The organism is Roseomonas sp. CCTCC AB2023176, from assembly GCF_042259275.1.
Taxonomy (GTDB): domain Bacteria; phylum Pseudomonadota; class Alphaproteobacteria; order Acetobacterales; family Acetobacteraceae; genus Roseomonas.
This window is the reverse complement of the sequence record NZ_CP170086.1, coordinates 2,849,951-2,905,799: the sequence shown is the minus strand read 5'-3', so window position 1 is coordinate 2,905,799 and position 55,849 is coordinate 2,849,951. Positions and strand designations below refer to the sequence as shown.

General features: G+C 72.0%; 51 protein-coding genes and 3 pseudogenes (2 of these 54 cut by a window edge). 24 read left to right on the top strand and 30 right to left on the bottom strand.

The genetic code is table 11. The annotated features are described in order from the left end of the window. The 5 genes from ACE7GA_RS14475 to ACE7GA_RS14455 form a co-directional block, all read right to left on the bottom strand. Positions 1-1,225: the 5' portion of a 3-hydroxyacyl-CoA dehydrogenase NAD-binding domain-containing protein gene (locus ACE7GA_RS14475; RefSeq protein ID WP_376100283.1), read on the bottom strand. 1,130 nt of this gene lie to the left of the window's left edge; 1,225 of the gene's 2,355 nt are visible here — the first part of the coding sequence; its start codon is at positions 1,223-1,225; the stop codon falls past the left edge of the window. A gap of 68 nt (positions 1,226-1,293) precedes the next feature. Continuing rightward, positions 1,294-2,430, bottom strand: coding sequence for a thiolase family protein (locus tag ACE7GA_RS14470; RefSeq protein WP_376087576.1), 1,137 nt, complete (start codon positions 2,428-2,430; stop codon positions 1,294-1,296). After that, on the bottom strand, positions 2,427-2,861 hold the full coding sequence (locus ACE7GA_RS14465; protein ID WP_376087574.1) for a MerR family DNA-binding transcriptional regulator: 435 nt from the start codon (positions 2,859-2,861) through the stop codon (positions 2,427-2,429). The genes ACE7GA_RS14470 and ACE7GA_RS14465 overlap by 4 nt, the downstream gene beginning before the upstream one ends. Beyond that, positions 2,858-4,561, bottom strand: coding sequence for a long-chain fatty acid--CoA ligase (locus tag ACE7GA_RS14460; protein ID WP_376087572.1), 1,704 nt, complete (start codon positions 4,559-4,561; stop codon positions 2,858-2,860). Before ACE7GA_RS14460 ends, ACE7GA_RS14465 begins: the two co-directional genes overlap by 4 nt. Positions 4,562-4,581: 20 nt before the next feature. Beyond that, the gene (locus ACE7GA_RS14455) at positions 4,582-5,940 is read right to left on the bottom strand and encodes an OmpP1/FadL family transporter (RefSeq protein WP_376087570.1); all 1,359 of its coding nucleotides are present in this window, start codon (positions 5,938-5,940) and stop codon (positions 4,582-4,584) included. 122 nt (positions 5,941-6,062) lie between these two features. Here ACE7GA_RS14455 and ACE7GA_RS14450 point away from each other — a divergent pair, with 122 nt between their 5' ends. Continuing rightward, the gene (locus ACE7GA_RS14450; RefSeq protein ID WP_376087568.1) at positions 6,063-6,380 is read left to right on the top strand and encodes an SCP2 sterol-binding domain-containing protein; all 318 of its coding nucleotides are present in this window, start codon (positions 6,063-6,065) and stop codon (positions 6,378-6,380) included. A 186-nt stretch (positions 6,381-6,566) separates the two neighbouring features. Here ACE7GA_RS14450 and ACE7GA_RS14445 read toward each other — a convergent pair whose 3' ends face one another. Then, positions 6,567-7,541, bottom strand: a complete 975-nt coding sequence (locus tag ACE7GA_RS14445) for an NAD(P)H-dependent flavin oxidoreductase (RefSeq protein WP_376087566.1) — start codon at positions 7,539-7,541, stop codon at positions 6,567-6,569. 121 nt (positions 7,542-7,662) lie between these two features. Here ACE7GA_RS14445 and hpnA point away from each other — a divergent pair, with 121 nt between their 5' ends. The 5 genes from hpnA to ACE7GA_RS14420 all read left to right on the top strand — a co-directional run bounded on the left by hpnA (position 7,663) and on the right by ACE7GA_RS14420 (position 15,279). Next, on the top strand, positions 7,663-8,766 hold the full coding sequence (hpnA, locus tag ACE7GA_RS14440; RefSeq protein WP_376087564.1) for a hopanoid-associated sugar epimerase: 1,104 nt from the start codon (positions 7,663-7,665) through the stop codon (positions 8,764-8,766). Beyond that, positions 8,763-9,905 carry a glycosyltransferase gene (locus tag ACE7GA_RS14435; protein WP_376087562.1) on the top strand — a complete coding sequence of 381 codons (1,143 nt, stop codon included), beginning with the start codon at positions 8,763-8,765 and terminating at the stop codon, positions 9,903-9,905. Before hpnA ends, ACE7GA_RS14435 begins: the two co-directional genes overlap by 4 nt. A gap of 28 nt (positions 9,906-9,933) precedes the next feature. Further along, on the top strand, positions 9,934-11,922 hold the full coding sequence (shc, locus tag ACE7GA_RS14430; RefSeq protein ID WP_376087560.1) for a squalene--hopene cyclase: 1,989 nt from the start codon (positions 9,934-9,936) through the stop codon (positions 11,920-11,922). Further along, on the top strand, positions 11,919-12,569 hold the full coding sequence (locus tag ACE7GA_RS14425; protein WP_376087558.1) for a hopanoid-associated phosphorylase: 651 nt from the start codon (positions 11,919-11,921) through the stop codon (positions 12,567-12,569). Before shc ends, ACE7GA_RS14425 begins: the two co-directional genes overlap by 4 nt. A 397-nt stretch (positions 12,570-12,966) precedes the next feature. Then, complete coding sequence (locus ACE7GA_RS14420) at positions 12,967-15,279, top strand: ATP-binding protein (RefSeq protein WP_376087556.1); 2,313 nt, start codon at positions 12,967-12,969, stop codon at positions 15,277-15,279. A 56-nt stretch (positions 15,280-15,335) separates the two neighbouring features. Here the strand turns inward: ACE7GA_RS14420 and ACE7GA_RS14415 are convergent, their stop codons facing one another. Next, entirely contained in the window at positions 15,336-16,277 is a 942-nt protein-coding gene (locus ACE7GA_RS14415; RefSeq protein WP_376087554.1) for a tripartite tricarboxylate transporter substrate binding protein, read from the bottom strand. 306 nt (positions 16,278-16,583) lie between these two features. Between ACE7GA_RS14415 and ACE7GA_RS14410 the strand changes: the two genes are divergently transcribed. Then, the gene (locus tag ACE7GA_RS14410) at positions 16,584-17,228 is read left to right on the top strand and encodes a DUF2272 domain-containing protein (RefSeq protein WP_376087552.1); all 645 of its coding nucleotides are present in this window, start codon (positions 16,584-16,586) and stop codon (positions 17,226-17,228) included. A gap of 134 nt (positions 17,229-17,362) precedes the next feature. Here ACE7GA_RS14410 and ACE7GA_RS14405 read toward each other — a convergent pair whose 3' ends face one another. After that, positions 17,363-19,477, bottom strand: a complete 2,115-nt coding sequence (locus tag ACE7GA_RS14405; RefSeq protein WP_376087550.1) for a M10 family metallopeptidase C-terminal domain-containing protein — start codon at positions 19,475-19,477, stop codon at positions 17,363-17,365. 656 nt (positions 19,478-20,133) lie between these two features. Here ACE7GA_RS14405 and ACE7GA_RS14400 point away from each other — a divergent pair. Beyond that, entirely contained in the window at positions 20,134-20,814 is a 681-nt protein-coding gene (locus ACE7GA_RS14400; RefSeq protein WP_376087548.1) for a PEP-CTERM sorting domain-containing protein, read from the top strand. Between the two features lie 158 nt (positions 20,815-20,972). On the opposite strand, the gene ACE7GA_RS14395 is transcribed toward ACE7GA_RS14400, so the two are convergent. The 3 genes from ACE7GA_RS14395 to ACE7GA_RS14385 form a co-directional block, all read right to left on the bottom strand. After that, a complete protein-coding gene (locus ACE7GA_RS14395) occupies positions 20,973-22,562 on the bottom strand; it encodes a rhodanese-like domain-containing protein (RefSeq protein WP_376087546.1) in 1,590 nt (529 codons plus the stop codon). Between the two features lie 2 nt (positions 22,563-22,564). Then, positions 22,565-23,182, bottom strand: coding sequence for a cysteine dioxygenase (locus ACE7GA_RS14390; RefSeq protein WP_376087544.1), 618 nt, complete (start codon positions 23,180-23,182; stop codon positions 22,565-22,567). Between the two features lie 137 nt (positions 23,183-23,319). Further along, the gene (locus ACE7GA_RS14385; RefSeq protein WP_376087542.1) at positions 23,320-24,255 is read right to left on the bottom strand and encodes a lysophospholipid acyltransferase family protein; all 936 of its coding nucleotides are present in this window, start codon (positions 24,253-24,255) and stop codon (positions 23,320-23,322) included. Between the two features lie 127 nt (positions 24,256-24,382). Between ACE7GA_RS14385 and ACE7GA_RS14380 the strand changes: the two genes are divergently transcribed. Beyond that, positions 24,383-25,978 carry an ABC transporter substrate-binding protein gene (locus ACE7GA_RS14380; protein ID WP_376087540.1) on the top strand — a complete coding sequence of 532 codons (1,596 nt, stop codon included), beginning with the start codon at positions 24,383-24,385 and terminating at the stop codon, positions 25,976-25,978. Positions 25,979-25,986: 8 nt separating this feature from the next. Then, a complete protein-coding gene (locus ACE7GA_RS14375; protein WP_376087538.1) occupies positions 25,987-26,835 on the top strand; it encodes an alpha/beta hydrolase in 849 nt (282 codons plus the stop codon). Positions 26,836-26,838: 3 nt separating this feature from the next. Here ACE7GA_RS14375 and ACE7GA_RS14370 read toward each other — a convergent pair whose 3' ends face one another. From ACE7GA_RS14370 to ACE7GA_RS14355, 4 genes are all read right to left on the bottom strand, one after another. Next, a complete protein-coding gene (locus ACE7GA_RS14370; RefSeq protein ID WP_376087536.1) occupies positions 26,839-27,834 on the bottom strand; it encodes a Bug family tripartite tricarboxylate transporter substrate binding protein in 996 nt (331 codons plus the stop codon). Further along, positions 27,812-28,576, bottom strand: a complete 765-nt coding sequence (locus ACE7GA_RS14365) for an SDR family NAD(P)-dependent oxidoreductase (protein ID WP_376087534.1) — start codon at positions 28,574-28,576, stop codon at positions 27,812-27,814. Before ACE7GA_RS14365 ends, ACE7GA_RS14370 begins: the two co-directional genes overlap by 23 nt. A gap of 104 nt (positions 28,577-28,680) precedes the next feature. Beyond that, positions 28,681-29,187 carry a hypothetical protein gene (locus tag ACE7GA_RS14360; protein WP_376087532.1) on the bottom strand — a complete coding sequence of 169 codons (507 nt, stop codon included), beginning with the start codon at positions 29,185-29,187 and terminating at the stop codon, positions 28,681-28,683. A 111-nt stretch (positions 29,188-29,298) separates the two neighbouring features. After that, complete coding sequence (locus tag ACE7GA_RS14355; RefSeq protein WP_376087530.1) at positions 29,299-30,483, bottom strand: MFS transporter; 1,185 nt, start codon at positions 30,481-30,483, stop codon at positions 29,299-29,301. Positions 30,484-30,553: 70 nt separating this feature from the next. Here ACE7GA_RS14355 and ACE7GA_RS14350 point away from each other — a divergent pair, with 70 nt between their 5' ends. Beyond that, entirely contained in the window at positions 30,554-31,183 is a 630-nt protein-coding gene (locus ACE7GA_RS14350) for an Lrp/AsnC family transcriptional regulator (protein ID WP_376087528.1), read from the top strand. Here the strand turns inward: ACE7GA_RS14350 and ACE7GA_RS14345 are convergent. The 3 genes from ACE7GA_RS14345 to ACE7GA_RS14335 form a co-directional block, all read right to left on the bottom strand. Continuing rightward, positions 31,140-31,970, bottom strand: a complete 831-nt coding sequence (locus tag ACE7GA_RS14345; protein ID WP_376087526.1) for a GNAT family N-acetyltransferase — start codon at positions 31,968-31,970, stop codon at positions 31,140-31,142. The genes ACE7GA_RS14350 and ACE7GA_RS14345 overlap by 44 nt on opposite strands. A 5-nt stretch (positions 31,971-31,975) precedes the next feature. Next, on the bottom strand, positions 31,976-32,380 hold the full coding sequence (locus tag ACE7GA_RS14340) for a transcriptional repressor (RefSeq protein WP_376087524.1): 405 nt from the start codon (positions 32,378-32,380) through the stop codon (positions 31,976-31,978). A gap of 292 nt (positions 32,381-32,672) precedes the next feature. After that, complete coding sequence (locus tag ACE7GA_RS14335) at positions 32,673-33,131, bottom strand: MucR family transcriptional regulator (protein ID WP_376087522.1); 459 nt, start codon at positions 33,129-33,131, stop codon at positions 32,673-32,675. A gap of 94 nt (positions 33,132-33,225) precedes the next feature. Between ACE7GA_RS14335 and ACE7GA_RS14330 the strand changes: the two genes are divergently transcribed. Then, entirely contained in the window at positions 33,226-33,489 is a 264-nt protein-coding gene (locus ACE7GA_RS14330) for a sulfurtransferase TusA family protein (protein ID WP_376087520.1), read from the top strand. A 40-nt stretch (positions 33,490-33,529) separates the two neighbouring features. On the opposite strand, the gene ACE7GA_RS14325 is transcribed toward ACE7GA_RS14330, so the two are convergent. From ACE7GA_RS14325 to ACE7GA_RS14310, 4 genes and pseudogenes are all read right to left on the bottom strand, one after another. Continuing rightward, positions 33,530-33,859 (bottom strand): GNAT family N-acetyltransferase, encoded by a 330-nt coding sequence (locus ACE7GA_RS14325; RefSeq protein ID WP_376087518.1) that lies wholly within the window; start codon positions 33,857-33,859, stop codon positions 33,530-33,532. A gap of 237 nt (positions 33,860-34,096) precedes the next feature. Further along, positions 34,097-34,717 (bottom strand): tRNA (adenosine(37)-N6)-threonylcarbamoyltransferase complex dimerization subunit type 1 TsaB, encoded by a 621-nt coding sequence (tsaB, locus tag ACE7GA_RS14320; RefSeq protein WP_376087516.1) that lies wholly within the window; start codon positions 34,715-34,717, stop codon positions 34,097-34,099. 219 nt (positions 34,718-34,936) lie between these two features. Beyond that, positions 34,937-35,375 (bottom strand): annotated as a pseudogene (locus ACE7GA_RS14315) (nucleoside deaminase). Between the two features lie 121 nt (positions 35,376-35,496). Further along, positions 35,497-35,856 carry a SnoaL-like domain-containing protein gene (locus ACE7GA_RS14310; RefSeq protein WP_376087514.1) on the bottom strand — a complete coding sequence of 120 codons (360 nt, stop codon included), beginning with the start codon at positions 35,854-35,856 and terminating at the stop codon, positions 35,497-35,499. Positions 35,857-35,997: 141 nt separating this feature from the next. On the opposite strand from ACE7GA_RS14310, the pseudogene ACE7GA_RS14305 reads away from it, so the two are divergent. The 3 genes and pseudogenes from ACE7GA_RS14305 to rsmD all read left to right on the top strand — a co-directional run bounded on the left by ACE7GA_RS14305 (position 35,998) and on the right by rsmD (position 38,444). After that, a pseudogene (locus tag ACE7GA_RS14305) lies at positions 35,998-36,737 on the top strand (gamma-glutamyl-gamma-aminobutyrate hydrolase family protein). After that, positions 36,734-37,603: a pseudouridine synthase gene (locus ACE7GA_RS14300; RefSeq protein ID WP_376087512.1), complete on the top strand. Its 870-nt coding sequence runs from the start codon at positions 36,734-36,736 to the stop codon at positions 37,601-37,603. Before ACE7GA_RS14305 ends, ACE7GA_RS14300 begins: the two are co-directional and overlap by 4 nt. 268 nt (positions 37,604-37,871) lie before the next feature. Beyond that, the gene (gene rsmD, locus ACE7GA_RS14295; protein WP_376087510.1) at positions 37,872-38,444 is read left to right on the top strand and encodes a 16S rRNA (guanine(966)-N(2))-methyltransferase RsmD; all 573 of its coding nucleotides are present in this window, start codon (positions 37,872-37,874) and stop codon (positions 38,442-38,444) included. On the opposite strand, the gene ACE7GA_RS14290 is transcribed toward rsmD, so the two are convergent. Beyond that, positions 38,434-39,768: a glycosyltransferase family 4 protein gene (locus tag ACE7GA_RS14290; RefSeq protein WP_376087508.1), complete on the bottom strand. Its 1,335-nt coding sequence runs from the start codon at positions 39,766-39,768 to the stop codon at positions 38,434-38,436. The two genes, rsmD and ACE7GA_RS14290, sit on opposite strands and share 11 nt — an antisense overlap. Before the next feature lie 167 nt (positions 39,769-39,935). Between ACE7GA_RS14290 and ACE7GA_RS14285 the strand changes: the two genes are divergently transcribed. From ACE7GA_RS14285 to ACE7GA_RS14275, 3 genes are read left to right on the top strand one after another with little or no spacing between them, the layout of a single operon-like run. Then, positions 39,936-40,655: a hypothetical protein gene (locus ACE7GA_RS14285; protein WP_376087506.1), complete on the top strand. Its 720-nt coding sequence runs from the start codon at positions 39,936-39,938 to the stop codon at positions 40,653-40,655. 29 nt (positions 40,656-40,684) lie between these two features. After that, positions 40,685-41,161 carry a hypothetical protein gene (locus ACE7GA_RS14280; protein ID WP_376100575.1) on the top strand — a complete coding sequence of 159 codons (477 nt, stop codon included), beginning with the start codon at positions 40,685-40,687 and terminating at the stop codon, positions 41,159-41,161. Next, positions 41,044-41,985, top strand: a complete 942-nt coding sequence (locus tag ACE7GA_RS14275; protein ID WP_376100281.1) for a glycosyltransferase — start codon at positions 41,044-41,046, stop codon at positions 41,983-41,985. Before ACE7GA_RS14280 ends, ACE7GA_RS14275 begins: the two co-directional genes overlap by 118 nt. A gap of 18 nt (positions 41,986-42,003) precedes the next feature. Here the strand turns inward: ACE7GA_RS14275 and ACE7GA_RS14270 are convergent, their stop codons facing one another. The 3 genes from ACE7GA_RS14270 to hpnH form a co-directional block, all read right to left on the bottom strand. Next, complete coding sequence (locus tag ACE7GA_RS14270; protein WP_376087504.1) at positions 42,004-42,951, bottom strand: hydroxymethylglutaryl-CoA lyase; 948 nt, start codon at positions 42,949-42,951, stop codon at positions 42,004-42,006. Further along, positions 42,948-44,171 (bottom strand): CaiB/BaiF CoA transferase family protein, encoded by a 1,224-nt coding sequence (locus ACE7GA_RS14265; RefSeq protein WP_376087502.1) that lies wholly within the window; start codon positions 44,169-44,171, stop codon positions 42,948-42,950. The genes ACE7GA_RS14270 and ACE7GA_RS14265 overlap by 4 nt, the downstream gene beginning before the upstream one ends. A gap of 186 nt (positions 44,172-44,357) precedes the next feature. Then, on the bottom strand, positions 44,358-45,512 hold the full coding sequence (gene hpnH, locus ACE7GA_RS14260) for an adenosyl-hopene transferase HpnH (RefSeq protein WP_376087500.1): 1,155 nt from the start codon (positions 45,510-45,512) through the stop codon (positions 44,358-44,360). A gap of 176 nt (positions 45,513-45,688) precedes the next feature. Here hpnH and ACE7GA_RS14255 point away from each other — a divergent pair, with 176 nt between their 5' ends. Next, positions 45,689-46,636, top strand: a complete 948-nt coding sequence (locus ACE7GA_RS14255) for a ferritin-like domain-containing protein (RefSeq protein WP_376087498.1) — start codon at positions 45,689-45,691, stop codon at positions 46,634-46,636. 14 nt (positions 46,637-46,650) lie between these two features. Next, positions 46,651-47,247: a CDP-alcohol phosphatidyltransferase family protein gene (locus ACE7GA_RS14250; RefSeq protein WP_376087496.1), complete on the top strand. Its 597-nt coding sequence runs from the start codon at positions 46,651-46,653 to the stop codon at positions 47,245-47,247. On the opposite strand, the gene ACE7GA_RS14245 is transcribed toward ACE7GA_RS14250, so the two are convergent. The 4 genes from ACE7GA_RS14245 to aepX all read right to left on the bottom strand — a co-directional run bounded on the left by ACE7GA_RS14245 (position 47,248) and on the right by aepX (position 52,122). Continuing rightward, positions 47,248-48,351, bottom strand: coding sequence for a 2-aminoethylphosphonate--pyruvate transaminase (locus ACE7GA_RS14245; protein WP_376087494.1), 1,104 nt, complete (start codon positions 48,349-48,351; stop codon positions 47,248-47,250). Then, positions 48,348-48,677, bottom strand: a complete 330-nt coding sequence (locus ACE7GA_RS14240; RefSeq protein ID WP_376087492.1) for a lysylphosphatidylglycerol synthase domain-containing protein — start codon at positions 48,675-48,677, stop codon at positions 48,348-48,350. Before ACE7GA_RS14240 ends, ACE7GA_RS14245 begins: the two co-directional genes overlap by 4 nt. Before the next feature lie 654 nt (positions 48,678-49,331). After that, complete coding sequence (gene aepY, locus ACE7GA_RS14235; protein ID WP_376087490.1) at positions 49,332-50,492, bottom strand: phosphonopyruvate decarboxylase; 1,161 nt, start codon at positions 50,490-50,492, stop codon at positions 49,332-49,334. A 10-nt stretch (positions 50,493-50,502) separates the two neighbouring features. Beyond that, complete coding sequence (gene aepX / locus ACE7GA_RS14230) at positions 50,503-52,122, bottom strand: phosphoenolpyruvate mutase (RefSeq protein WP_376087488.1); 1,620 nt, start codon at positions 52,120-52,122, stop codon at positions 50,503-50,505. 86 nt (positions 52,123-52,208) lie between these two features. On the opposite strand from aepX, the gene ACE7GA_RS14225 reads away from it, so the two are divergent. The 4 genes and pseudogenes from ACE7GA_RS14225 to ACE7GA_RS14210 form a co-directional block, all read left to right on the top strand. Continuing rightward, on the top strand, positions 52,209-52,973 hold the full coding sequence (locus tag ACE7GA_RS14225) for an NTP transferase domain-containing protein (protein WP_376087486.1): 765 nt from the start codon (positions 52,209-52,211) through the stop codon (positions 52,971-52,973). Between the two features lie 168 nt (positions 52,974-53,141). Next, positions 53,142-54,254, top strand: a pseudogene (locus ACE7GA_RS14220) (MMPL family transporter); the annotation flags it as partial. A gap of 550 nt (positions 54,255-54,804) precedes the next feature. Then, positions 54,805-55,617, top strand: a complete 813-nt coding sequence (locus ACE7GA_RS14215) for an MMPL family transporter (protein WP_376100279.1) — start codon at positions 54,805-54,807, stop codon at positions 55,615-55,617. A 31-nt stretch (positions 55,618-55,648) separates the two neighbouring features. Next, positions 55,649-55,849, top strand: the 5' end (the start) of a protein-coding gene (locus ACE7GA_RS14210; protein ID WP_376087484.1) for a VacJ family lipoprotein. The gene runs 858 nt beyond the window's last position; only the first 201 of its 1,059 coding nucleotides appear in the window; its start codon is at positions 55,649-55,651; its stop codon lies off the right edge, out of view.

Genomic DNA, 55,849 nt, shown 5'->3' with positions numbered 1-55,849 from the left:
ACTGCGCCGCCAGCCACGCCGGCCCGAGCCGGTCGATCAGCTCGAAGGGCCCCCATTTCCAATTATACCCTAGCCGCATCGCCGCATCGACGTCCGCCGGGCTGTCGGCCACTTCCGGCACGAGCGACGCCGCGTAGGACAGCACGTCCAGCAGCACGGCACGCGCGTAGCGCCCGCCGCGGTCCGGATGCTCCACCAGCTTGCGAAGGTCCTTCTTACCGGCCTCCAGGCTCTCCAGCACCGGCTTTTCCGTCGGCCGGTCCTCGCCCGTCCAGAGGTCGATGGCACGCTTGAGGTTCTCGCCCTCCGCGCTCTTCGTCCGCGTGTAGAAGCCGCCCTTGCCGCCCTTGCGCCCGGTGCGGCCTTCCTGGATCAGCCGCGCCATCAGCGCGTTGTCGCGCATGCCCAGCACGTAGGCGTCATCGGCCGGCAGCGCCGCCTTCATGCTCGCGCCGACATGCGGGATCAGGTCCAGCCCGACCAGGTCAAGCAGCCCGAACACCCCAGTCTTCGGGATACCCACCGGCCGCCCCATCACCGCGTCCGCCTCCTCGATCGTCAGCCGCAGCTCCCGCGCGTGGTTCATCGCGCACTGCATCCACAGCCCGCCGATCCGGTTGGCGATAAATCCAGGCCGGTCCTTGCAGGGAATGACGGTCTTCCCGAGCGACCGATCCGCGAAATCCCGCACCAACGCCACCGCCCCGGGCGAAGTCTCCGCGCTCGTCACGAACTCCAGCAGCCGCATGTAGCGCGGCGGGTTGAAGAAATGGGTGATGAGGAAGTCGCGCCGGAACGCCTCCCCCGCCCCCTCCAGCAGCGCCGCCAACGGAATGGTCGAGGTGTTCGACGACACAACCGACCCCGCCTTCCGCACCCGCTCGACCTGCGCGTAAAGCGCCCGCTTCGCATCGGGCCGCTCCACGATCGCCTCGACGATCCAGTCGCAGTCGGACAGCAGCGACAGGTCGGTCTCAAGATCCCCCGCCCGCACCCGCTCCGCGTTGCGACGGTGCATGAACGGCGCCGGGTCGGCCTTCAGCATGGCCTGCACCGCCTTCGCCGCGCCGCCGGGCACGATGTCCAGCAGCACCACTTGCACGCCCGCATTCGCGCAATGCGCCGCGATCCCCGCCCCCATCACGCCCGCGCCGATCACACCCACCTTGGCGATCCGCCCGCCGCCACCCGAGGCCTTCCCCGGCCCGGCCTGGATCACCGCCATCTCCGGGGCCACCAACGGCGCGCCCGTCGTGGCGTCGCCCGTGCGCGAACGGCCCAGCGTATCGGCCATCACAGCGCCTCCAGCACGGTTGCGATGCCCTGCCCACCACCGATGCACTGCGTCGCCAGCGCGTAGCGCCCGCCCTCCCGCTGCAGCACCTGCGCCGCCTTGCCGACGATCCGCGCGCCCGTCGCCCCGAGCGGATGCCCCAGCGCCAGCGCGCCGCCATCCCGGTTCACCTTGGCCTGGTCGAGTCCGAGCTCCCGCATGCAGGCCAGCGCCTGACTCGCGAAAGCCTCGTTCAGCTCGATCACCTCGATGTCACGGGCGGAAAGGCCCGCACGCGCCAGCGCCTTCTGCGCCGCCCCCACCGGCCCCATCCCCATCACGTCCGGCGCGCAGCCCGACACCGCCAACGACTTCACCTTCGCCAGCGGCGTGATCCCGTGATCCTTCGCATATTGCGCCGTGCAGACCAGCACTGCCGCAGCGCCATCAGTCAGCGGCGACGACGTTCCCGCCGTCACCGTCCCGCCCTCGCGGAACGCCGGCTTCAGCCCTGACAGGCTCTCAGGCGTCGTCTCGGCCCGGATGCACCCATCCTCCGCCACCGTGGTCCCGTTGAAGACCATCGGCACGATCTCGTCGCGCAACCGCCCCCCCGCCTGCGCCGCCGCGGCCCTGCGGTGGCTCTCCGTCGCGAACGCCTCCTGATCCCCGCGCGTCACCTGGTGTCGCGCCGCGACGTTCTCGGCGGTTTCACCCATCGAGATGTAGGCCTGCGGAAACGTCTGGACCAAACCGGGATGCGGCATCGGGTTGAAGCCCATGATCGGCACCCGGGTCATGCTCTCGACTCCCGCGCAGAGGAACGCATCCCCTGCCCCCATCCGGATCGCTCCCGCCGCCTGATGCACCGACTGCATCGAAGACCCGCAGAACCGGTTCACGGTCGCACCGGCCACGCTGTCCGGCAGCCCCGCGAGAAAGGAGACGAGCCGCGCGACGTTCAGCCCCTGCTCCCCCTCCGGGAAGGCGCAGCCGACGATCACGTCCTCGATCGTCGCGGGATCCAGCCCGGTCTGCTCCACCAGCGCCCGCACCACCTGCGCCGTCATCTCGTCGGGACGCAGCTTCGTCAGCGCACCCTTGTGCGCGAAGTGGAAGGGGGATCGGCGATAGGCCGCGATCACGACGTCGGTCATGCTGATTGTTCCGTCATTTCCACTGTTGCCGGCGCCGCGGCATCCTGTCCGGCCAATGCCGCGCGCGCCTGCGTCCGGATGTCCTGCAATTCACCCAACGCCTGTTCCAGGTCCCGGCGCTGCTGCTCCAGGACCCCGATGCGCTCCTCGACCTTCGCGAGGAGAAGCCGCACCTGTTCCCGCTGCGTCGGGTCGGAGTCGTAAAGATCGAGATACTCGGCGATTTCCGCAAGGGTGAAGCCCAGCCGTTTGCCACGCAGGATCAGCAGCAGCCGCGCCCGATCCCGGCGCGTGAAGACCCGGTTCGCTCCCTCACGATCGCCCTGCCGCCCCGGCGAGAGCAAACCCTTCGCCTCGTAGAAGCGGATCGCCCGCGGCGTGACGCCCAGCTCATCCGCCAGCTCGTTGATCGTGAGGAGCGCTGGTGTCATGCCGCGCGCCCCCGAAGCAGCTCCGCCTTGAGCTCCTTCTTCGACAGCTTGCCGACGATCGTCCGCGGCAACTCGCCACGGAACTCAACGAGCCGCGGCATCTCCACTGAGGACAGCTTGTCCTTCAGGAAGCCCCGCAGCCCCTCCTCGTCCAGCGCACTCCCCGACCGCAGCTGCACGAAGGCCGCTGGCGCCTCCCCCCGATACGCGTCGGGCATGCCCACGACCGTGCAGGCCACGACGTCGGCATGCCGGTAGATCGCCTCCTCGATGTTGCGCGGATAGACGTTGAACCCGGACACCAGTATCAGGTCCTTGATCCGGTCCACGAGCGTCACGTACCCATCCGCATCCATCACGCCGACGTCGCCAGTCCGCAGGAAGCCGTCCGCGCCCAGCACCTCCGCGGTCGCGTCGTCGCGCTTCCAGTATCCCGCCATCACGTTCGGCCCCGCGACGCACAACTCGCCCCGCTCGCCCAGCGGCACCACTCGCGACGGGTCGGCAAGGTCCCGGATCTCCGCCCGCACCCGCGGCAGCGGCAGGCCGATCGTCCCGGACCGGCTCTCGCCCTGGGCCGGATTACAGAAGCAGACGGGGGATGTCTCTGTCAGCCCGTAGCCCTCCCGGATCGTGCAGCCCGACAGTCGCTCGAAGTCCTCCTTCACCTGCGCTGGCAGAGGAGCCCCGCCGGAGATGCAGGTATGGATCGTGCCGAGCTCCTCCCTCGTCGCGCCCTTGTCCAGCACGGCCTTGAAGAGCGTGGGCACGCCGGGAAACACGGTCGGCTTCGTCCGCCGCAGCGCGGCCTGCACCAGCGCCCAGTCGAAGCGCGGCAGCATCACGATCTCCGCCCCACCCGCAATGGACGCGTTCATCGCCACCGTCATCGCGAAGACGTGGAAGAAGGGGATGACCGCGAGCGTTCTCTCCTGCCCCTCCTTCGCCGAGGTGAACCACGCATTCACCTGCCGCGTGTTCGCGCAGAGATTCGCGTGCGTCAGCATCGCACCCTTCGGCACGCCCGTCGTCCCGCCGGTGTATTGCAGCACCGCCAGGTCGGTTGGCGCGATCGCCGGCGCCGATGCGATCGGCGGCGCATCCAGCAGCGCCTTGATGTTCGTGATGCGGTCGTCACCCGCCGGCACCTTCGCGATGCTGCGCCCCTTCAGCAGCCGGAAGGCGTAGCCCTTCACGATCGGCAGCGCGTCGGAGAAGCGGGACAGGATGACGTGCCGCACCGGCACGTCATCTCGGTTCAGCAGGCCCAGGACCCGCGGCAGGATCGGATCGAGGTCGAGCGAAACCATGATCTCCGTCCCCGAATCCCGCGCCTGCCCCGCCATCTCCTCCTCGGCGTAGAGCGGGGAGTAGTTCACCACCGTCGCGCCGGCCCGCAGCGCCGCGAAGTATGCGACGACGAACCACGGGCAGTTCGGCAGGCACAGGCCGACGCGGACGCCAGGCCCCGCGCCGAGCCGCCGCAGCCCCTCTGCCGCCCGCTCGACGGCGGCACCAAGTTCCACGTAGGTCCACTTGCGCCCGAAGAAGTCGAGCGCGGGACGCGGCCCGAATCGCCGCACCGCGTCCGCCATCACCTCCGGCAGCGTCTCCGGCGGCAGGTCCATGTCCCAGCGGACTCCCGCCGGATAGGCCCGGGCCGGAGGAGCCCCGGCCGGTGCGTCACCTTCGCCCAGCATGCTGCCCGGCCCTCCCCGCGTCAGAAGCTCAGCCGCGCCGCGACGGCGACAATGTCCACGCTCGCCTTGTAGGACGCGTCGAGGTTGCCGCGCGTGAAGTTCTCCGTGCCCGGCCCGCGATCGCGGATCGAAACCCGCGCCGTGTCCGCGAAGACATGCGTGTAAGCCAGCGTCAGCGCGAGGTTCGGCGTCGCCTGCCACGTCGCGCCCGCCGAGAGCCAGTAACGATCCGTGTCCGGAATCCGCGGCGTCCGCGTGCCGTCACGCACCGGCGACTGGTCCCAGGCGAAGCCGGTCCGCAGCGTCACGGTGCGCGTCGCCTGGTACTCCGCACCGATGTTGAGGAACCAGGAATCCCGCCACCGCTCCGAGGTCACGGACGGCGCACGCCCGTTGTCGAAGTCGATCCGCAGCTCGCGGAAGCGCGACCAGTTCGTCCACTCCGCACCAGCCAGCAGCGTCACCCGGTCCCCGATCCGTTGGGAGACGCCGAGCGTCACGGATTCCGGCGTCGCGATCTTCGCGGACGCCGCGGTGTTCTGGAACTGTTGCGTCAGCGCCGGGCTCAGGCCGAACTGCGCCGGCACGCCCTCGAACTGCGCCTCGCCGCGCAGGTTATGGAAGATGGCGGACCGGAAGGCCGCGCCGATCCGCGTACCCGCGATCGGCTCGTACTGCACGCCGACCTGCCAGCCAATGTCCCAGTCCGTGCCCTCGACCGTGGCACGGCCGTCGCGGTTGCCCGGCGCGAAGCCCAGGGCCCGGAACGCCGGCGAGGCCGCCGCGCCGATCGCGCCGAAATCCACCGCGTTCGACAGCCGCGCCGACGCGTACTGGAACTGCAGTCCCACTCCGATGGACAGGTTCGGCAGCGGCCGCACCGAAACCGACGGCGTGACGTTCACCGTCCGCAGTGAGGAGGTCAGCGCCTGGTATCGGCCGATGGAGTCGCCCGGATACTTCGTCACGAGCCCGAAGGGCGCGGAGAAGGCCAGGCCGAAGGCCACCTGATCGTTCAGGCGGTGCGTCGCATAGCTGGACGGTACCAGCGCGTCGTAGGCCACGTCGCCGCCAAGCGACCCGGTGATCGTCGTCCCCCCGAAGGCCGCCGTGCGCGACGCCGACCCGGACTCCGCCTCCGCCCGCGGGAGGATCCCGCTGAGCGAGGCCGAGATGTTCGTGCCATCCATCCACGCGGACGCCGCGGGGTTGAAGAACAGGGCGGACGGATCATCGCCCCGCGCCGCGCCGCCCGCATGGGAATTCCCCTGCGTCAGCGCCCCCTGCTCCCGCACCAGATAGCCCGAGGCCGAAGCCCCCGGCGTCATCGCCACCAATGCCAGACCCGCCACGCTGCTGGCGAGAATCAGACGGTTCACCGTGCTCAACGTTTGCCCCCGGGACGTTTGTTCATGCCGGTTGGCCCGGCTGGTCTTATACAAGACACGGTTGACGTATACGTCAACCTAGTTTTACGTTTCGATGACAGGAGAATCCCCGCATGCCCGACCGCGACGAGCTGATGACCCAGATGCGCGCCCGCGGCGCTGCCCTGCGAAGCCTTGGCTACCGCGTGCGCTTCGATCTGACCGACACTGACCAATCGATCCTGCTCGACGCTGCCGGCGGCAACATGGAGCTCCACGAGGCCGGCCCGGCCGAGGAGGCAGACACCGTCCTCGCCCTCACCTCGAACAATCTCGCGAAGCTCATCGCGGGCAAGCTCTCGCCGATGCTCGCCTTCTCTACCGGCAAGTTGCGGGTGGAAGGATCCAAGGGCGTCGCGATGAAGCTGGCGAGCCTGCTCGACGAGGACTGACCGGGGCCGCGTCGCGGCCTGCCCGGCGAAGCGCCGGGCGGCATCCGGACCTGCCCGGAGCGCGCGGCACCGCGCTCACCCCGCCGCGACCGGGGTGCGGACCGGGAACAGACTCCCGCGCGCAGGCGGCCGGCGCTTCGGCAAGATCCGCGACGAACCTCGTCGCGGATGCGCGCTCCTTCCGGCTCAGACGGGTTCCAGCACCCGCACGACGCGCGCCCGCGCCGCTTCGTATTCCGCGGCAAGCCGCTCGATCAGCCGCGCCGCCGGCACCACCTCCGACACCGCTCCGATTCCCTGCCCGCAGCCCCAGATGTCGCGCCACGCCTTCGCGTCCCGTGACGACCCGAAGTTGGCGGCGTCCTTGCTCGATTCCGGCAGGTTCTCCGGATCCAGCCCCGCCGCGACGATCGAGGGCTTCAGGTAGTTCCCGTGAATCCCGGTGAAGAGGTTGGTGTAGACGATGTCCTCGCCCCCGCTCTCCACGATCATCCGCTTGTACCGCTCGTCCGCCCGCGCTTCCTCCGTCGCGATGAAGGCGGAGCCGATATAGCCGAAATCCGCCCCCATCGCCTGCGCCGCCAGCACCGCACCGCCCGTCGCGATCGCCCCGGACAGCGCGATCGGCCCGTCGAACCAGGCCCGCGTCTCCTGCACCAGCGCGAACGGCGAAAGCCGCCCCGCATGCCCCCCCGCCCCGCTGGCGACGAGGATCAGCCCGTCCGCCCCCTTCTCCACCGCCTTGTGGGCGAAGACCTGGTTGATGACGTCGTGCAGCACGATCCCGCCCCAGGAATGCACGGCCTCGTTCACCTCGGGCCGCGCACCCAGCGAGGTGATGACCACCGGCACCCGATACTTCGCGCAGACCTGAAGATCCTGCTCCAGCCGATCGTTCGACCGGTGCACGATCTGGTTCACGGCGAAGGGCGCCGCCGGACGGTCCGGATGCGCCCGGTCATGCGCCGCCAGTTCCTCCGTGATCCGCGCCAGCCACTCGTCCAGTTGCGCCGCGGGGCGCGCGTTCAGCGCCGGAAACGACCCGACGATCCCCGCCTTGCACTGCGCGATGACGAGGTCGGGGTTCGAGATGATGAACAGCGGTGCCCCGATCACCGGCAGGCGAAGACGGGCGAACCGGCGCAGGGCGGGATGCGACACCGTGGCGTGATCCTTCTCGTGGGGCGCGCCGCCCTTCTGCCACGCGCCGCCACGCCCGGCCACGGCCCGGCCCGGCACCGTTCCGCGCGGCGCTTTGCACGGCGCCCCCACCCCTCATACGATGCCTCCGCCGAGCCGGCCGCCCCCATTCCCACCCCCGCGCCGAAGGACCCAGACCCTGCCCGACGCGTCCGTCCTCCCCCAGTCGGCCGCGACCGCCACCCTTCGCCCCGGCGACGCGGTCCTCCTCACCGGCGGCTCCGGCTTCCTCGGCTCTGCCGTCGCGCGCCGCCTCCTCGCCCGCGGCGTCCGCCTTCGCGCGCTGATCCGCGGCACGGCAACCCCACCCAACCTCGAAGGCCTTGACCTCGAAACCGCCCGCGGCGACCTCACCGACCCCGCCTCCCTCTGTGCCGCGGCACAGGGCCAGCGTTACCTCTTCCACGTCGCCGCCGATTACCGTCTCTGGGCCCCCGACCCGGATGACCTGGCGCGGGTGAACCTGGACGGCACGCGCGCCCTCATGCGCGCCGCGCTGGAAGCGGGGATCGAGCGCATCGTACACACCAGCAGCGTCGCCACCCTCAAGGTCGCCGGCGCCACCGCCCCCGTTGACGAGACCGCCACCGCAAGGCCCGAGGACGCCATCGGCGCCTACAAGCGCAGCAAGACCCTCGCCGAGCGCGCCGTGGAGGAGATGGTCGCCCGCGACGGCCTGCCCGCCGTCGTCGTGAATCCCTCCACCCCCATCGGCCCCCGCGACGTGAAGCCCACGCCCACCGGCCGCATGGTGCTCGACGCCGCGCGCGGGAAGATCCCCGCCTTCGTGGACACCGGCCTGAACCTCGCCCACGTGGACGACATCGCCGAAGGCCACCTCCTCGCCCTCGAACGCGGCCGCATCGGCGAACGCTACATTCTCGGCGGCGAGGACATGACGCTGCGCGCGATCCTCGCGGAGATCGCGCGCCTCACCGGCCGCCGCCCGCCCACGATCACCCTCCCCCGCGCACCCCTCATGCCCCTCGCCGCGGCCATGGAGGCCGTCGCGCGCTTCACTGGCCGCGAGCCCCTCCTCACCCGCGACGGCCTCCGCATGTCGCGCCACCGCATGTTCTTCACCTCCGCCAAGGCCCAGCGCGACCTCGGCTACCGCGCCCGCCCCGCGCGCGAGGCCCTGGCCGACGCGGTCGCCTGGTTCCGCGCCACGGGCCGCCTCGCGTGATCCTCGCCCTCGCGCTCCTCTCTCTCGCCGTCTGGCTTGTCCTGGTCTTCGCCCGCGGCTTTTTCTGGCTCGCCCGCGAACGCGACGACCGCGACCTCCCGCCCGCCCCCACCGCCTGGCCCGCCGTCACCGCGGTCGTCCCCGCGCGCGACGAGGCCGACGTCATCGCCCGCTCGATCGGCTCCCTCCTGCGCCAGGACTACCCCGGCCCCTTCCGCGTCATCCTCGTGGACGACCGCAGCACCGACGGAACCGCCGCCGCCGCCCGCGCGGCGGCCGAGACCGCCGGCGCCGCCGACCGCCTGACGATCCTCACCGGCACTCCCACCCCGCCCGGCTGGGCCGGGAAACCGTGGGCCATGTCCCAGGGGGCGGAGCACGCGGGCCCCACCCCCGACTTCCTTCTCTTTACCGACGCCGACATCGGCCACGCTCCCGACACGCTCCGCCACCTGGTCGCCCGCGCCGTCACCGAGCGACGCGTCCTTGTCTCGCTCATGGCCCGCCTGCACTGCGCGACCCCGGCCGAGCGCCTTCTCATCCCCGCCTTCGTCTTCTTCTTCGCGATGCTCAATCCCTTCGGCTGGGTGAACCGCGGCCGCGCCGCCGCCGCGGCCGGCGGCGTCATGCTGGTCCGCCGCGACGCGCTGGAAGCCGCCGGCGGCATCGCCGCCATCCGCGCAGAGATCATCGACGACTGCGCCCTGGCCCGTCGCCTCGCGACCCAGGGGCCCATCTGGCTCGGCCTCACCGACCGCGCCCTCTCCCTCCGCCCCTATGGCGGCATCGCGGAGATCGGCCGCATGGTCTCCCGCTCCGCCTACGCCCAGCTCCGCTACTCCCCCTGGCTCCTGGCCGGCACCGTCCTCGGGATGGTCCTGACCTACCTGCTGCCTCCGGCACTGATCCTTTTCGCGTCGGGATGGCCACGCCTCGCTGGAATGGCGGCTTGGCTGCTGATGGCGGTTGCCTTCATCCCGATGCTGCGCTTCTACCGGACCTCGCCGCTCTGGGGTCTCGCGCTTCCCATGATCGGGGCGGCCTACACGTGGTTCACCGTGGCGTCCGCATTGCAGGTCTGGAGGGGTCGGGGCGGGATGTGGAAGGGACGGGCGCAGGCCCTGGCGGGGCGGGCTTGATGGCCACGCGCGTGACGCGGATCATCCGATGAACGACGCCCCGGACGGCCTCTTCACGCCGGGCTTCGCGCTGACCAACACCACCTGGCTGGCCGAGCTGGATCGCGCCGTCGCGCGCGGCACCGACCACTTGCTGCGCGCCCAGCGCCCCGACGGCCACTGGGTCTTCGAACTCGAAGCCGACGCCACCATCCCCGCCGAATACATCCTCCTCCGCCACTTCCTCGGCGAAGCCGACGCCGACGGGATCGAGGCGAAGATCGGGACCTACCTCCGCCGCATCCAATCTCCTGACGGCGGCTGGCCCCTCTTCCACGGCGGTGCCTCCGACATTTCCGCGACGGTGAAGGCCTACTTCGCCCTCAAGATGATCGGCGACGATCCGGACGCCCCGCACATGCGCCGCGCGCGGGACGCCGTGCTCTCCCGCGGCGGCGCCGGCCGCGCCAACGTCTTCACGCGCATCCAGCTGGCGCTCTACGGCGAACTGCCCTGGGAAGCCGTGCCGACCATGCCGGTGGAGATGATCCTCCTCCCCCGCTGGTTCCCCTTCCACCTGTCGAAGGTCTCCTACTGGGCGCGGACGGTGCTCATCCCGCTCCTCGTCCTCATGACCCTCCGCCCCCGCGCGAAGAATCCGCGCGGCGTGACGGTGCAGGAACTCATCGCCCCCGGCCGCATCCCCCTCCCCTCCGGCGAGCACCAGCGCCCCGGCTGGGCCGCCTTCTTCGGCGCTCTCGACCGTGCCCTGAAGGTCGCCGGCCCCCTCTGGCCAAAGGGCTCGCGCCAGCGCGCCATCGACCGCTGCGTCGCCTTCGTCACCGAGCGCCTGAACGGGGAAGACGGCCTCGGCGCCATCTACCCCGCCATGGCCAACACGGTGATGATGTACGCCGCGCTCGGCCACGCGCCGGACCACCCGCTGCGTGCCACCGCCCGCCGCGCGGTGGAGAAGCTCCTCGTCATCCGCGACGGCGAAGCCTACTGCCAGCCCTGCGTCTCCCCGGTCTGGGACACCGCCCTCGTCGCCCACGCGTTGCTGGAGGTCGGCGACGACCGCGCCGTGGCCGCCGCCCGCCACGGTCTCGACTGGCTCAAGCCCCTCCAGGAACTGGACGTCGTCGGCGACTGGGCCGAGGCCCGCCCGAACGTCCGCCCTGGCGGCTGGGCCTTTCAGTACCGCAACGCACATTACCCCGACCTTGACGACACCGCGGTGGTCGTCATGGCGATGGACCGCGCCCGTCGGGCCCATTGGCACGAAGAGGGTACGCCCGACTTCGACGAACCCATCGCCCGCGGCGTCGAATGGACCGCCGGCCTGCAGAGCACGAACGGCGGCTGGGGCGCCTTCGACGCCGACAACACCCACGACGCTCTCAACAACATCCCCTTCGCCGATCACGGCGCGCTGCTCGACCCGCCGACCGCCGACGTCACGGCCCGCTGCATCTCCATGTTCGCGCAGCTCGGCGAAACGCGGGACACCCCGCGCATGCGCGCCGCCCTCGACTACCTCGCGCGGGAGCAGGAGGCGGACGGCTCCTGGTTCGGCCGCTGGGGCGTGAACCACGTCTACGGCACCTGGTCCGTCCTCTGCGCCCTGAACGCCGCCGGCCTCGACGGGTCGCACCCCATGGTCCGCCGCGCCGCCGACTGGCTCGTCGCCATCCAGAACGACGACGGGGGCTGGGGCGAGGGCTGCGAATCCTACCGCCTGGACCGCCGGGCGCACGATCCCTTCCTCTCCACCGCCTCGCAGACCGCCTGGGCCCTGCTCGGCCTTATGGCCGCGGGCGAGGTGGACCACCCCGCCGTTGCCCGCGGCATCGAATACCTCCGCCTGACGCAGGACCCCGACGGCGGCTGGCCGCAGGGTGCCTATACCGGCGGCGGTTTCCCCCGCGTTTTCTACCTCCGCTACCACGGCTACCCGCGCTTCTTCCCGGTCTGGGCCCTCGCGCGCTACCGCAACCTCCGCCGCGCGAACGAGCCGCGCGTGGCGCACGGGATGTGATCGTCGCCGCCGTCGGCCTTCAGCGGGAGGCGCGCCTTCTGGCGACGGCCGGCGTCACCTTCGTCATTGGCGGCGGTCACTCGACCGGCCTGCGCCGCAAGCTCGGTGCGGTCGCCGGCCAGGCGACGGGCCTCATCAGCATCGGGATCGCCGGAGCCCTGGCACACGACCTGAGATCCGGCGACTGGATCGTCGCGGACTCGGTCATCGGCGGGACGCGAAGGACGGCCACGGACCCGGCCTGGACCAGGCGCCTTGCCGACGCGCTCTCCGCCAGGACCGGCACCAGCTACGCGGGTGACCGTCCGTTGACCGAGGCAGCGACGAAGACCGCCATGCACGCCGAAACCGGCGCGATCGCGGCGGACATGGAATCGCACGTCGTCGCCGACATCGCCCGGGAATACGGGCGACCCTTCGCCGTCGCGCGCGTCGTCGCCGACAGGGCCGACCAGGATCTGCCACCCGCCGCCCTCGTCGGCATGCGCCCGGACGGCTCGATGAACCTGCCGGCGGTCCTCCGGTCGCTGCTCGCGCGCCCGGCGCAGCTCCCTGCCCTCATCGCGACGGGCATCGCCGCCGAACGCGCCTTTCGCGCGCTCTCGCGCCTTCCGCGCGACCTCCTGGCCATCCCGCCCGAGCCGTAGAGCCGGCCCGCCGATCCCACCGGCCCGGACGAGCCGGCCGCCGGCCACCGCCCTCGATCGGGGGCCGCGTCATCGCGCGCCTCCCGCACCCGTCCCCGATCCCGCGTCGGCCTGGCCCTGGATGCAGCCCGGTCGCACCTGCCCGGACGGCCCCGCAGGCCGCCGGCGCGCAATCCCCGTTGACAAGGAACAGGGGTAAGATCACAAAACCGTGAGCGACCGACCGCTTGGTGCCTCGCATGCTACCGACGGCCAGGAACGAAGGGGCGCTGTCCCGCAGGCCCCCCGGCGGGAGCGGGACGGCAGCAACGAAAGCTCGGGGTACCGCGAGGACGAGGAGGGCGGACCGACCGCTCCGCCATCGGCCTCCACCCCCGGGAGGGGAACCGCCCATCTGATGACCGCGACCCGCCAGCCCGGAGCAGCAGCGGACTTCCCGCGGACCCGCCGTGCCGGCGGCGCCGCCTGGCTCGTGGGCGTCAGCGCCCTGCTAGGCCTCCTCACCCTCGTCGGCACCTTCCTCCTGGTCGCCGGGGACCTCCGGTCCACCGGGCGGAAGGACGCGTCCCGGGACCTCACGACCTCCGCGCACCTCCTGGCGGACCACGCCGGGCGGCTCTTCGAAGTCGCGGACGTCGCCCTCCGCGATGCAGCCCGGATCGTCCAGGGCCTCAACTGGGACGAGATCGCGGGGTCGCCCCCCCTCCACGCCGCACTCCGCGAGCTCTCGGAGACCTTGCCCTACATCGAGGACGTCTGGCTCAACGATTCCGCCGGCACCCTGCGGCTGACAAGCTTCGCCTTCCCCACGCCGGCGTCGACCGCCGCGGACCGGGAGGCCTTCCGGCGCATCGCCGCGGGCGCCGACGCCATGCAGATCGGCGAACGCATCGTCGGGCGCGTGACCGGGCGTCCGACCTTCCTGCTCGCGCGCCGCCTCAGCCACGCGGACGGCTCGTTCCGTGGCATGGCCTCGGTGACCGGGGACCTGTCCTACTTCGACGACTACTGGACACGCGCCCGCCAGCCGCTCGATGCCCGTGTCAGCCTCGTCCGGGACAGGGACTTCGACATTCTCGCACAGCATCCGGCCCCGCCCTCCGGCGCCATGACCGGGTCGGCCGCCCTCCGGGCCGCGATCGCCACCGCCCGCAGCGAGGGGCAGTTCACCGAAGGCGAAGGGGCGGAGGAGCGCCTCGTCGCCTATCATCAGGTCGGGACCCTGCCGCTCTACGTCACGCTCAGCGTGTCGGAACGCGCGATCGCCGCCGCCTGGCGCGACCGCGTGGTCTCCTACGGCCTCCTCGGCGGGATCGCCGCCCTCGCACTCTCGGCCCTGAGCTTCGTCGCCTTCCGGCAGGCCCGGATCGAGACCAGGGCGATGCACGGCCTGGTCCGGGCGCGCGAGAGGCTGTCGGGCCAGAACGCCCAGCTTGAAGCCGAGGTCGCCGGCCGGACCGCCGCGCTGCGGGAGAGCGAGGCCGCACTGCGCCAGCTGAACGAGAGCCTGGAACGGCGCGTCCGCGAGGAGGTGGTCGCGCGGGAGGCAGTCCAGGCGCGGCTGGCCCATGCGCAGCGGATGGAGGCGCTCGGCCAGCTCGCCGGCGGCGTCGCGCACGACATCAACAACGTGCTCCAGGTCGTCATCGGCACGGCCGAGGCCGTGGAGGACGCCAGCCCGGACGACTGGCAGGTGGCGCAGCTCGCCCGCTCCATCGCGGAGGCCGCTGAGCGCGGCGCCGGCATCACGCAGCGCCTGCTCGCCTTCGCGCGCCGGGTCGAGCTGCGGGCGGAAGTCCTGGACGCGACGGCGCTGCTGAAGGGCCTCGGCGGCCTCCTCGGCCGCACGCTCGGCAACAACGTGACGGTCGCGGTGCGGGCGGACCGGGCCTTGCCCCTCCTGCTCGCCGACAGGGGCCAGCTCGAGACCGTGCTCGTCAACCTCGCCGCCAATGCGCGCGACGCGATGCCGGTAGGCGGAACGCTGATCCTCTCCGCCGCAGCCGTGCAGCTGGGGGCAGACGGATCGGCGGCACCCGGCCCATACGTGCGGCTGACCGTGACCGACACGGGCCAGGGCATGCCCCCGGAAGTCCTGGCGCGCGCCACGGAGCCCTTCTTCACCACGAAGGAGATCGGCAAGGGCACGGGACTCGGCCTCTCGATGGCGCAGGGCTTCGCCGAGCAGTCGGGCGGTACGCTCGCGATCGAGAGCGAGCCGGGGCGGGGCACCTCCGTCCACCTCTGCCTGCCAGCCGCCCCGGGGGCGAGCCCGCCGGAATCCGCGGAAGTCGGCGCGCCGCAGCGACGCCAGCACCGCGCCCGCATCCTGCTCGTGGACGATGACGCGGCCGTCCGGGCGACGACGGCACGCCAGCTGGAGAAGAAGGGCTTCGAGGTGCTGGCGGTCGCATCGGGACTCGCGGCCATGGCGCTGCTCGCCACCGGCGAGGTCGTCGATGCCATGGTGACGGACTTGGCGATGCCCGGCATGGACGGGCTGGCGCTGATCCGGGACGCGCGGCGCCTGCAGGAGGACCTGCCGGTGGTCCTGCTGACGGGCTTCGTGACGAACGCGGCGGAACTGGCGGTGGGCGGGGCGGTGACCGGTGCCTACAGCCTCCTGCGCAAGCCCGTGACGTCCGACCAGATCGCCCGGCGCGTCCAGGCGCTGCTGGACGGGGAGGCGGTGAGCGTCGAGCAGGACTGAGCGTCAAGCAATACTCAGCGCGGGCGCCGCCGCCGGGGCCCGGTCCGCTCGCCCGCCTACCCCGCCGTCATCCCCGACATCCGGATCCACTCCGCCTGCCGCGCGATGTCGGCGCGGAGGAAGGCGTCGAACTCCGTCGGCGACATCACCATCGGCTCCGCGCCCCCGCGCAGCTGCGCCTCCCGCGTCTCGGGCCGTTCCAGGATGGCGTTCACCGCCGCGTTCAGCCGCGCGACCACCGGCGCCGGCATCCCCGCCGGTGCCATCAGCCCGAGCCAGATCGAGGCCTCGTAGCCCGGCAGCGAGTCCGCGACCGTCGGCAGCGCCGGCAGCAGTGGCGACCGCGCGGGGCCGGTCGTCGCGAGGCCCCGCACCCGCCCGCCCTCGATATGCGGCGTCATCGTCGGGATCGCGTCGAACATCACGGGCACCTGGCCCGCGATCAGCGCCGTCCGCGCCTCGTTCGACCCGCGGAACGGCACGTGCTGCACCGTGATCCCCGCCATGGCCCGGAACACCTCGCCCGCGACGTGGTAGGGCGTCCCCGGGCCGGAGGATGCGTAGTCCAGCGCCCCCGGCCGCGCCTTCGCCAGCGCCACGAGCTCCGCCACGCTCGACACGCCGAGGGAAGGGTGCACCGCCAGCACGTGATAGGCGACGTTGATCGCCGCGACCGGTGCGAGGTCCCGCATCAGCCGGTAGGGCCGGTTCGGCAGCAGCGTCTCGTTCGCCGTGTGGGTGTTCGACATCAGCAGCAGCGTGTGCCCGTCCGTCGCCTTCGCCACGGCATCGGTCCCGATGACCGCGCCTGCCCCCGGCCGGTTCTCGACGACCACCGGCTGGCCCAGCGGCCCCGTCAGCCGCTCGGCGAGGAACCGCGCCGCCAGGTCCGCCGAACCGCCCAGGCCGAAGGGCACGACGATCCGCACGGGACGGCCGGGCCAGCCCTCCTGCGCAAGCGCAGGCGCCGGGATGGGCGCCAGGGCCGACGCCGCCATTGAACCGATCATTAAGGGACGGCGTCGCATCATCGTGTTGTTCCTCCCACGCCCGCCGAGTATCCGCGCGCCGCGCGGCGGTCGGCAAGCAACCCGGCCGTTCCCCAACCGATACGCGATCATGCGCCGCCCGTTCTTCCTTCCCCTGCTCCTCCTCGCCGCCCTCCTGTCGGCCTGCGCGCCGGAACCGGTCCGCACCGTCGTCCCCCGCGCGCGAGCGACGTCGGCCCCCTCGCCACCCGCCTGGCGGCCACGGCGGAGGGGGAATGGCGCGACTGGGGCTCCATCGCCGTCGAGGGCTGGCCGGTGGCGCTGGACCGCACGCCGGACGCGACGGCCGACCTCTTCGACCGCCTGATGACCTATTGGACCGCGACGTCCGACGGGCCGGGAATCGTCGCCCGACACATCCAGTTCCGCGAAGCCGTCCAGTCGCCGTGGGTCGAGACCGCCTCCACCGACGGCGCCGGCGCGCCGTTCCGGGTGGAGCCGGCGAACGTCGCCATCTCCTCCTACAACACGCCGGCCTGGTCGGCCGCCTTCGTCTCCTACGTCGCGGGACGGGCGGGGATGGCGGAATTCCGCCCCTCCTCCGCGCACGCCCTCTACCTGGACCACCTGCTGGCCTGGGCGGCCGCAAGCCCGGACACGGCGCCCTTCCGCCCACATGACCCTGCGGACTACGCGCCGCGCGTCGGGGACCTCGTCTGCTTCGACCGCTCGGTCGCCCGGCTGCTGCACTGGACCGAGCGGCTGTCGGAGCCGGGGCGGCCGCGCCCCATGCATTGCGACATCGTCGTCGCGACGCGAGACGGGTCGCTCGACATCATCGGCGGGAACGTGCTCGACGTGGTGCTGCGGCGCCGCGTCGCGACGGATGCGCGGGGGCGGCTGGAAGCGCCGCCGCCGGACCGGCCGCCCTTCCTGGTGGTGATGCAGAACCGGCGCTGATCCGGGCGGGGTGGGCGGCTGTCCCCCGCTTAGACCCTCACTTCGGGGGCCTCAGCCGGGGACGTTGAACAGAACGCGGGGTCCGGGAGGCAGCGCCTCCCGGAGTCACCAGCACAACACCGGCCCAGCCGGCATCAGACCCAGAGGAAATCCGCCTTCGAGAGCGACGCGAGCGTCACGTTGTCCAGCGTCACATGCATGTCCGCCGACCCATTGCCGTCCACGTCCACCTGCAGCTGGTGCGTGCTCTCGACGAACCGTGCCTCGGAATGCCCATGGGCCGAGAAGGCGGCGGAGCCGCGGAATTCGAAGTTACCCTTCTGCAGGCCGCCGAAGGTCAGAAGATCCCCGTTCGCGTTGAAGTCGGTGATCCGGTCCCCCGCGCCGACCGGGCTGTCCGCGACCGCCTTGAAGATGAAGCGGTCCACCCCGCTCCCGCCCGTCAGCACGTCGGAGCCCGACCCGCCGTAGAGGTCGTCCTTGCCCGTGCCGCCCACGAGCGTGTCGGCGCCGCCCCAGCCCTCGAGCCGCGCGGCCGGGCCGGCCGCGACGATCTTGTCCTTCGCCGAGCCCCCGACCACCGTCTCGACGCTGTTCGTCCGCACGTCGTTATCGCCGGCCGAGGAGAGCACCAACCGGTCCGCGCCCCCGCCCAGCTCCACCGCGCCCCCCTTCAGCGCGCTGCCGAGCGTGACGCCGTCCCCCCCGCCACCGCCGATGATCGTCTCGGTATTCTTCACCGTCAGGGTGTTCCCGCCGGCCGAGGACAGGGTGAGCTTGTCGGTGCCGCCGCCAAGATCCACGGTGCCGGACGCCATGACGGTGCCGAGCGTCACCGTATCGTTCGCCGTGCCCCCGATGATCGTCGTGGTGTTGGACACCGTGACGATGTTGGCCCCCTTGGACGACAGCGTCAGCGTGTCGGCCCCCGCGAGCAGGTCCACCTTCCCGCCCTGCATCGGGGCGGAGAGCGTGATCGTGTCGTTCGACGCGGTCCCGAGGATCGTCCCCGTGCTCGATGACGGGGGGGGCGGGGGACTCGGCGCCGGTGACGTCGTACCGCCCGTCGTGAGCGCCAGGCTTCCGACCGCCACGGTCGAGCCGGAGCCGAGGAACTTCACGTACTCGACGTTGAGGATCGTGTCCGTCGCACCGTGCCCCGTCGCCTTGAAGTTCGCCGTGGAACCGGAGAAGGAATAGTCGCCCTTCGAACCCGCGAGCACGACCGTGTCGCTGCCCGCGCCCCCGTTCAGCGTGTTGGACGCCGCGTTGCCGTAGATCGTGTCGTTGCCCGCCCCGCCGACCGCGTTCTCGATGAGCGACCGCGCGTCGCCATGGTATTGCAGGGCATTGGCGACGTTCCCCGCTGCGAGCTTGCCGCCGCCCAGGTTCGCCCTCTGCTCCGTGCTCGTCGTCGTCCACTGCCCCGGCCGCAGGTCGATCGTCACCGCGGTTCCGTAGTTCGACAGGTCGTAGGTGTCTGCGCCCCCGCCGTCCCAGACCGTCATGAGGATGTTGTTGCCGCCCGGCGCACCCTGGCCGACGCCGTTGACGAACATCTCGCCCGTCGTCGGGCTCCACTTATAGGTCGTGCCACCGGCATTCGTCGTGAAGTCCGCGCCGTACATCGCCTGCAGGGCCGCGATGTCGTACATCATGAAGGTCTGCGGGTAGCCCCAGGTCTCGTTCGTCAGCCCGCCCGTGCCCGCACCGACGTAGCTGCGGTAGCTCATCACGGTGTATTCGATCGAATCGTGGCCGGCCGTGACCGCACCGAAGCCGTCCGTCGAATGCGCGTGATCGAGGCCGAGCGTGTGCCCGATCTCGTGCAGCACCGTGTAGGCGGCGTAGTTGCCCTTCGTCGGGTTGTCGTACATGCCGCCGCTGGTGCGGAACCAGGCGTCGCCGCCGCTCGGCGACCAGCTCGGCGTATAGGCCCAGGCCGTCGAGACCTTGTTGGTCATCGCGAAGCGCAGGTCGCCATGCGTCGTGCTGCTCTCGGTCACCTGCGTGAAGCTCAGGCTCGTCAGCTCAGCCACACTCTTCAGGACGGTCTTGACCCAGGCCTGCTGCGCCGCGGTCATCGCCTGGAACTTGGAGCCTGGCTCGCCGGACCCGTAACCCGAGGAATACTGGGATGCGCTGGAGGGGAAGCTGTAGGTCAGGCTCGTCGTGTCCCAGGCCGTGCCGCTGAACAGCCCATCCACGTCCTGAACACCGGTCCGCCCGACGCTGATCGCACCCGCCATGCACTATCCCCCTGCATCACCGACACCACGGCCGAGGCCGCCCCGTCTCGAAGTCACGGTCCACTCACCGACCCGCTCCGCGCGGCCCGCCCCACGCGGGCCCGACGGACGCGCAACAAATATTCGTTATCTTGCCGCAAGTATTCGACCTAGCCGATCAAGTTAAAGGCTCACCGGAGTGTTACCGACGCCGCCGCAACCTTTGCAATCCTCGGCATCCCCTGACCGACCCCGGCGCGGTCGATTCAGCGGCGGACAGGAACGAAGTGGAAGGGTTTCAGGAATAAGTCCTCACGATCAGCGGCATGCCTCTACGCCGATCACACTGTGGCAACAGGGTCGCAACAACCGGCGCGCCCTCGCACCAACAGGGTTTCACATCCGTTCCGAACCGGCTCGCCAGCAGCCCTCGACCGCGAGAAATGACCACCCGCCGGCTTCACCGGAAGTCGGGTGTCAGGAATTCCGACACAGCCCCCTGCGACTCGGGAGCCACACCGTGGCGAATGGACGGGATTGTCGGCGTAATTTACACCGTCTCCGGCGCGATCTATCCAAGTCATTGACGACGTTGGAGATTACTCTCTGGCACGGCGGTTGCTCTATTAGCCTCAAGGTCATCAGGCCTGCCGGACGAGGAAGAGAGCGAAGAATCCATGCGCAGCATCAAGACAGTGCTTCTCGGAGCGACATTCGCCGCCGCGACGGCGATCTCGGCCATCGCCGCCCCGCTCACGGGCAGCTTCAACATGGTCGGCCAGTTCCAGGTGGAGAACAACGCCGGTACCAGCGTGCCCTTCGGCTCGGGGACGGCGATTGACTTCTGCGGCGCCACGACGGGTGCCTGCACCACCTCTCCCGGCGCGGGCACCGGCACGGGGGCCTTCCTCGTGACGAGCGCCAACTCCGGCAACCTCGGCATCGGCGCCGGCGATGTCGGGACGGTGCGGGACATCATCTACAACCCGTTCACCGGCCCGGTGACCGACTTCTACACGGTCGGCGACCTCGCGTTCGACCTGACCGCGCTCACCTTCTCGCAGTTCAACCTGCCGAGCGGCGCCGGCCAGACGATCAGCTTCCTGTCGCTCTCCGGCTCCGGCCTGCTGCGGCGCGATGGCTTCGACGACACCTTCGCGACCTTCTCGTTCACGGGCCAGACGGACGGCATCCGCACGGTCGGGCAGTTCTCCTTCTCCGGCGCGTCCGCGGCGCTGGGCAACGGCCCCGGCCCGGGCCCCGGCCCGATCCCGGAGCCCGCGTCCCTCGCCATCTTCGGCGCGGGCCTGCTCGGCCTCGGCTTCGCCCGCCGGCGCCTGGCCCGCAACGCGGCCTGACGCGACGCGGCCCGTCCCGGACTTCCGGGGCGGGCCACCCGGCAACCTCGTCCAAGGGGGCGGCGAGGGCGGCACGAAGCCGCCCCGCCGCCCTTTGCCGTTCCGGGGCCCGGTTGGGCTGGGGTCACCCCCTTGGCGGACGGCCTTCGCGGCGGCCCCTACTCCGCTTCCCCGAACCGCGCGTCCCCGTCCCGCGCGACCTCATGGACCAGGTCCACCTCCCAGGAGAGGTATTGCCGCATCGCCGCCTCGACGCCGTCGTTGCGGTCGTAGGGGCGCAGGTAGAAGTCGGCGCAGTCCGTGTCCGGCGGGTTTCGCCGATCCGCCTCCAGGGGAATCCCGGTCGCCGTCCAGGCCGCCGCTCCGCCCGGCACCACCACGATTTCGGCCGAGGGCGCCAGCGCCCGCAATTCCGGCACCGCCAGCCGCGCCAGCCGGTCATCCGGCGCCGTCACCGCGATCGTCCCCGCACCCCGCAGCCGCCCGGCCAGGACGCCCAGCCGCGTCCGGATGCCCCAGAGCGCGCCGGGCGCGTGCCCGTCCCGGAACGCGACGCTGCGCGCGAGGTCCACCACCGCCGTGCCGGCCGGCAGGTCCCGCGGCGACACCATCCGCACGGACACGGCCTCCGCCTCCGGGCAGGGCGAGCGCACCGGACCGGCCTCGACGGCCGTCGGCGCCTTCGTCAGCACGAAGACCTCCCACCCGCCCATCTGGCGCAGCCAACCGCCCGCCATCCGCGCCCGCACGCCATCCGCCGCGCCGAAGGCCGCGCCGTCCACCAGCACCACCCGCGACCCGCGCACCACGACCCAGTTGTCCGTCGCCTGCACGAGCTGCCCGCCCGGCGCGTGCAGCGCGCCCGGCACGTGGCCCGCCGCGAATTCCTCGGCCGAGCGGACGTCCAGCAGCAGGGTCGTGCGCGACGCGTCCGCGCGCATCGCCGCCAGCCCCATCGCATCCACGTCCTGCACGCCGTGCCGCGCCGCGAAGGCGCGCGCGCGTTCCAGCGCCGTCTCCGCCCCGGCGGGCACGCCCGGCGCATAGGTCTCGGTTCGCCCGCGGTCGCAGGAGAACCCCGCGAGTTCCCACCCCATCGTTCCGTTGCGCAGCGCGACGACCTTGTTCGGCACGCCCGCGCTCCGCAGGCTTTCCGCGCCCATGATGGAGCGGGTGCGCCCCGCGCAGTTCACCACGATCGTCGTGCGGGGGTCCGGCACCAGCGCGCCGACGCGATAGACCAGCTCCCCGCCCGGCACGTCGATGCCGCCGGGGATGGACATGCGCCGGAACTCGTCCATCGGCCGGCTGTCCAGGATCACCAGCTCCTCGCCCCCGTCCACCATGGCCCGCAATTCCTGCGGGTCCACGGAGGGCGTGCCGTAGTGGTGCTCCACCCATTCGCCGAAGGCCTTGGACGGCACGTTCACGCCGGAGAAGACGACGTAGCCCGCAGCCCGCCAGGCCGGCGTCCCGCCATCCAGCACCGAGACATCAGAATACCCGGCGCCCTCCAGGGTGGCCGCGAGTCGCTCCGCATGCCCCTCGCCGCCATCGACGCAGCACACCCGCACGCCGCGCCGCGGCAGGATCTGCGGCACGCGCAGTTCCGCCCGCGCCAGCCCACAAGGCGCCGCCCAGAACAGGTGCGCGCGCCCGAACTCCCCGTCCTCCCGCGCGTCGAGGATCGCGAGCTCCCCGCCGTCGCGGATCCAGCCCTTCAGCGTCGGCGCGTCGATGCGCCGCATCGTCAGCCCGCGGCGGCGGTGGCCGTCGGCTTCATGAAGTTCCGGTTGTAGTGCGTGACCGTCCCCGTCTCCGGGTCATAGGCCTTGCGTTCATCCAGGCGTTCCAGCGCTAGGCCGTAGAGGTGCAGATGCCTTGTCGGGACGTTGCCCGTCGTGTGGATCGAGTGGATGTCGTCGGGCATGAAGGCGATCCCGCGCCCCGGCTCGACCATCACCTCCTCCCGCACGCGCAGCTCGCAGCGCTCCGGGTCCGACCCGTCGTCGGTGCGCTGGTACACCTTGTTCAGTTCCTGCCCGTCCACCGCGACGATCACGGCCCAGGTCGTGTGGTCGTGCGGCTTCGTCTCGTTCCCCGGGTTCAGCGCGTTGAGGTAGAGCGCGAAGCGGTTGTCCGCGTCCTCGGCCAGCAGGTAGCGGCGGTTGCCCTTCTCGCCCGCGGGCGGCGGCGGGAACTCGGCGGACGGGAACAGGTCCTCCCGCGCCGCAAGGCGGAGCATCTCCCGCTTGATGTCCTCGAGCGCGGGGCGGGTGACGCCGCGCTCGTGTTCGATCTCCTTCACCCGCGCCAGGGTCTCCGCCACGGCGGCGGTGCGGGCGGGAGTCGTGTCCGTCGCGTTCATGGGGGCCTCCGGATGATGGGGCCGGGAGCCTAGACCCGATCCCCGCCCGGCGGAAACGCTTCGTCTCCCGCCTACCGGTTTCGCCTTCCCGACCCGGGCCGGGCCGGGCCGTCTCGGGGTCCCTCCGCCGCCCCGCGCTAAGCGGCCGGCGTGAGCGACAGCGCCGCCACCGTCCGGTTCTGCCGCATGGCGGCCGCGCCCTCGGCCACCACCCGCTCCACGGCTGCCGTCAGCGCCTTGCGGTCGGGTATGGCGGAGGGCGGCAGGGGTTCGTGCAGCAGCACCGTCGCCCGAACCCCCGCGCGTCGCGTCAGGCGCCAGGCATGGCTGCCGATGTCCATGTCCCCATACCAGGCGAAGAGCGGCCGGTCCCGCCGGCAGGCCGGCAGGCCGCCGAGCCGGTCGTAGACGACGGAGACCGGCTGCACCTGCGCCGCCGCGTCGGCGACCGCGAGGAAGGAGGACCGGAAGGGCAGCACCCGCGACCCGTCGCTGCTCGTCCCCTCAGGAAACAGGACGAGGCTGTCGCCCGCCGCGAAGCGCTCCCGCATCTCCTTCGCCTCGGTCCCCGTCCGCCCACGGCTGCGCGAGACGAAGACCGAACGGCCGAGCTTCGCGACGATGCCGATCAGTGGCCACTTCTCCACCTCGCCCTTCGAGACGAAGCAGGCCTCCAGCACCCCGCCGAGCACGAGGATGTCGAGCCAGGAGGTGTGGTTCGGCAGGTACAGAGTCCGCGCCCCCGCCGGCCGCGCGCCGACGACCTGCAGCCGCACGCCGATGAGGAAGAGCATCACGCGCCAATAGACCCGGGCGAAGGCAACCTTCCCCCGGCCCAGCCCCGTCGTGCCGGGGAACAGCAGCAGCACCGCCTGGACCGGGATCGCCAGGACCGTCCAGAGCAGCGCGAAGAGGATCCGCCGCACCGCCCGCACCCGCCCACCGAAGGGCCGGTCGCCCATGACGTCGAACACCGCCCCCACCGGCGCGATGCGCCGGAACCGTAGGGGCGAGCGCCGTCGAAGCCGCCGGGGCTTCAGGGCTTGCGCGGGGTCGCGGATCGCCGTGTCCATGCGGCGGCGGGTTAGCCGCGGAACGGCGACAGGTCCATGGCAGGACCGCGTCGGGATCTTGAACCTCGCCATTCTGGACGCGCCGGCGAGGGCCGCCCTAGCCTCCCGCCCCTACCCGGAGGAACCCATGCCGCACCGTCGAGCCCTGCTCTCCGCCCTCGGGCTGGGCGCCGCCCCGGGCTGGCTGGCCTCCCCGGCCATGGCGCAAGGGCCGGGGGGACAGGTCGGCACCCTCCGCGTCGGCCTGGCGGCGCCGAACACGACGCTCGACCCGCACCTGCTGTCGAACGCGCCGAACAACGCCGTCGCGACCCACGTCTTCGACAGCCTGGTCGTGAACGACGAAGCCTCCCGCTCCGTCCCTGGCCTCGCAGAATCCTGGTCCCGCGAATCCGACACGCGCTGGATCTTCCGCCTGCGGGAAACCCGCTTCACCGACGGCGCGCCGCTGACGCCGCAGGACATCATCACCTCCATCCGCCGCGCGAACGATATCCCGTCCGCCGCCTCCTTCCGCACCTACACCCGCAGCGTCGCGCGGATGGAAGCGCCGGACGCGCGGACCCTGATCGTCGAGACGCGCGCCCCGGACCCGCTGCTGCTCAACTCGCTCTCCCGCGTCCGCGTCATCGCCGCGAGATTCGCGGAAGCGCCGAGCGCCGAGTTCAACGCGGGCCGCGCCGTCATCGGCACCGGCCCCTACACGCTGCGCGAGTACATCCCCGGCAACCGCATCACCCTCGCCCGCAACGATGCCTGGTGGGGCGGCCGCACGCCATGGGAGACCGTCGTGCTCCGCGTCGTGACCGACGATGCCGCGCGCCTCGCCGCGCTGCTGGCCGGGGACCTCGACATCATCGAAGCCGTACCCACCGCCAACGCCGAACGCGTGCGAAGCGACGCGCGCCTGCACCTGATCCGCGGCATCTCATCCCGCTTCGTCTACGTCTCGCTCGACCAGGTGAACGACGCATCGCCCTTCGTCACCGGCAATGACGGCCGCCCGCTGGACCGCAACCCGCTGAAGGACCGCCGGGTGCGGGAAGCGCTGTCGCTCGCGATCAACCGCGACGCGATGCGCGACCGCGTGATGGAGGGCGATGCCATCCTCGCCTCCCAGTTCCTGCCCAAGGGCGGCGCCGGCGCCTCCGATGCGGTGGACGTCCCACCCTACGATCCCGCCCGCGCCCGCGCCCTGCTGGCCGAGGCCGGCTATCCCCGCGGCTTCCGCCTGACCGTCCACGGCCCGAACGACCGCTTCGTGAACGACGCGAAGATCGTCCAGGCCCTCGCCGGCTTCTTCACGCGCATCGGCGTCGAAAGCCGCGCCGAGGTCATGCCCTGGACCACCTACGCCGGCCGCAACCGCGACCGCACCGAACTGTCCTGCTTCATCGGTTCCTGGGGCGTGAACACGGGGGAGACCTCCAACCCCCTCTCCGCCCTCGTCGCGACGGAGGACCCCCGCGCCGGCATGGGCGCCTCCAACCGCGGCCGCTATTCCAACCCCGAACTCGACCGCCGCCTGGCGGAAGCGCTGCGCACGCTGGACGATTCCCGCCGCAACGCGCTGCTCGCCGAGGCCAGCGAGATCGCCTTCCGCGACGTTGCCGTCATCCCCCTGCACCACGAGGTCTCGGTCTGGGCCGCCCGCCGCGGCGTCGGCTACACGACGCGCGCCGACCAGTACACGCTGGCGATGGGCGTGACGCGGGACGGTTGAGTCGGACCATGGATGCCCCGCCCTTCGACACGGCGGCGCGCGACGCACTGCGCCGTTCCTACGCGCTGGGACGCACGGCCATCCGCGCGGCACAGTCGGACCCGCGCTTCTCCTACGCCCTCTACGTCCCGCCCGCCTTCACGGCGGCGACGCGGATCGTCGTCTGCGTCCACGGCAGCACGCGCGACTCCTTCCTCGACTTCCGCGACGGCTTCGCGGAGTTCGGGCGCTGGAACGACTGCATCATCCTGTGCCCGCTCTTCCCGATCAACGTCCGTGGCGACGGGAACGCGAACGGCTACAAGTACATGCAGGAAGGGGAGATCCGGTACGATCTGCTCCTGCTTTCCATGGTCGAGGAGGTCCGCGGCCGCTACGGCCTGACGGCCGGGGCCTTCGCAATCTTCGGCTATTCCGGCGGTGGCCACTTCTCCCACCGCTTCGCCATCCTGCATCCGGGGCGGCTCTGGGCCTGCAGCATCGGCGCGCCGGGCTCCGTCACGCTGCTGGACCCCGGGCGTGATTGGTGGGTCGGCATCCGCGACCTCCATCACCGCTTCGGGATGGCCTTCGACGCCGCCGCGCTCGCCCGCGTCCCCGTGCAGATGATCGTCGGCGACGCCGACCTCGAAACCTGGGAAATCACGCACAAGCCCGGCGGCACCTACTGGATGGAGGGCGCCAACGATGCGGGCCGCACGCGCCCCGATCGCCTCGACGCCCTCCGCCACTCCTTCGAAGCCGTCGGCGTCACGGTCCGCTTCGACCTCCTCCCCGGCGTATCCCACGACCGCATGAAGGTGGTGGGACGCGTGCAGGACTTCTTCGCATCGGTCCTGCGTACCATGCGTGGGTAGCGGCTACTCCACCCGCGCGCCCGAAGCCCGCACCAGCGGCCCCCAGGCCTCGATCTCCTCCCGCACGTAGCGGGAGAACCGTGCGGGCTCCCATCCGCGCATGGCCGGCGTCCCGAACTCCTCGAACCGCGCCTGGATCGTCGGGTCGGCCAGTGCCTCGTCAACCGCCGCCGCCAGGCGCGACACGACCTCTGGCTGCGTCCCCGCCGGCCCGAACAGCCCGTACCAGGAATAGGCGCGGTAGCCCGAAAGCCCGACCTCCTCCGCCGTCGGCACGTCGGGGATGGAGGGCATGCGCTCCGGCGTCGCGACGAAGAGGATCCGCGCCTTCCCGTCCCGTACGAAGGGCAGCATCAGGCTGGGAATGTCGCTCGTGAACTGCACCCGCCCCGCGACGAGCGCCGTGTAGGTCTCAGCCGGATTCCGGAACGGCACGTGCTCCGCCGTCGCGCCCGTGCGCGTCAGGAAGCCCGCGCTCGCCAGGTGCCCCGTCGTGCCCACGCCGGCAGATCCGTAGAACATCGGCCGCCCCTTCAGCGCCCCGACGAAGCCCGGCACGTCCCGCGCATCCAGCCCCGCCGTCGTCACGGTCATGCAGATCGGCACGTAGACGGTCGGCGCCACCGCGACGAGGTCGCGCGCGGGATCGTAGGGCAGGCGCGGGTAGAGCGCCGGCGCGATCCCGATTGAGGACAGCGTCGCCAGCACGAAGGTCGTCCCGTCCGGCGGCAGCTTCGCGACGTAGTCCGCGCCGATCGTGCCGCCGCCGCCCGCGCGGTTCTCGATCACCACGGGCTGCCCGAGGATCTGCGACAGCCTTGGTGCGATCAGCCGCGTCGTCACATCGGTGCCGCCGCCCGTCCCGAAGGCGACGACGATCCGCACGGGACGCGTCGGCCAGGCGCCCTGCGCGCGGCCGATCGCGGGCGCGGCCAGCAGCGGCAGCGCGATCGCCGTGCGGCGGCCAACCCGCGCGTCAGACATGATACTGGAATCCATCGACGATGATCTCCTGTCCCGTGATGAAGCAGGGCTCGGAGGTCGTCAGGAAGGCCACGACCTCCGCCACGTCCTGCACGGTGCCCACCCGTCCCGCCGCGATGCCGTTCTTCGCGAGCGCCGCCCCGCGCTCGATGATGACGTGGTTCTTCGCCAGCTCGGTCTGGATCAGCCCGGGGCAGATCGCATTGACCAGGATGTCGGGCCCCAGCTCCTTCGCCAGCGCCCGCGTCATGCCGAGGATGCCCGCCTTGGCCGACGCGTAGGCGAAGCGGCTGACCGCCGCCGTCACCCCGCCCGACAGCGCATTGAGGGACGACATGGACACGATCCGCCCGCTTCCCGGCTCCCTGGGGCCACCGCTGCGCATGTGCGGCACGCAGGCCCGGACGTAGTTGAAGCAGGACTTCAGGTTGATCGCGATGGTCCGGTCGAACTCGTCCTCCGCGATCTCCAGGATGCCCTTGGGCTGCGCCTTGCCCGCGTTGTTCACCAGCACGTCCAGGCGCCCGAAGGCGGCGAAGACCGCGTCCGCGACCTCCTGCGCCCGCGCGAAATCCGCGACGTCGGCCTCGAACTGCAGCGCGCGCCGGCCCAGCGCCTCAATCTCGCCGGCGGTGCGCTCCATCTCCGGCGCCAGCAGGTCCACCAGCGCGATGTCCAGCCCGCGCCGCGCCAGCGCCAGCGCACAGCCTCGCCCGATTCCGCGCGCCCCGCCCGTCACGATCGCGACCTTCGCCATGCGGCATCCCCCGTCGCCGGGAAGGCTAGACCGGCTTCGCCGCCTTGTCGTCAGCCCCGGGGCGGCGGATGCGGCGGCGCCCGCCCCGCATCCGCCGCCCCGGATCAGGCGGGCTGCGCGGCGAGTCGCTGCCGCCGCCGGAGCCGGCGGCGCAGCAACCACAGGCTCACGACCCCCACGCCGAACCAGCCGAGCCCGGTATAGAGCAGCCCGTCATTCACCCCCTGCTGGTACGCCGCATCCTCCAGGATCACCGGATGCGCGGTGTCCGACGCCAAGTACTTGATGTTCAGCGACGTGCGCGTGATCCGGTTCTCCGACAGGATCTGCCCCGCGAGGCCGGCGCTGATGGACAAGCCCTCCGCCCGCACGCGCGCGCCCTCCGGCGTTTGCCAGACAAGGTTCAACGAGTAGGACGTGCCGCTGCGGCGGCCTGTGCGGCGGGTGCCGCTCTCCGGGATGGCCTTGGTCTCGACGCCCTCGCGCAGCACCTGCGCGATGCGCTGGCCGTCCGACCAGCCGAACCACGCCATGAACGGACCGACGGCGATGCCGATGACGAAGATCGCGACGATCAGCCCGACGACGGTTTCGCGGAACTTGCGGAACACGAGGCGACTCCGATGAGAGGTAGGGCCCGGAGGAGCCGGGCATCTGCCGGTTTGTTCCCTGATGGCATCAGGATCGGGAAGACCATCAACCGTCGCGTCCGTCGCGCGCTGTCAGGATGTTGCTGCGCTGCCGGACGCGTGCTGCACGTCGCCGCGCGCACCACGCCGCATCAATGCCGCGGTCACCGCGGCCAGCGCCGCGCAGGCCGCGCAGGGCAGTGCGACCGCCGCGAAGCCGCCATGCTCGTAGGCCGGACCGCAGAGTCCCGCGCCGAGGAAAGCGCCCGCGTAGGACACGGCGGAATTCAGGGACAGCACCGCTCCGCGCCGGTCCGGGCAGGCCTCGCTCAGCCGCAGCACGATGATGTTCAGCGCGAAGTGGTTCGCGAAGCCCCAGGCCCCCGATAGCGCCAACACCGCCGCGAAGGCCGCCATCCCCGGCACCAGCCCGGCGATGATCAGCGCCACCATGCCCAGCAGCACCGGCAGCAGCCGCACGGCCCCGATCCGCTCGACGAAGCGGTCCCCCAGCGCCGCCGCGCCGAAGCCCACCCCGTAGGCCAGCACGATCAGCCCCGCCCCGCCCGCGGACAGCCCAAGCACGCGGCGCGCATGGTCGCCCAGATAGGCGTACGTCCCGTAGAAGGCCGTCATGAACAGCAGGCAGACCACGAGCATCGGCGCCACGCCCGGCCTCCGCAGCACCGCCACGACGCCGCCGGGGGACTGCGGCACGCCCCGCACCGCGTCCGGCCCGCGCAACATCCAGGCCGCGGCCGCCAGGATCACAGCGAGCCCCAGGTAACTCGCCCGCCACGACGCTGCCTCTGCGACCAGCGATGCCGCTGGCACCCCCGCGACGAGCGACACCGACCACCCCGTGAGCACCCGCCCCAGGACCTGCGGCCCCTGCCCCGCCGGCGCAGACATCGTCGCCAGCGCGTAGACCGAGGGCAGCACCACCCCCGCCGCCGCGCCCGCCACCGCCTGCGCCCCCGCCAGCGCCACCCAGCCCGCCGCCCCCGCGCTGCCGAGCATCGCAAGCGCCAGCACCGCCAATCCCCAGCTCGCCGCGCGCCCCGGCCCGACCCGGTCCACCCAACTCCCCATCACCAGCGCCGAGACCGCCGTCGCCGCCCCATAGGCCGCGCTGGCACGCGCGACCGCCACGGCCGAGGTGCCGAGGTCGCGCGCCACCTCCTCCAGCACCGGTCCCAGCGCGAGGGAATTCGACCCGATCGCCGCGACGGCGAGCAGCATCAGCCCCACCGACGGTCCCTTGATGTTCCGTGCCATTCGCCTGATCCTGTTCGGCGCAAGCCTTCTGGCACCGAACAACCTTCGCTTCGAAGCGATAGGGCGGCCCATGGACGAAGAAACGAAGCGCATTCGCCGCCGCCCCCGGGACGACACCCCGCCCGACGCGACGGACCGAAGGCTGTTAGGCCTGCTGGCCGAGGACGCGACCCTTTCCTACGCCGAGCTGGGACGGCGCGTGCACCTCTCGCCCCCTGCGGTCCACGAACGGGTCCGCCGCCTGCGCGAATCCGGCGCGATCCGTCGCACCGTCGCCGTGCTGGACCCGGAGGCCGTCGGAAAACCCCTTTGCGCCTTCATCCACGTGGACACGGACGGATGGGGCAAGACCCCCGCCATGATGCGCATCGGGGAATTGCCGGAGGTCGAGGAAATCCACGCCGTCACCGGCGACGCCTGCCTCATCCTGAAGGTGCGCACCGCGAGCCCGGCGGCGCTGGAGGACCTGCTGGCGCACATCTTCGCCGTCCCCGGCGTCCGCGGCACCCGCAGTTACGTCGCGCTGCGGACCCACCTGGAACGCGGCACCTCCGCCGCCACGCGCCTGGACGGACGGAACACCGAGGAGGTCCCCCTCCCGCCCGGCGCCGCGCGCCCCCGTCCCGGCCCCGCCGCGACGAGGTGCCGGCGACCGCCTATTCCTCGCCCGCCCCGCCGACCTTCCGCTCGTAGTGCTTGAGGTACTTCCTGGTGACGAGGTCCGTCTTCACGACGATGCAGACATCCGTCGTGTTGAACTGCCGGTCCACCACCGCCCCGTCCCCGACGAAGCCACCGAGCCGCAGGTAGCCCTTCACCAGCGGCGGCAGCCCGGCCAGCGCCCGCTTGGGGTCGTAGGCCCCGGCCGGCAGCCGGTCCATGTCCACGTAGAGGTTCGGCAGCGCCCGCGCCCGCAGCGGCTCCGGCGCCAAGTGATGCGCGCGGAGGTAGGAGAGCGGCACCGCCAGCGCGTCCGGATCCGTCCCGTGCAGCGACGCGCAGCCGAACATCAGCTCGATCCGGTGCCGGAAGACATAGGCCGCGATGCCCTGCCACAGCAGTTGCAGCGTGCCCCGGGACCGATAGGCCGCGTGCACGCAGGACCGCCCGAGTTCCAGTAGCACCCCACCATTCCGTACGATCGGCGACAGGTCGTATTCCGACGCCGAATAGAACGCGCCCACCTTCTCCGCCGCGGGCCGCCGGATCAGCCGGTATGTCCCGACGACCGCCGAAGCCCCCTCGCCGCGGTCGTGGTCCAGCACCAGCAGGTGATCCGCGACAGGGTCGTACGCGTCGGCATCCCGCCGCCGTGAGGCCGTCGCGGCATCGGGCACCGCCCCCATCTCCTCGTAGAAGACCTGCCAGCGCAGCGCCTGTGACGCGTCGAGCTCCGCCGCGCTCTCGGCCAGCCGGACGCCGAGCTTCCCGACGCGGATCTCGTCGAAGCCGGCCTCCGCCAAACCATGCAGGCCGGCCCCGTCCATCCGCGTCATTCCTTCGCGCCGGCCTTCGTCCGCTTCGCCGCCGGCGCCTCCGCCACGCGCCGCCCGAAGAGTTCGAGCCGCTGCTGCACCAGCGTGTAGCCGTAGCGGGCGGCGATCGCGCGCACGAGCCGCTCGTGCTCCTCGTCCTCGAACTCGATGACGCTGCCCGTCTCGACGTCGATCAGGTGATGATGGTGCCCGCGGTCCGCGGGGTCGTAGCGGGACCGCCCGCCGCCGAAGTCGCGGCGCTCCAGGATCCCCTTCTCCTCCAGCAGACGCACCGTCCGGTACACCGTGGCAATGGAGACGCGGGCGTCCAGCGCCACGGCGCGCCGGTACAGCTCCTCCACGTCCGGATGATCCTCGGCCTCGCTCAGCACGCGCGCGATCAGGCGCCGCTGCCCCGTCATCTTCAGCCCGCGCTCGACGCAGAGACGCTCGATCCGCGTGGGATCCTTGCGCTCCCCCCGGGGGCGCCCGCCGGGGCGAGGGTGGTCGGGGAATGGTCCATGCTGCTCCGCTGGGCCCGGCCGGCGCGGGCCGGGGCGGCCGCCGCGCGGGATCGGGCCTTCGAACCTCGGCCGCGGCGCAAGATACGCCCGCCGCTGTGCCACGCCAAACGCCGGGCCCCGACGCGTCCACCGGAAGGGCCCGCGGGCCGCGCCGCCCGAGCCGTGGTTGGGCGACCCGCCCGGACGGGCCTCAGCCCTTCGCGGCGTCCTTCGCCCCGCGCCCCCGCCGGGCCCGCGGCTGCGTCCCGAGCCCGATCTTCTTCGCGAGCGACGAGCGGTGTTCGGCGTATTTCGGCGCGACCATCGGGTAGTCCGGCGGCAGGCCCCAGCGCTCCCGATACTGTTCCGGCGTCATGTTGTAGGCCGTCTTGAGGTGCCGCTTCAGCATTTTCAGCTTCTTCCCGTCCTCAAGGCAGACGAGGTACTCGGGCGTGACGCTCTTCTTCACGGGCACCGCGGGTTCCGGCCGCGCCGGCGGCGGCGTCTCGACCGGGCGGCCCAGCCCCGACAGGGTCCGGTGCACGTTCTCGATCAGGGACGACAATTCGGCCAGCGGCACGGGGTTGTTCGAGACATGCGCCGCGACGATCTGCGCCGTCAGCCCGAGCACCGCACCCGCCTGGCCGTCCTTCGTCATCGCATCACTCATGGCCTTCTTCCCCCGAGGCGCTGCGTCCAGCAGCACGACTTGCAAGCTTCACGATTCGACTCCTGTATAGTGCCCCGATCCCCAGACTTGAAGCATGACCGAAGAAATCACCCTCGCCGGCATCGAACCGTTCGCCCATCGCGACCTCGACATCACCGCCGAGACTTGCCCCATGACCTTCGTGCGAACGCGCCTGATGCTGGACCGCATGGCGGTGGGGGAGGTCCTGCTGGTGCTCTGCCGCGGTGAGGAACCCCGGCGCAACATCCCCCGCACCGCCGCCGAACAGGGCCACGCCGTGCTGCGCCAGGACGACGGCCCAGGTGGCCTCACCCGCCTTTGGATCCGGAAAGCCTGAGGAACGGGCAGCGTCGCGGCGGCCGTCCTCCCCGGTCCCGTCAATCGGCCCCCGCCCTCCCGTCCGGGACGATCCGCAGCACCAGCGCGTCCGTCCCGTCGACGTAGTACCGTCGCCGTCGCCCGACCTCCACTGCCCCGGCCCGCGCGTAGAGCGCCCGCGCCGCGGCGTTGGCCTCCGACACTTCCAGGAAAAGCGCAGCGGCCCCGCGCCGTCCGGCCTCCGCCACCGCGGCGACCAGCAGCGACCATCCCAGCCCGGCGCGCCGGCGCTCCGGAAGGACGGCGATCGTCAGGACCTCCGCCTCCCCCGCGACCGCCCGCGCCAATACGAAGCCGCCCTCCTCCACCCACCCGAACGCACCGGGCATGCCCAGCATCGCGGCGATCGCGTGGCGGTCCCAACGCTCGCCGGGCGGGAAGGCGCAGGCATGAAGGCCGGCCAGTGTCGCGGCATCGGAGGCCCCGACGCGCCTCAGGCCGTGGGTGCCACCCTCGGACAGGTTCGGACGCCCGGCCTCGCCCTCGGCGGCGTCCGGGCCAGCGGCGTCGCCCCCGCTGCGTCCGAGCCGCTCTGTCCGTCCACGGCGATCGTCAAGCCGCCGGCTTCACGTAGAGCGGTTCCGCATAGACCGGCGCCGCCAGGCGGTCCGGCAACCCCGCCGCGCGCCGCCCGGCAGCCGCAGCCGCCACGAAACCCGCCAACGGCATCCGCGCGCCGGACAGCCGCGCCCTCGCCCCCGGGCCAGCAGCCGCGCCGCCGCGACCGGCGCCGCATCCCCGACCAGCACGACCGGCCCCGCCGGCATCGGCAGCCGGGCCTCCTCGACCAGCACAGGCGCTTCCCCCGGGCGTTCCAGCACGAGGCCGCCGCGCCCCGCCGTGGTGACGGACCAGGCCTCTCGCCCCTCCAGCTCCGCTTCCGTCAGCGCGGCGGCCAGCGCCTCGCCCGTCGTCACCCCCAGCAGCGGCACGCCCCAGCCCAGGGCGAAGCCCTCTGCCAAGGCGATCGCCGCCCGCAGCCCCGTGAAGCCGCCCGGACCGATCGCCACCGCCACCACGTCGGGGACGGGATGCCCGGCGGCCTCCAGCACCTCCGCCGCCAGCGCCGGCAGCACCGCCGGCTGTCCCCGCTGCGCGTCCCGCCGTCGCTCCGTCACCACCGCCCCGTCCCGCCACAGGGCCGCCGAGGCCCTCGCCAGCGCCGCATCCAAGCCGAGGATCACCATGCGCCGCCCGTTACGCCATCTGCGAACCGCCCGGAACTCTCCGGCGCCAGGCCCAGCCGCGGCGCAGCGCCGTCAGACCCCAGCGCGACGCACCACCGGAAGGCTCCGCCGCGGCGCACCGCCGCGACATTCCGGCGCCGATCGCCGCCGCAGGACCCCAGCGCGGCTCACCGCCGCGAAACCCCAGCGCGGCTCACCGCCGCAAAACCCCTGCGCAGCTCACCGCCGCGACGCGAAGAACTCCCGCAGCAGCGCCGCCGCCTCCCCTCCCGCACGCCGCCGACGACCTCCGGCGCGTGGTGGCAAGACGATGCGGCGAAGACCCGCGCCCCGTGCTCCACCCCCCGCCCTTCGGGTCGTAGGCCCCGAAGACCACGCGACGCACGCGGAACAGCGAAGCGGCCTGCGCGCACATCGGACAGGGCTCCAGCGTCACCCACAGCGTCGCGCCCGCGAGCCATTTGTGCCCCGTGGCCCGCGCCGCCGCCTGCAACGCCAGCATCTCCGCATGCGCCGAGGGCTCGCCTCGCGCCTCCACCTCGTTCCCCGCGCACGCGAGCACCTGCCCCGCGGCGTCGGTCACGACGGCGCCCACGGGCACCTCCCCGCGCGCGCCTGCGGTACGCGCCTCCTCCAGCGCGATCTCGATCGGCGTCACGCGCGACGGGCGGTCATGTAGCCGGGACGCGAACGGCGCGGCACAGCCTGCACCGTCGCCCCATCAGCAACGCTCGGCATCACCCGCCGGCACAGGTCCCGCCGCCTCGCCGCCCCGACCATCAGCCCTGGCGATACAGGAAGCGCTCCTCCACGATCCGGCCGTCCCGCACCGTGTAGAGACCGACCTCCTCCATCTGCATCCGCTGCCCGCTCGCCTTCGTCGTGACGTCGAGGTGGAAGCGCACCGCGAACTGGTCGCCGTTGACGTAGGGACCATGCGTCTCCCCGCCATGCACCTCGTGGTTCTCATACCACCACTGCCGCTTGCCCTCGACGGCCGCGCGACCGCGCATCACCGCCGCGTCGCCCATCGGCTCGACGCTGACGATGTCGTCGGACCAGAAGCGGTCGCCGGCCTCGTCGAACTTCCCGGCCTGGCAGAGTGCGACGAACTGCTGCGCGATGTCCTGCACGGTCATGGAGCGATCCCCTTCTCGATTGCGCGAACGAAACCAGAACTCGCCCTGTTGCACAAGTGACGCTTCCCGGTCAGGCGCGCGGCACCCCGATTTCGCGGTGATCGCTTGCCCCCGCACCCCCAGACGCCCTAACCCGACGCCATGCCCGCACGCCCCCTCATCGGCCTGACCCTGGATGCCGAGCAACCCGGCGGCTACTCCAAGCTCCCCTGGTACGCCCTCCGCCAGAACTACTTCGCCGCCGTCGCGGAAGCCGGCGGCCTGCCCGTCGCGCTCCCCCACCACCCCGACCTCGCCGACGCCTACCTCGACACGCTCGACGGCCTGATCGTCACCGGCGGGGCCTTCGACGTGGACCCCGCCCTCTACGGCGGCGGCGCCCGCCACGAGACGACGACGCTGAAGGAGGGCCGCACCGCCTTCGAGATCGCGATCCTCCGCGGCGCCCTCGCGCGCGACCTCCCCGTCCTCGGCATCTGCGGCGGGGGGAACAGCTGCTGGCCGTCGCCCTCGGCGGCACGCTCATCCAGCACGTCCCGGACAGCGTCCCCGACGCCCTGCCGCACGAACAGCCCAACCCCCGCACCGAACCGGGCCACGAGGTCGCGATCGTGCCGGGCACGCTGCTCCACCGCGTCGCCGGCACGACGCGCATGGCCGTCAACTCCTCCCACCACCAGGCCGTCGCGACGGCCGGCACCGGCGCCATCGTCAACGCCCGCGCGCCCGACGGCGTCATCGAGGGCCTGGAGCACCCGTCCTACCGCTTCTGCCTCGGCGTGCAGTGGCACCCCGAATACAAGGTGGACCCGCGGGACCAGTCCATCCTCGACGCCTTCGTCGCCGCCGCGCGCGACGCCCGCCTGAAGCGCGCCGCGTGAGCGACACCGACGCCGACCCGGACGACGCCGCGCCAGCGCCCGAGCGCGGCGAACGCATCGCGAAGTTCCTGGCACGCGCCGGAATCGCCTCCCGCCGCGACGCCGAACGCCTCGTCGAGGACCGCCTCGTCACCCTCAACGGCCGCACCGTCGAAACCCCCGCCACCTTCGTCGCCCCCGGCGACCAGGTCCGCGTGCGCAACGCCCTCGTCGGCGCGCCGGAACACACGCGCCTCTTCCGCTACCACAAGCCCGACGGCCTCGTGACGACGCACAAGGACCCGCAGGGCCGCCCCACCGTCTTCGACGCGCTCCCCGACGGCCTGCCGCGCCTCGTCTCCATCGGCCGCCTGGACCTGACGAGCGAAGGCCTGCTGCTGTTGACCAACGACGGCACCCTCGCGCGCAAACTCGAACTGCCCTCGAACGGATGGCTCCGCCGCTACAGGGTGCGCGTCCACGGCACCGTGGACGAAGCGCGCCTCGCCTACCTGTCCCGCGGCATCACCGTGGACGGCATCGCCTACGGCCCCATCCAGGCCGGCCTCGACTCCCGCAAGGGCACGAATGCCTGGCTCACCGTCTCCCTTCAGGAAGGCAAGAACCGCGAGATCCGCCGCGTCATGACCGCGCTGAACCTCTCGGTCACCCGCCTCATCCGCGTGGCCTACGGCCCCTTCCAGCTCGGCGCGCTCCCCTCCGGGGCCGTCGAGGAAATCAACGCCCGCACCATGCGCGAACAACTCGGCCTCGCCGCCCCGCCCCGCATCCAGCGCGGCACCGAACGCCAACCCCTCCCGCCCGACGACGCACCCCCCCGCGCACGACCGCCCCGGGCACGGAACGCGGCGGGACGACGGGCCTGATCGGGGTGGTGCTGGGCGGCCCCGGAGGAAGGCGCTGCTTTCCTCCGGACCTCCATCCGCCAGGGGACTCGTCCCGTGGCCCCCCGTCCATTGAACGCCCTTGCTTGGAGGGTGGCTCGCACACGGCGCAAGCGCGTGTGCGAGCCACCCTCCAAGCAAGGGCATCCCTTCAACAGATCGAGGTCCAGGAGGCGAGCCTCCTGGTGGGAGGGAGGTTTGGAGGGAGGGCAGCGCCCGCCCTCCAAGGCGGCCCCGCGCAACACCCCCGATGAGGATCGTCGCCGGCGCCTTCCGCGGCCGGGCGATCGTCGCGCCGGGCGGGGCCGTGACGCGGCCGACGGCGGATCGGGTGCGGCAGGCGTTGTTCGACTCGTTGATGCATGCGCCCTGGGCGGGGCGGGCGGCGGTGGAGGGCGCGTCGGTCCTGGACGTCTTCGCCGGCACCGGTGCGCTCGGCCTGGAAGCGCTGTCGCGCGGCGCGGCGCGCGCAGTCTTCGTCGAGAACGCGCGCGACGCGCTCGCCGCCCTGCGCGCGAACGTCGCGTCGCTGCGCGTCGCCGACCGCACCCGGATCCTCCCGGCCGACGCCACGCGCCCGCCGCGCGCCGATACGCCGTGCGACCTGCTGTTCCTCGACCCGCCCTACGGGCAGGACCTCGGCCCTCGTACGCTCGGCGCCCTGCGCGACGCCGGCTGGATCGCGCCGGACGCCATCGCCTGCCTGGAGATCGGTCGCGACGAAGCACCACCGGCGCTGCTCGACTGGACCACCCTCGCAGACCGCACCCACGGCGCGGCCCGCATCCTTGTCCTCCGCGCCGGGCCCGGCGTCAGCCGTTAGGCAGCGCCACGCCCAGGCGCGCGTACAGGTCACTCAGCCGGCGCTCATAGGCCTCGGCACTGTAGGTCGCGGCACGCGCGCGCCCGGCCTCCGACAGGTGCGCCCGCAGTTCCGCGTCGCGGTCCAGCGCCCGGATGCCCTCGACCATCGCCCGCACGTCGTAGGGGTCGACCTTCACCGCCGCCTCGCCGACCACCTCCGGCAGTGACGACGTGTTCGACGTCATCACCGGCGTCCCGAGGCTCATCGCCTCCAGCGCCGGGAGCCCGAACCCTTCGTACAGCGAGGGAAAGAACACCGCCTTCGCCCCACGGATAAGCGAGACCAGCAACCGGAACGGCGCGTAGCGGTGCCGCATCACCCGCCGCTCCCGCACGTAGCCGCCCTTGCGCGGCATGAACACCTTGAGGTGGTCCGCACCCAGCAGCCGCAGCTCGTCTTCCGACTTCCAGGCGTCCTTGCCGACGATCACGAGCGGCGTCTCGACCTCGGACGCGAGGTATGCCTCGATCAGCCGCGCCAGGTTCTTCTTCGGTTCCACCGCCCCGAAGAACAGGTGATACCCGCCGAGCGGCAACCCGAAGGCCCCCATCAGCTCGTCCCGCACCGCATCCATCGGCTTGTTCGCGAGACGCGGCGGGATCTCGACGGACTGGTAGGTGTTCGTCACCTTCTCCGGCGGGCAGCCCAGCAGGTTGATGATGTCGGCCCGCGACGCCTCGCTAACCGTCACGATGTGGTCTGCGCTCTGCACGATCGTCCGGCACAGCCGGAAGTAGCGTCGCTTCTGGTCTAGCGTCGTGAAGGGCAGCCGCAGCGGCACCAGGTCATGCAGCGTGTAGATGTTCCGCGCGCCCGGCACGTTCAGCGACAGCGGATAGGTCCAGTGCATCAGCGCCGGCGGCGAGGCCATCCGCACGGGCACCTGCGTCTTGAACATCCTGAACCGGTTGTGGGCCCGGTTGAACAGTTCCTCCGAGTTCCAGAGCCGGTCGAAGTACGGCAGCTGCGCCGCGTAGGTGTCGGTCACCACGGCGCCGGAGACGGGAATCTCCACCGGCCGCTGCCCGAATCCCGCCATCAGCATCCGCAGCGTCGCCCGCGTCGCCTGGAACGGCCCGCGCCGCCCGACCGGCTGGTCGTCGAAGAACGCGACCTCCCGCATCAGCGGCGACCAGGTCGCCAGCACCCGCCGCCCGTACAGCACCTCCACCTCCGCCCCCAGCGCGCCGAGGCGGTAGGACAGGTTGCGGGCATAGGTGCTCACCCCCGTCCCCTGCTCCAGAGCGAGGTTGAAGCCGTCGATCATCACGCGGGGTGCCATCGCTCCCTTTTACGCGAGCGGCGCGGATCGGGAACCGTCCCGCGCGGCTCGACAGCCCGAAGGAAGGACGTCCCGGTCGCGGGAACCCGGCCTGCCCGCGGCGTCCACCAGCCCCGGTTGCCCCCGCCTCGCCCGCATGCGATCCCCGTCGGGCCGAAGGAACGACGATGGACGCGGAGATCTACCGCGACGCGGGCGATGCTGCCCGCGACGCCCGCCGCTGGGCCGAGGCCGCGAAGGCCTACGAACTCTACCTCACCCTCCGCCCCGACGACGCCGGCATCCACGTCCAGCACGGCCACGCCGTGAAGGAGGCGGGCGACCCCGGGGCCGCCCTCGCCGCCTACCGCCGTGCCGAAGCGCTCTCCCCGGCCGACCCCGACATCCCCCTCCAGATCGGCCACGCCCTGAAACTCGCGGGTCGCCATCACGCGGCGATGGAGGCCTATGCCCGCGCGGTCGCCCTCGACCCGGGCGCCGCGAACCCGTGGCGCGAATGGCTCGCCCTCGCCGTCCGCGCGACCCCGCCCCGCCGGGTCAGCGGCACGGCCCTCGACCTCTCCGACCTCCTCGCCTGGCACGGCCGCCGCCGCATCCCGACCGGCATCCAGCGCGTGCAATGGGAGGTCCTCGCCGCCCTCCCCCGGGCGCCGCCACCGCCTGCGCGATGCTCGCGCCCCGCCGCGCCGACGACGCCGACCTTCACCTGGAGCCCGCTGCGGGCTGGCGCGCCCTCCCGACGGCCGCCTTCCTGCGCCTCCGGCACCTCGCCCGCCAAGCCGGTGCGCCAGGCGCGGATCAAGGCTGGCGGGAGGCCTGGACCTTCCTCCGCGACTGGCTCGCCCGCGCCCCCGAACTCCGCTTCGACCCCGGAAGCCTGCTTCTGAACCCCGGCACCGCGTGGTCCTTTCCCTCGATGCCAAGCGCCCTGATGGCCGCGCGGGCAGGCGGCCTGCGGCACGTCCCCGTGCTGCACGATTGCGGCCCGGTCACGGAACCCGCGAATCCCCAGGCCGCCGCCTTCTCCCGCTGGTTCGAAGCCCTGCCCGCCCTCGCCGACGCGATCGTCGCGGTGTCGGAAGCCACCGCCGCCGACGCCCGCGCGCTCGCCGCGAAGCACCTGCCAGGCATTCCCTTCCCGCCCGTCTCCGTCGTCCCGGTGAACGGCCGGACCGACCTGCCGGCCGACGGCGACGGCCCGGTCCCGGAGGAACCCTTCGTCCTCCTCGTCGCGAGCCTGGAACCGCGCAAGAACCACGTCCTCGCCTTCCGAGCCTGGCGCCTCCTCCTCGACCGCCGGGGGCCCGACGCCACCCCCGCCTGGTCTGCGCCGGCCGCCGCGCGGACGGCGACGCGGCCGCCCTCTCCCTCCTCGAGGCCGACCCCGACCTGAAGGCACGCGTCACCCTCCTCCACGACGCCGACGACGCGATGCTCGGTCGCCTCTACCGGTCCTGCCTCTTCACCCTCTATCCCTCGGCGCAGGAAGGCTGGGGCCTTCCCGTTTCGGAATCCCTCGCGCACCGAAAGGTCCCGGTCACGCCCGCCGCCTCCGCGCTGCTCGAGAGCGGCGGGACCGCCGCCCGGACCTTCGCCGCCGGCGACGCCGCCTCCCTCGCCGCCGCGGTCGAATCCCTCCTCGACCCCGACGCCCGCCGCGAAGCGGAGTCCCGCATCCCGCCCGGTGGCGGCCTGCGACCCTGGGCCGAGGTCGCCGCGGACCTCCTCGGCGCCGCCGCCGGCCCCGCCCCGGAGCCGCGCGATCCCGACCCGCTCTCCCTCGCCTGTCCCGTCTCGCTGCTGCGCCCCGCCCGAACCGTCCCGGACCCCGACGGGCTGCGCGCCCTGCTCCTCAGGGAACCGGGCACCGCCTGGGGCCCCACGACGGACGCAGGCCTCCCCGCCGGCCCCGGCGCCACCCTCCGCCTCCCCGTCGCCGAGGCAGGCACCCTGCGCCTCCACGTCACGCTCGCCCGACACGAGGCCACCCGCGTGTTCCTGTTCCGCGACGGCGCCCCGACAGTCTCCGCCTGCCTCGACCCGGCGCCCCAGGCCCTGGTGGCCCTGGAGATCGCAGCCGGCGCCCCCCTCCTCCGCCTCGCTTTCGAGACCCGCTACGCCCTCGTCGCCGGCGTGGCCGTCCTCCGGGCGCAAAGCGCGGAAGACCGCGTCACCCTGCTGGAAGCCCGCTTCCTCTGGCCTGCCGAACCCGCCTGACGCGCCTGGGGCCCGGCCTTACGCCGCCCGCGCGGCCGGCACGCCGCGGAGGCGTCCGCCCGGCGTGCCGCCCTGGACCGTCGCCGCGATGTCGGCGGCCTTGAGGAGCCCGGCCCAGTTCACGCCGGTCTCCACCCCCATCCGGCGGAACAGCCAGACCACGTCCTCCGTCGCCACGTTTCCCGTCGCGCCCGGCGCGAACGGGCAGCCGCCGAGGCCGCCCGCCGCGCTGTCGAAGATGCGCACCCCCGCACGGTAGGCCGCGTACACGTTGGCGACGCCCATCCCGTAGGTATCGTGCCCGTGGAAGGCGAAGCGCAGGCCCCAGGACCGGTGCACCCGGTCGAACAGCCGGGCCACCTGGTCGGGGGACGCGTTGCCCGTGGTATCGGCCAGCGCGATCTCCATCGCGGGGTCGAGGGCCATGATGCGCTCGATCCAGTCCATCGCGTCCTCCTCCGGCACCACGCCCTCGAAGGGGCAGTGGAAGACGGTCGAGAGGTTGAACCGCAGCGCGATCCCGCGCGCGCTGGCGTCGCGGACGATGGTCGCAAGGTCGGCGAAGGATTCCTCCCGCGTGCGGTTCAGGTTCGACCGGTTGTGGCTCTCGGTGGCCGACATGAAGAGGCCGAGCCGGTGCGCGCCGGCGGCCAGCGCCATGTCATAGCCCCGCCGGTTGGGGACGAGCACGGTGCATTCCAGCCCCGGCAGGTCGAGCGCGGCACGCAGCACCTCCGCCGTGTCGGCCATCTGCGGGATGGCCTTGGGCGAGACGAAGGAACCGATCTCCATCCGCCGGATGCCCGAATCGTACAGGGCGCGGATGATCGCGACCTTCGTCTCCGTCGGCACGAAGGGCCCGATGGATTGCAGGCCGTCGCGCGGCGCGACGTCGGAGAGCGTCACGGAACCCGCCGGGCGCGGCGGCGCATAGGCCGCGCGGGTCGAGGGCAGGGCGTCGTTCATCGCGGAACCTCCTCGGCGAGCAACGTGCCGAACACGTAGTCGTTGTGCTGGCCTACGGCAGGGCCCGTCCAGCGAATGAAGTCGCGGGGCTCCAGCCCATCCATCCGGAAGGGCGCGCCAGGATGGAGGATGGGGCCGATCAGCGGGTCGTCCACCTGCTGGACCATGCCACGGGCCCGGAAGTGCGGGTCCTCCACGCAGTCCCGGATGTCGTAGAGACGGGAGCACGGGACATCCACCGCCTCCAACGCGTCCTGCGCCTCCCTCGCCGTCAGGGTCCGGGTCCATGCGGCGATCGCCTCGTCCAGGTCGCTCGCGTTGGCGCAGCGCCCGGCATTGGTCGCCATGCGCGGATCGTCGGCGAGGTCGGGACGGCCGATGCGGGTCATGAGGCGTCGGAAGATGAGGTCGGAGTTGCCGGCAACGGCAAGCCACTTCCCGTCCGCGCAGGGGTAGGTGTTGGTCGGCGCCGCGGTCGGCAGCGCCGCGCCGGTGGGCTTCCGCACTTTCCCGAACAGCCCGTATTCCGGAAGCATCCCCTCCATCAGCGAGAAGACGGAGGAGACGAGGTCGAGGTCGAGGATGCGGCCCTTGCCGTCCGGCGCCCCCCTACGAGCGGCGGTGTCCCGCCCCCAGCACGCCGAGACGAGGGACAGCGCCGCATACATCCCCGCCAGGTCGTCGGAGATGGAAATCCCGCAGCGCGGTGGCGGCAGTTCCGTCTGACCCGGGTTGGCCGTGAGGTGCCGCAGCCCTCCCATCGCCTCCCCGATCGCCCCGAAGGCCGGCTTGTCCCGGTACGGCCCGTCCTGCCCGTAACCGGAGACCCGAGCGATGACGAGGCGCGGGTTGTCGGCGTGCAGGGCGTCCGGCCCCAGCCCGATCCGTTCGAGGGTGCCAGGCCGGAAGTTCTCCACCAGCGCGTCGGCGCGGCGGCAGAGGGCGCGGACGCGCCCCTTCCCCTCCTCCGACTTCAGGTCGGCCGTGACGGACAGTTTGTTCCGTCCGTGCACCGAGAACCAGACGGCGTGGCCGTCCTTCCGGTCCCCCCAATCGCGGTGCGGGTCGCCCTCTGGCGGCTCCACCTTCACGACCTCGGCCCCCAGATCCGCGAGCAGGCGCGTCGCGAAGGGGGCGGCGATGTAGTGGCCGAGCTCCACCACCTTCAGGCCGGCCAGCGGCAGACGCGGGTTGGTCGGCGGTGGCGCGGTGTCCGGCATCGTCGCGTTTTGTGGCGTGCCCCGGCGCGGGTGGCAAACCCGCGGGCGGGGGAGGCCATGCCCGCCGCGGCCCCGACCGTCTCGCACTGGATACTCGCCGCGGGCGAGGCCGGCCGAAAGCCCGCCCGGCCCGCCGCCACGATCGGGTCGCCCCACCATCCCCCGCGCGGGAGGATGGGCCTCGTCCTACTCCGCCGCGGTCATCGGCTCCGGCCGCGCCTTCGCCGGGGCCGCCTTGATCTCCGCCAACCGCTTCTCGACGTGCCCGGAGAACACGAACTCCGCGGGCCGCTGCCCCTCCAACGAAATGTCGGCGGCCATCGGCCCCTCCGTCCGCACGCCGCGCAGCGCGACCATCGCCGCGCGCACGGGACGCCGGATCATGTCCTTCACCGCCGACGCCTCAAAGCCCGAATGGACCATGCAGTCCGCGCACTTCTCGTAGTTGCCGACGCCGTACTTGTCCCACTCCGTGTCGTCCATCAGCTCACGGAAGGTCTTCGCGTAGCCCTCGCCCAGCAGGTAGCAGGGCTTCTGCCAGCCGAAGACCGTGCGCGTCGGGTTGCCCCAGGGCGTGCACTTGTAGGCTTCGTTCCCCGCGAGGAAATTGAGGAAGTTGATGGACTGGGAGAACGGCCAGGCCTTCCCGCCCCGCCCGCGCGCCAGGATGCCGCGGAACAACTCCTTCGTCTTCGTCCGGTTCAGGAAGTGCTGCTGGTCCGGCGCCCGCTCATAGGCATAGCCCGGCGACACCGTGATCCCGTCGAGGCCCAGCCCCTTCATCTCGTCGAAGAAGTCCGCGACCTGCGCCGGATCCGCATCGTTGAACAGCGTGCAGTTGATCGAAACGCGGAAGCCCTTCGACTTCGCCAGCCGGATCGCCGCCACGGCCTTGTCGTACACGCCGCGCTGGCACACCGACTTGTCGTGCATCGCCTCGTTCCCATCCAGGTGGATGGACCAGGTGAAGGCGTCGTTCGGCGTGTAGTCGTCGATCTTCTTCTCGAGCAGCAAGGCGTTCGTGCAGAGGATCACGAACTTCCCGCGCTCCAGGTAACCGCGCACGATCCGCGGCATGTCCCGGTGCAGCAGAGGCTCCCCGCCCGCGATGGACACGACCGGCGCCCCGCACTCGTCGATCGCCTCCATGCATTCGTCGTAGGACAGGCGCTGGTTCAGGATGGGGTCGGGATAATCGATCTTACCGCACCCCGCACAGGCGAGGTTGCACCGGAAGAGCGGTTCCAGCATCAGGACGAGCGGGTAGCGCTTGCGCCCCGACAGCTCCTGCCGGACGAGGTAGCCGCCGATCTTCAGGGCCTGAAGGGCCGGAATCCCCAAGGCGGTCGCTCCTGTGTCGTAGTGCGCTGCGGCGAAGCGCCCCTTTTCCCGGATCGGCCGGACCGGCGCAACCTTGGGCTTGAGGGGGCTGACGGGACCTGGGTCCGCGCCCACCTCCCCGCAAGGAGTAGCCCACCCCTCCCCGGCCCCGCCCGTCCGGGGCTAAGGATCACCGCATGCCCGCCTTCCACGACGACTCCGTCCCGCTCGACTCCGCCCGCGCAAGGGCCGCCGACCACACCGCCCGCCACTGGACCTTCGACGAGACCCCCGGCCCCGTCACGGTCGGCACCGACCAGCACATGCGCATGTTCGCCCGCATGCTCCTGGAGACCCACAACCCCTACAAGCCGCGCGTCCTCGACTGGCCGCCCCTGGACGCGGAAGCGCACGCCCGCCTGACCGGCCTCCCCATCTGGGACATCGCCGTGCAGACCGAGGGCCGCGCCGCCCTCCGCGTCCTCGACTTCGCCGCGACGATCGCCGACCCGCTCCTCAACGAAGCCGTCGTGATGGACGGCAACGAGGAGGCCCGCCACAAGAAGGTCCTCTCCAACCTCGTCGAGGCCTACGGCGTCGTCCTGGAGCCGGAGCCCGAATACACCGGCTTCCGCGACGTCGAATGGGGCTGGATGCGCACCGGCTATTCCGAATGCATCGACAGCTTCTTCGCCTTCGGCCTCTTCGAAGCGGCGCGCCGTTCCGGCTACTTCCCGCCCGACTTGGTGGACACCTTCGAACCCGTGATCCAGGAAGAAGCCCGCCACATCCTGTTCTTCCAGAACTGGGTCTCCTGGCAACGCGCCCGCCAGCCCTGGTGGCGCAAGCCCTACTACTGGGCGAAGACCATCGCCGTCTGGGCCGTCCTCGGCTGGGACCGCCTCGTCCTGGCACGCAGCCTCGGCGGCGACAGCAAGGACACCAACTTCACGGCCTCCTCGGACTCCATCGGCGTCTCGATGAGCGCGGCCGAACTCATGGACATCTGCCTCGCCGAGAACGACCGCCGCATGGCCGGCTACGATCCCCGCCTGCTGCGCCCGACGACGATGCCCTTCCTGGTCCGCCTCGCCCGCCGCTTCATGAAGGCGCCGAAGCCCACCTCCGAGCCCATCCCGGCTTAGCGGTCCCGCCTGACATGAGCGCCGACACCATCGTCCATCGCGTCGTCCGCCCCTTCGTCCGCGCCATCGCGCCGACGGGCGTGACGCCGAACCAGATCACGACGGCCCGCCTCATCCACGGCATCGCCGCCGCGGTCTGCTTCGCCCTCCCCTCACCCACCTGGCAGGCCGCCGGCGCCGCGATCTTCCTCCTCGCCTACTTCCTCGACCGCTGCGACGGCGAACTGGCCCGCCAGACCGGCCAGTCCTCCCCCTGGGGCCACCGCTACGACCTGCTGAGCGACGGCTTCTGCGTCGCCCTCGCCTTCATCTGCGTCGGCATCGGCCAGACGCCCGCCCTCGGCACCCTCGGCCCCGTGCTCGGCGCACTCGCCGGCCTCGGCGTCGGGGTCCTCTTCTGGCAACTGAACGTCCTCAACCTCGGCAGCCTGCAAGGCTGGCGCCTGTCAAAGGACGTGCTCGTGGACTCGGACGACCTTCTGATCTTCGTCCCGATCCTCGTCTGGCTCGGCGCCACCGTCCCGATGCTCTGGGCCGCCGCGATCATCACGCCAGCCGGCGCCATCATCCTGGCCTTGCAGGGGGCCCGCCGTGAACGGGCCCGCGGCTGATCAGGCGCGGACCGCGACGACCTCCTCGATCGCCGCCAGCAGCCGCGTGAAATCGCGCGGCACCAGCGCCCCGATGACCCCGATCCGGAACGTCTCGGCACCCGTCAACTTCCCGGGGTAGATCAGGAACCCGCGCTCCGCCAACGCATCGTAGAACCGTCGGAAGTCGAAGCCTGGTGGCTGCCGGAAGGTCGCGATGATCGGCGCCTGCACCGCTTCGTCCAGGTACAGCTCGAACCCCATCCGCCGCATCGCCGCCAGCAGCGTCGCCAGGTTCCCGGCATAGCGCCGTTGCCGCGCCTCCGGCCCGCCCTCCGCCTCCAGCCGACGCAGCGCCTCGACCAACGCCGCGACGACCTGCACGGGCGGCGTGAAGCGCCACTGCCCGTCGCCCTCGAACCCCTGCCACTGCGCATGCAGGTCCAGCGACACCGACGGCGAGTTCCCCGCCACCCGCTCCAGCGCCGCGCGCTCCGCCACCGCGAAGCCGATCCCCGGCACCCCCTCCAGGCACTTGTTGGACGACGCCAGCACCGCGCAGACCGGCGTCCGCGACAGGTCCAGCGGCAGCGCCCCGAAACTGCTCATCGCATCCAGGATCAGCGGCCGCCCCGCCGCCGCACAGATCGCCGCCACATCCTCCACCGGGTTCAGGATCCCCGTCGTCGTCTCGCAATGCACCAGCGCGACGTGGGTGATGTCCGGCACGTCCCGCAACACCTCCGCGACCTGCGCCGCCTCCACCGGCCGATCCTCCGGCCAACGCAGCGCCTCCACGGCCCGACCCATCCGCCGCGCGATGGTGACCATCCTCTCGCCATAGGCCCCGTTGCACAGCACCAGCAGCCGGTCCGCCGGCGTCAGCAGCGTCGCGATCGCCGCCTCCACGATGAAGGTGCCGGAGCCCTGCAACGGCACCGCGGCGTACCCCGCCCCGGCCTTCGCAACGTCCAGCAACCGCTCCCGCAACTCCGTCGTCAGCGCGATGAAGGCCGGGTCGCGCGACCCCCAGTCCCGCATCATCGCCCCCCGCACCTCCGGCGCCGTCGTCAGCGGTCCCGGTGTGAGAAGAATGGGCGTCAACGGGATCGGCCCCTCGGTCATGGAACGCTCCTCCCCTCCGCCAAGCGCGAAACGCCGCCCCTCAGCATGACGCGCCATGCCACAAGGCCCGGCACGCCGGAGATCAAATCCCGCACCCGCCGCACCAGCACCAGCGCGATCGCCTGGTCCGCCGGGATGCCGAACATCGCGCAGATCAGCACCGTCCCGCCTTCCTGCACGCCCAGCGCGCCGGGTATCACGAAGCCCGCGCTCCGCACCGCCTGCCCCAGGCTCTCGATCACCAGCGCCTGCCCGAGCGTCGCCGGCACGCCGATCGCGCGCAGCGCCACCCAGGTCTCCAGCACGCCCAGAAGCCAGGACAGCATGTGCCACCCCCGCTGCGCCACAGCGCCCCGCGGTCCCGGTACAGGTCCACCACCGCATCATGCAGCCCCGGCAGCCCGCCGACATTCCATCCCACGCGTGCCGCCAGCCCCGGCAGCGACCGCTCGACGATCCGGAACAGCCCGAAGCGCTGCGCCCCCACGAAAACGCCGTCACCGCCGCGCAGATCGCGATCCCCAGCAGAACCAGCGCCGCCGCCCCACCGCCCCCCGCATGCGGGATCAGCAGCAGCACGGCCAGCCCCATCAGCGAGAACACGACCTGCGACGCCATCTCCGTCCCCAGATCCGTCGCCGTGGAGGCAATGACCCGCACCTTCGCCACCCCGGCCCGCGCCAGCAGGTGCGCCCGCACGATCTCCCCGATCGCCTGCACCACGGGCATGAGCGCGTTCACCGACACCCGCGCCCACCGCATGAACGACAGCCGCCCCAGCCCGGGACGCGCGGGATCCGCGATCAAGGGCCCCCATCCCGCCGCCGAGGCCACCACCTGCGCCGCGTGCAGCGCGACGATCAGCGGCATCCACGGCGCCGTCTCGAGCACCAGTCGCAAGATCGCCGCCGGCCCGTTCGACCAGACGAGAAAGGCGGCCAGCGCGAGCCCGACCGCCAGCGCGATCCCCGACGACAGGATCACGCCGGCAACGGCTCCGCTGCGACGGGCACGCCGAGAAACGCCCGGAACCGCCGCGCGACCTCCGCCGGCTTTACCGTCGGCCGTCCCAACTTCGCGATCGACCCCGGCGCGATGCGCAGATGGATCAGCGCCGGCCCCTGCCCGAGCGACTCCCGGAGCGCCGCCTCGAACCCGTCCAGCGACGCGCAGGACACGCCCAACCGATACCCGCAGGCCAGCGCCACCATGGCGAAATCCACGGAGGGCGACACCGTCGGCTGCCCCCCTGTCGAATCATGCACCCCGTTGTCCAGCACGACATGGACGAGGTTCCGCGGCGCATAGGCCCCGATCGTCGCGAAGGTCCCCATCTTCATCAGCGCCGCGCCGTCCCCGTCCAGCACGACCACGGGCCGCTCCACGTTCAGCGCGACGCCCAGTCCCATCCCGCTCGCCGCCCCCATGGACCCGACCTGGTAGAGGTGCTGTTCCCGGTCCGCGAGCGTGAACAACTCCCGCCCGCACTTCCCCGTCGTCGCGATGATCGCCGCCTCGTCCGGCACGATCGTCAGCAGGCGTTCCAGCGCCGCCACACGGCTGGGACGCGCACCGCCATCGGCCAGATCCATCCGCCGCCCCGGCCCCGGCACCGCGCGCGGCGCAACGTCCAGTTCCGTATCCGCCACGTCCCCTTTCCGTACGACGAAGGCATAGGGCAACCCCGTCGCCTCCATCCGCTCCGCCGCATGCGACAGCGCGGGCTGCAGCGCCGCGGCCTCCGCCGGAAATGCCGCCTGCTCCAGCCGCATCAGCCCGATCAGGTCATGCGTGATCTCCCCCATGACCTCATGCTGCGGCTCGTCCGGGATCCCCGGCTCCCCCCGCCAGGTCGTCAGGAACAGCGTGGGGATCCGGAAGGGATGATTGAGCGACGTCAGCGGATTCACCGCATTCCCGAGCCCCGAGTTCTGGCACATCACCACGGTCCGCCGCCCCGCAAGCCAAGCGCCGGAAGCGATCGCCACCGCCTCCCCCTCGCTCGCCGCACCGACATAGGTCAGCGAAGGCGAGGACAGCACGCCGTTGATCAACGGCGTCAGGAAGGAACACGGCACCCCCGTGTAGAAATCGAACCCGAGCCGCCGGGCCTCCCCGATGAAGTCATCCGCCATGATCATGCCCGGCCCCTTACGAGAAGTTCCGCGCTTCCGCGAGGTCCGTCACGTTGTTCACGTCAAGCCAGTGACCCGTGAAGTACTTCACCCGGACCGGGTGCTTCGCCGCGATCCGCGTCAGCAGCAGAAGCATGTCCGCCGTCTCCAGCAGCCCCTCTGCCTCGATCGCCGCGATCTCCTCCCGCAACCACTCAGCCCCGCGTGCCGAAAACCGCACCAGCCCCATCCAGGCCCCGCAGACCTCCTCAACCGGCAGTTCGGCCGCGACCCGCAGCAGCCGCGGCGGCGTCTCCTCCAGGTAGTCCGCCGAGAACCGCCGGTCCGCCGCAACGAGGTCGCGCCCCCGCGCACCGCCGAGCGTATCCACTGCCACCACAACGTCCGCCCTGCTTGTCAGCAGGCTGTCGAGGATGTAGCGCCGGAACAGCACATCCCCATAGGCGACGACCGTCTCGCCCTCGATCCGCTCCCGCGCGCAGGCGAGGGAGAAGACCTCGCCCGTCGAAGCGAAGCGGTCATTGTCCACCGTCCGGATACCAGGCGCCGCCACGGTTTCCTTGCGATACCCGCGCACGACCGTCACGTCGCGCACCCCGCTCTCCCGCAAGGTGCCCGTCAGCCGCTGCAACAGCGACTGCCCCCGGATATCCACCATGCACTTGGGCTGATCCGCCGTCAGCCCGCCGAGGTCCCCGCCCGACGCTGCCAGCACGATCGCCCGCGCCGCCGGCTTCGCCGGAAGGTACCGCCGCTCCGCCTCCTCCAGCTCCGCATTGCCGACGATGCGGAAAATGTCCTTCACCGTCGCGACGTTCCCTTCGACGCGGACAAGCGATTCATCCTCATGAATCTGCGCCGCCGTCTCCCGCATCGCCACGATCGACGCCCGCAGGATATGGTTCGCCCAGATGATCGTGGACACGCCCGCGCGCCGGAACGCCTCGGTCGGCGTCGCGTAGTACATCGTCGGCACGATCACGACGGGGCTGCGACCGCCCCAGCGCGCCGTGAACTCCAAGATCTCGTTCGCCACCGCCTTCTTCGAATGGATCAGGATCGCATCGGCTCCCGCCGCGTGATAGGCCTCCGCGCGCCGCAGCGCCTCCTCCATCCCGCGCCCCGAGATCAGCGCCTCGACCCGCGCCACCAGCACGAAGTCGTCGTCCGTCTGGCTGTCCTTCCCCGCCTTGATCCGCCCGCAGAACTCATCGAGGTCCGCCAGCGGCTGCTCCTCCCCAAGGAAGGAGTTGGTCTTCGGGAACAGCTTGTCCTCGATGCACACTCCCGCGATCCCGCGCTCGCCGAGCTTGCGTACGAAGCGCCGCACGTTGTTGAAGTTCCCGTGCCCCGTATCCCCGTCCACCAGGATCGGCAGCGCCGTCGCATCCGCCATGTATTCCAGCACGTCCAGCACCTGCGTCCACGACGCCTCGTTGCTGTCGCGCAATCCCAGCGCGGCCGACGTCGTCAGCCCCGACGCCCAGATGCCGCGGAACCCCGCTTCCTCCACGATCTTCGCCGACAGCCCGTCATGCGCCTCCATCAGGAAGGACAAGTCGGGCGAGGCGATCATCTCTCGCAGCAGCGCCGGCCGGCTGCGGGACGGCAGGCGTGTCGTGACCGTGTGGTTCAATCCCGTCTCTCCATCGCCCCGCGGTTGCTGACGCGGCGGCGTCACACTACCGTCATGCCACCCGCATTCAACCAAGGCCTATCCCCGTGACGCCTCCACGCCCGACGACCGCGATCATCCTCGCCGCAGGCGTCGGCCGCCGCCTCGGGGACTTCCACGACGCGCCGAAGGTCCTGCTGCCCTTCGACGGCCGGACGCTCCTCGCCCGTCACCTGGACGCCCTTACGAAGCACGGGATCCTTCGCGTGCTCATCACCGTGGGTTACAAGCGCGACGCGATCATCGCCGAAGTCGCCCGCCTCGGCGTCTCGGATCGCGTGAGCTTCGTCACGAACGAACGCTTCCGCGAAGGCAGCCTCGTCTCCCTCCATGCCCAATCGGTCGCGCTGCGCGGCGGCGAACCGATCCTGCTGATGGACGGCGACGTGCTCTACGACCCTCGCATGATCGCAACCCTCGTGGAGGAGCCCGGTGAGAACATCCTGCTCCTCGACCGCGACATCGAACCGGGCGAAGAGCCCGTGAAGATCTGCCTTCGGGGCGACCGCATCGTCGACTTCCGCAAGAAGCCCGACGATGCCGGCGACCGCCACGGCGAATCCGTGGGCTTCTTTAGATTCTCCGCCGCGACCGCAGCCGCCCTCGCCGACCGCTGCGCTACCTACGTCGCCGCCGGCAACACGACCGTCGAATACGAGGAAGCCATCCGCGACCTCATCCTGGCGGAACCGCACCGCTTTCGCGCCGTCGACGTCACCCACCTCCCCTGGGTCGAGATCGACTTCGAACCCGACGTCCTCCGCGCCCTCGACGAAGTCCTGCCCCTGATCGACCGCCGCCGCGCCGCCTGACACCCCCGGTGGCGCCGCTGAGGCGCCCCGGTCTATGCCCGGCCCACCTTACCCGGGATCGCCCACCCCTTGTCGCACCCCTCCCCCCGCATCGGCCGGATCGTCGCCTTCAGCGCCGCCCGCCCCGTCGCGGTCGTCCTGATCTGCGTCCTGCTCGCCGCCGCCGCGATGTTCCACGCCGTCCACCACTTCGCGATGACGACGGACACGGCGGAGCTCATCTCCCCCGACCTTCCCTGGCGCCAGCGCGAGATTGCCTACGCCGCCGCCTTCCCGCAGGACCGGGACCTCGTCGTCGTCGTCCTGGACGGCGCGACGCCCGAACTCGCCTCCGACGCCGCCGACCGCCTCCTCGCCGCCCTGCGCGACGCCGGCCCGCCCATCCGCACGGCCCGCCTGCCCGAGGGCGGCCCCTTCTTCGGACGCAACGGCCTCCTCTTCCTCCCGCTCGGGGAGGTCCAATCCACCACCGAAGCCCTCATCCGCGCCCAGCCCTTCCTCGGCCCCCTCGCCGCCGACCCGACGCTCCGCGGCGTCCTGACCACCCTGGCCACCATCGCGGACGGCGGCGGCGGCAACGCCCTCGGCGACCTTTCCCCCGTCCTCCGCGCCCTCTCCAACGCGATCGCCCCGATCCTGGACGGCCGCCCCGCCTTCCTCTCCTGGCGCGCCCTGCTTTCAGACACCCCGGCGACGCGCCGCGAGACCCGCCGCTTCCTCCTCGTCCAGCCCGTGATGGACTACCGTGCCCTGCAGCCCGGCGCGGCGGGCACCGCGGCCATCCGCCAAGCCGCCGCCGCCCTCAACCTCACCCCCGCGCACGGCGTCACGATCCGCCTCACCGGCCCTGTCCCCTTAGCCGACGAGGAATTCGGCTCCCTTTCCGAGAACATCGGCCTCGTCGGCTGGCTCTCCACCGCGGCCCTCATCGGCGTCCTCTGGCTCGCCGTCCGCTCCGTCCGCGTCGTCGCCGCGATCCTCCTTGCGACGGTCGTTGGCCTCGTCATCACCGCCGGCCTCGGCCTGCTCGCGGTGGGCCGCTTCAACCTCATCTCCGTCGCCTTCATCCCGCTCTTCGTGGGCCTCGGCGTGGACTTCAACATCCAGATGGCCGTCCGATACTTGGCGGGTCACGGTACCCCGGCCGAGTCCGTCACCGCCGCCGGACGCGCCCTCGGTGGCTCCCTGGCGCTTGCCGCCGCCGCCATCGCCGCCGGCCTCTTCGCCTTCCTGCCCACAAGCTACCTCGGCGTCGCCGAGCTCGGCGCCATCGCCGGCCTCGGCATGATCGTCGCCTTCGCCCTCTCCGTAACGCTGTTCCCCGCCCTCGTCGTCCTGTTCCGCCCGCACCCGGAGGGCACCGAGGAAGCCGGCTTCACCGCCCTCGCGCCCCTCGGCGCCGCGCTCACCCACCGCCGCGCCGCCGTCCTCGCCGCCGCCGCACTCGCCGCCCTCGCCTGCGCCGCGGTACTCCCCCGGCTGCGCTTCGACTTCGACCCGATCAACCTCCGCGCCGCGTCCTCCGAATCCGTCGCGACCTACCGCGACCTCGCCGCCGACCGCGACCGCACGCCCTACACCCTCAACGTCCTCGCCCCGCCCGATACCCTGGACGCCCTGGCCCGCCGCCTCGCCGCCCTCCCCGAGGTCTCCCGCACCGTCACCCCCCGCGACTTCGTCCCGACCCGCCAGGACGAGAAACTCGCCTTCATCGAGGACGCCGCCTCCTTCCTCCTCCCCGCCTTCGAGGTTGCCGCCCCCCTCCCCCCACCCACCGACGATGACCTGACGGCAGCCCTGACCCGCACCGCCCCCGCCCTCCGCCGCGCCGCTGGCGACGCCCCGGACGGCTCCGAAGCCCGCCGCCTGGCCAACCTGCTCGACCGCCTCGCCACCGCCACGGCCGCCACCAGAGCCACCGCCGCCGAGGCCATCGCCACCCCCTCGGCACGACGCTGGACAGCATCCGCACCGCCCTCTCCGCCCGCGCCGTCACCGCGGCGGACCTCCCCCCGACCTCCTCCGCGACTGGACAGCGACCGACGGACGCCTCCGCATCCAGGTCTTCCCCTCCGGCGACCCCACCGACCCCGCGGCGCTCGAGCGCTTCTCCACCGCCGTCCAGTCCGTCGCCCCCGACGCGACGGGCACGCCCATCTCCATCCGCGCCGCCGGCGGCATGGTTGTGCACGCCTTCGTCACCGCCGGCCTGCTCTCCGCCGCCGCCATCCTGCTGCTGCTTGCCCTCGTCCTCCGCCGCGCCCGCGACGTCGCGCTGACCATGGCCCCCGTCGCCCTCAGCGCCCTGCTGACCTTCGCGACCTGCGCCCTGCTCGACCTGCCGCTCAACTTCGCGAACATCATCGCCCTGCCGCTGCTCTTCGGCATCGGCGTCGCCTTCAACATCTACTTCGTCATCGCCTGGCGCGACGGAGAGACCGGCCTCCTCGCCTCCAGCCTCACCCGCGCCGTCGTCTTCTCGGCGATGACCACCGCAACCGCCTTCGGCGCCCTCTGGCTTTCCAGCCACCCGGGCACCGCGAGCATGGGCCGCCTGCTTATGATCTCCCTCGGCTGGGAAGTGCTGGTAACGCTGCTCTTCCGCCCCGCCCTCCTGGCGAACCCGCCGCGGGAGGCGGCGTAGCCGCCGGACCCGCATCAGCGCCCCCGAAGCCGTGATCCCCGGATGGCGCCGCGCCGTCCTCCGCCTCGCGACACCCAGGCCACCGCTGCGCTACGCTGCCGTCACGATGCCCCGCCCCGCCTGGCGCGCCGCCGCCCTCCCGCTGCTCCTGGTCCTCACGACCTGCGCCACGCGCACAGCCGGACCGCCCACGCCCGGCGACCCGCTGGAGGTCAGCAACCGCGGCGTCCTC

Excerpts from the sequence above, each read along its gene's own strand:
- ACE7GA_RS14245 (WP_376087494.1), bottom strand. The coding sequence starts at position 48,351 with ATGACCGAGGGGCCGATCCCGTTGACGCCCATTCTTCTCACACCGGGA.
- ACE7GA_RS14415 (WP_376087554.1), bottom strand. The coding sequence starts at position 16,277 with ATGGCGGCGTCGGCCCTGGCGCCCATCCCGGCGCCTGCGCTTGCGCAG.
- ACE7GA_RS14405 (WP_376087550.1), bottom strand. The coding sequence starts at position 19,477 with ATGGCGGGTGCGATCAGCGTCGGGCGGACCGGTGTTCAGGACGTGGAT.
- ACE7GA_RS14375 (WP_376087538.1), top strand. The coding sequence starts at position 25,987 with ATGGATGCCCCGCCCTTCGACACGGCGGCGCGCGACGCACTGCGCCGT.
- ACE7GA_RS14240 (WP_376087492.1), bottom strand. The coding sequence starts at position 48,677 with ATGCTGTCCTGGCTTCTGGGCGTGCTGGAGACCTGGGTGGCGCTGCGC.
- ACE7GA_RS14310 (WP_376087514.1), bottom strand. The coding sequence starts at position 35,856 with ATGACCGTGCAGGACATCGCGCAGCAGTTCGTCGCACTCTGCCAGGCC.
- ACE7GA_RS14370 (WP_376087536.1), bottom strand. The coding sequence starts at position 27,834 with ATGGATTCCAGTATCATGTCTGACGCGCGGGTTGGCCGCCGCACGGCG.
- ACE7GA_RS14355 (WP_376087530.1), bottom strand. The coding sequence starts at position 30,483 with ATGGCACGGAACATCAAGGGACCGTCGGTGGGGCTGATGCTGCTCGCC.
- aepY (WP_376087490.1), bottom strand. The coding sequence starts at position 50,492 with ATGATCATGGCGGATGACTTCATCGGGGAGGCCCGGCGGCTCGGGTTC.
- ACE7GA_RS14280 (WP_376100575.1), top strand. The coding sequence starts at position 40,685 with ATGCCAAGCGCCCTGATGGCCGCGCGGGCAGGCGGCCTGCGGCACGTC.
- ACE7GA_RS14340 (WP_376087524.1), bottom strand. The coding sequence starts at position 32,380 with ATGACGGGGCAGCGGCGCCTGATCGCGCGCGTGCTGAGCGAGGCCGAG.
- ACE7GA_RS14285 (WP_376087506.1), top strand. The coding sequence starts at position 39,936 with ATGGACGCGGAGATCTACCGCGACGCGGGCGATGCTGCCCGCGACGCC.
- ACE7GA_RS14460 (WP_376087572.1), bottom strand. The coding sequence starts at position 4,561 with ATGCTGGGCGAAGGTGACGCACCGGCCGGGGCTCCTCCGGCCCGGGCC.
- ACE7GA_RS14390 (WP_376087544.1), bottom strand. The coding sequence starts at position 23,182 with ATGAACGCGACGGACACGACTCCCGCCCGCACCGCCGCCGTGGCGGAG.
- ACE7GA_RS14400 (WP_376087548.1), top strand. The coding sequence starts at position 20,134 with ATGCGCAGCATCAAGACAGTGCTTCTCGGAGCGACATTCGCCGCCGCG.
- ACE7GA_RS14380 (WP_376087540.1), top strand. The coding sequence starts at position 24,383 with ATGCCGCACCGTCGAGCCCTGCTCTCCGCCCTCGGGCTGGGCGCCGCC.
- ACE7GA_RS14325 (WP_376087518.1), bottom strand. The coding sequence starts at position 33,859 with ATGCCCGGTGCGTTCGGGTGGGTGGAGGAGGGCGGCTTCGTATTGGCG.
- ACE7GA_RS14395 (WP_376087546.1), bottom strand. The coding sequence starts at position 22,562 with ATGCGGCGCATCGACGCGCCGACGCTGAAGGGCTGGATCCGCGACGGC.
- ACE7GA_RS14420 (WP_376087556.1), top strand. The coding sequence starts at position 12,967 with ATGACCGCGACCCGCCAGCCCGGAGCAGCAGCGGACTTCCCGCGGACC.
- ACE7GA_RS14385 (WP_376087542.1), bottom strand. The coding sequence starts at position 24,255 with ATGGACACGGCGATCCGCGACCCCGCGCAAGCCCTGAAGCCCCGGCGG.
- ACE7GA_RS14290 (WP_376087508.1), bottom strand. The coding sequence starts at position 39,768 with ATGGCACCCCGCGTGATGATCGACGGCTTCAACCTCGCTCTGGAGCAG.
- ACE7GA_RS14450 (WP_376087568.1), top strand. The coding sequence starts at position 6,063 with ATGCCCGACCGCGACGAGCTGATGACCCAGATGCGCGCCCGCGGCGCT.
- ACE7GA_RS14270 (WP_376087504.1), bottom strand. The coding sequence starts at position 42,951 with ATGAACGACGCCCTGCCCTCGACCCGCGCGGCCTATGCGCCGCCGCGC.
- hpnA (WP_376087564.1), top strand. The coding sequence starts at position 7,663 with ATGCCTCCGCCGAGCCGGCCGCCCCCATTCCCACCCCCGCGCCGAAGG.
- ACE7GA_RS14470 (WP_376087576.1), bottom strand. The coding sequence starts at position 2,430 with ATGACCGACGTCGTGATCGCGGCCTATCGCCGATCCCCCTTCCACTTC.
- tsaB (WP_376087516.1), bottom strand. The coding sequence starts at position 34,717 with ATGGTGATCCTCGGCTTGGATGCGGCGCTGGCGAGGGCCTCGGCGGCC.
- shc (WP_376087560.1), top strand. The coding sequence starts at position 9,934 with ATGAACGACGCCCCGGACGGCCTCTTCACGCCGGGCTTCGCGCTGACC.
- ACE7GA_RS14365 (WP_376087534.1), bottom strand. The coding sequence starts at position 28,576 with ATGGCGAAGGTCGCGATCGTGACGGGCGGGGCGCGCGGAATCGGGCGA.
- ACE7GA_RS14465 (WP_376087574.1), bottom strand. The coding sequence starts at position 2,861 with ATGACACCAGCGCTCCTCACGATCAACGAGCTGGCGGATGAGCTGGGC.
- ACE7GA_RS14330 (WP_376087520.1), top strand. The coding sequence starts at position 33,226 with ATGACCGAAGAAATCACCCTCGCCGGCATCGAACCGTTCGCCCATCGC.
- rsmD (WP_376087510.1), top strand. The coding sequence starts at position 37,872 with ATGAGGATCGTCGCCGGCGCCTTCCGCGGCCGGGCGATCGTCGCGCCG.
- ACE7GA_RS14255 (WP_376087498.1), top strand. The coding sequence starts at position 45,689 with ATGCCCGCCTTCCACGACGACTCCGTCCCGCTCGACTCCGCCCGCGCA.
- ACE7GA_RS14250 (WP_376087496.1), top strand. The coding sequence starts at position 46,651 with ATGAGCGCCGACACCATCGTCCATCGCGTCGTCCGCCCCTTCGTCCGC.
- ACE7GA_RS14265 (WP_376087502.1), bottom strand. The coding sequence starts at position 44,171 with ATGCCGGACACCGCGCCACCGCCGACCAACCCGCGTCTGCCGCTGGCC.
- ACE7GA_RS14350 (WP_376087528.1), top strand. The coding sequence starts at position 30,554 with ATGGACGAAGAAACGAAGCGCATTCGCCGCCGCCCCCGGGACGACACC.
- ACE7GA_RS14335 (WP_376087522.1), bottom strand. The coding sequence starts at position 33,131 with ATGAGTGATGCGATGACGAAGGACGGCCAGGCGGGTGCGGTGCTCGGG.
- ACE7GA_RS14345 (WP_376087526.1), bottom strand. The coding sequence starts at position 31,970 with ATGGACGGGGCCGGCCTGCATGGTTTGGCGGAGGCCGGCTTCGACGAG.